This is a genomic window from Hydrogenophaga sp. H7 (assembly GCF_002025745.1).
In the GTDB taxonomy this organism is placed as follows: Bacteria; Pseudomonadota; Gammaproteobacteria; order Burkholderiales; family Burkholderiaceae_C; genus Hydrogenophaga; species Hydrogenophaga pseudoflava.
In genome coordinates, this window is the sequence record NZ_MCIC01000019.1 from 166622 (window position 1) to 223089 (window position 56468).

General features: G+C 62.0%; 53 protein-coding genes (1 of these 53 cut by a window edge). 26 read left to right on the forward strand and 27 right to left on the reverse strand.

What is annotated here, in order from left to right:
- Positions 1-29: 29 nt before the first annotated feature.
- From BC358_RS20390 to BC358_RS20400, 3 genes are all read right to left on the reverse strand, one after another.
- A complete protein-coding gene (locus BC358_RS20390; protein ID WP_079367226.1) occupies positions 30-653 on the reverse strand; it encodes a tyrosine-type recombinase/integrase in 624 nt (207 codons plus the stop codon).
- Between the two features lie 199 nt (positions 654-852).
- A complete protein-coding gene (locus BC358_RS20395; RefSeq protein WP_060985373.1) occupies positions 853-1404 on the reverse strand; it encodes a hydrolase in 552 nt (183 codons plus the stop codon).
- Between the two features lie 2 nt (positions 1405-1406).
- Positions 1407-2096, reverse strand: a complete 690-nt coding sequence (locus BC358_RS20400; protein ID WP_060985374.1) for a TetR/AcrR family transcriptional regulator — start codon at positions 2094-2096, stop codon at positions 1407-1409.
- An 80-nt stretch (positions 2097-2176) separates the two neighbouring features.
- Here BC358_RS20400 and BC358_RS20405 point away from each other — a divergent pair, with 80 nt between their 5' ends.
- Entirely contained in the window at positions 2177-3796 is a 1620-nt protein-coding gene (locus tag BC358_RS20405; RefSeq protein WP_079367227.1) for a 4-hydroxyphenylacetate 3-hydroxylase family protein, read from the forward strand.
- Between the two features lie 351 nt (positions 3797-4147).
- Here the strand turns inward: BC358_RS20405 and BC358_RS22000 are convergent, their stop codons facing one another.
- The gene (locus tag BC358_RS22000) at positions 4148-4501 is read right to left on the reverse strand and encodes a hypothetical protein (protein ID WP_143434383.1); all 354 of its coding nucleotides are present in this window, start codon (positions 4499-4501) and stop codon (positions 4148-4150) included.
- 159 nt (positions 4502-4660) lie between these two features.
- Between BC358_RS22000 and BC358_RS20415 the strand changes: the two genes are divergently transcribed.
- Positions 4661-4927 (forward strand): helix-turn-helix domain-containing protein, encoded by a 267-nt coding sequence (locus BC358_RS20415; protein WP_079367229.1) that lies wholly within the window; start codon positions 4661-4663, stop codon positions 4925-4927.
- 43 nt (positions 4928-4970) lie between these two features.
- On the opposite strand, the gene BC358_RS20420 is transcribed toward BC358_RS20415, so the two are convergent.
- On the reverse strand, positions 4971-6281 hold the full coding sequence (locus tag BC358_RS20420) for a Y-family DNA polymerase (protein WP_079367230.1): 1311 nt from the start codon (positions 6279-6281) through the stop codon (positions 4971-4973).
- 27 nt (positions 6282-6308) lie between these two features.
- Complete coding sequence (locus BC358_RS20425) at positions 6309-6749, reverse strand: LexA family transcriptional regulator (protein ID WP_143434384.1); 441 nt, start codon at positions 6747-6749, stop codon at positions 6309-6311.
- 44 nt (positions 6750-6793) lie between these two features.
- Between BC358_RS20425 and BC358_RS20430 the strand changes: the two genes are divergently transcribed.
- Entirely contained in the window at positions 6794-7468 is a 675-nt protein-coding gene (locus BC358_RS20430; protein ID WP_079367231.1) for an SOS response-associated peptidase, read from the forward strand.
- 501 nt (positions 7469-7969) lie between these two features.
- Positions 7970-8167, forward strand: a complete 198-nt coding sequence (locus BC358_RS22010) for a hypothetical protein (RefSeq protein WP_143434385.1) — start codon at positions 7970-7972, stop codon at positions 8165-8167.
- Here the strand turns inward: BC358_RS22010 and BC358_RS20440 are convergent.
- Positions 8151-8504: a thermonuclease family protein gene (locus BC358_RS20440; RefSeq protein ID WP_079367233.1), complete on the reverse strand. Its 354-nt coding sequence runs from the start codon at positions 8502-8504 to the stop codon at positions 8151-8153. The two genes, BC358_RS22010 and BC358_RS20440, sit on opposite strands and share 17 nt — an antisense overlap.
- A 401-nt stretch (positions 8505-8905) precedes the next feature.
- Between BC358_RS20440 and BC358_RS20445 the strand changes: the two genes are divergently transcribed.
- The 6 genes from BC358_RS20445 to BC358_RS20470 all read left to right on the forward strand — a co-directional run bounded on the left by BC358_RS20445 (position 8906) and on the right by BC358_RS20470 (position 15483).
- Positions 8906-9106 (forward strand): hypothetical protein, encoded by a 201-nt coding sequence (locus tag BC358_RS20445; RefSeq protein WP_079367234.1) that lies wholly within the window; start codon positions 8906-8908, stop codon positions 9104-9106.
- Positions 9107-9559: 453 nt separating this feature from the next.
- Positions 9560-10741, forward strand: a complete 1182-nt coding sequence (locus BC358_RS20450; RefSeq protein ID WP_079367235.1) for an MFS transporter — start codon at positions 9560-9562, stop codon at positions 10739-10741.
- Between the two features lie 43 nt (positions 10742-10784).
- On the forward strand, positions 10785-11213 hold the full coding sequence (locus BC358_RS20455; protein WP_243721735.1) for a PepSY domain-containing protein: 429 nt from the start codon (positions 10785-10787) through the stop codon (positions 11211-11213).
- A 107-nt stretch (positions 11214-11320) separates the two neighbouring features.
- Entirely contained in the window at positions 11321-11986 is a 666-nt protein-coding gene (locus tag BC358_RS20460; RefSeq protein WP_079367236.1) for a response regulator transcription factor, read from the forward strand.
- The gene (locus tag BC358_RS20465) at positions 11962-13320 is read left to right on the forward strand and encodes an ATP-binding protein (protein WP_079367237.1); all 1359 of its coding nucleotides are present in this window, start codon (positions 11962-11964) and stop codon (positions 13318-13320) included. Before BC358_RS20460 ends, BC358_RS20465 begins: the two co-directional genes overlap by 25 nt.
- A 15-nt stretch (positions 13321-13335) precedes the next feature.
- Positions 13336-15483, forward strand: a complete 2148-nt coding sequence (locus BC358_RS20470; protein WP_079367238.1) for a bifunctional DedA family/phosphatase PAP2 family protein — start codon at positions 13336-13338, stop codon at positions 15481-15483.
- A gap of 296 nt (positions 15484-15779) precedes the next feature.
- Here the strand turns inward: BC358_RS20470 and BC358_RS20475 are convergent, their stop codons facing one another.
- The 10 genes from BC358_RS20475 to BC358_RS20520 form a co-directional block, all read right to left on the reverse strand.
- The gene (locus BC358_RS20475) at positions 15780-16190 is read right to left on the reverse strand and encodes a diacylglycerol kinase (protein WP_079367239.1); all 411 of its coding nucleotides are present in this window, start codon (positions 16188-16190) and stop codon (positions 15780-15782) included.
- Positions 16177-16920 (reverse strand): phosphatase PAP2 family protein, encoded by a 744-nt coding sequence (locus BC358_RS20480; RefSeq protein ID WP_243721734.1) that lies wholly within the window; start codon positions 16918-16920, stop codon positions 16177-16179. The genes BC358_RS20475 and BC358_RS20480 overlap by 14 nt, the downstream gene beginning before the upstream one ends.
- An 11-nt stretch (positions 16921-16931) precedes the next feature.
- On the reverse strand, positions 16932-18593 hold the full coding sequence (locus BC358_RS20485; protein ID WP_079367241.1) for a phosphoethanolamine transferase: 1662 nt from the start codon (positions 18591-18593) through the stop codon (positions 16932-16934).
- A gap of 277 nt (positions 18594-18870) precedes the next feature.
- Complete coding sequence (locus tag BC358_RS20490; protein ID WP_079367242.1) at positions 18871-20295, reverse strand: HAMP domain-containing sensor histidine kinase; 1425 nt, start codon at positions 20293-20295, stop codon at positions 18871-18873.
- Entirely contained in the window at positions 20295-20954 is a 660-nt protein-coding gene (locus BC358_RS20495) for a response regulator transcription factor (protein ID WP_079367243.1), read from the reverse strand. Before BC358_RS20495 ends, BC358_RS20490 begins: the two co-directional genes overlap by 1 nt.
- Positions 20955-21478: 524 nt before the next feature.
- Entirely contained in the window at positions 21479-23167 is a 1689-nt protein-coding gene (locus tag BC358_RS20505; RefSeq protein ID WP_079367245.1) for a recombinase family protein, read from the reverse strand.
- On the reverse strand, positions 23167-23562 hold the full coding sequence (locus BC358_RS20510; protein WP_079367246.1) for a DUF2924 domain-containing protein: 396 nt from the start codon (positions 23560-23562) through the stop codon (positions 23167-23169). The genes BC358_RS20505 and BC358_RS20510 overlap by 1 nt, the downstream gene beginning before the upstream one ends.
- The gene (locus BC358_RS20515) at positions 23559-23912 is read right to left on the reverse strand and encodes a DUF3489 domain-containing protein (RefSeq protein ID WP_079367247.1); all 354 of its coding nucleotides are present in this window, start codon (positions 23910-23912) and stop codon (positions 23559-23561) included. Before BC358_RS20515 ends, BC358_RS20510 begins: the two co-directional genes overlap by 4 nt.
- Before the next feature lie 152 nt (positions 23913-24064).
- Positions 24065-24277 carry a hypothetical protein gene (locus BC358_RS22015; protein ID WP_143434386.1) on the reverse strand — a complete coding sequence of 71 codons (213 nt, stop codon included), beginning with the start codon at positions 24275-24277 and terminating at the stop codon, positions 24065-24067.
- A 49-nt stretch (positions 24278-24326) separates the two neighbouring features.
- On the reverse strand, positions 24327-24659 hold the full coding sequence (locus BC358_RS20520) for a helix-turn-helix transcriptional regulator (RefSeq protein WP_079367248.1): 333 nt from the start codon (positions 24657-24659) through the stop codon (positions 24327-24329).
- A 116-nt stretch (positions 24660-24775) separates the two neighbouring features.
- Between BC358_RS20520 and BC358_RS20525 the strand changes: the two genes are divergently transcribed.
- The 4 genes from BC358_RS20525 to BC358_RS20540 all read left to right on the forward strand — a co-directional run bounded on the left by BC358_RS20525 (position 24776) and on the right by BC358_RS20540 (position 28084).
- Entirely contained in the window at positions 24776-25747 is a 972-nt protein-coding gene (locus BC358_RS20525) for a restriction endonuclease (protein ID WP_079367249.1), read from the forward strand.
- A gap of 2 nt (positions 25748-25749) precedes the next feature.
- Complete coding sequence (locus BC358_RS20530) at positions 25750-26388, forward strand: NUDIX hydrolase (protein WP_079367250.1); 639 nt, start codon at positions 25750-25752, stop codon at positions 26386-26388.
- A 26-nt stretch (positions 26389-26414) separates the two neighbouring features.
- Complete coding sequence (locus BC358_RS20535) at positions 26415-26723, forward strand: hypothetical protein (protein ID WP_079367251.1); 309 nt, start codon at positions 26415-26417, stop codon at positions 26721-26723.
- Positions 26724-27070: 347 nt separating this feature from the next.
- Positions 27071-28084, forward strand: coding sequence for a hypothetical protein (locus BC358_RS20540; protein ID WP_079367252.1), 1014 nt, complete (start codon positions 27071-27073; stop codon positions 28082-28084).
- Positions 28085-28256: 172 nt separating this feature from the next.
- Here the strand turns inward: BC358_RS20540 and BC358_RS20545 are convergent, their stop codons facing one another.
- From BC358_RS20545 to BC358_RS20575, 7 genes are all read right to left on the reverse strand, one after another.
- A complete protein-coding gene (locus BC358_RS20545; RefSeq protein WP_079367253.1) occupies positions 28257-30920 on the reverse strand; it encodes a DEAD/DEAH box helicase family protein in 2664 nt (887 codons plus the stop codon).
- Positions 30913-32796, reverse strand: coding sequence for a hypothetical protein (locus tag BC358_RS20550; RefSeq protein WP_079367254.1), 1884 nt, complete (start codon positions 32794-32796; stop codon positions 30913-30915). The genes BC358_RS20545 and BC358_RS20550 overlap by 8 nt, the downstream gene beginning before the upstream one ends.
- Positions 32793-34199 carry a hypothetical protein gene (locus tag BC358_RS20555; protein ID WP_079367255.1) on the reverse strand — a complete coding sequence of 469 codons (1407 nt, stop codon included), beginning with the start codon at positions 34197-34199 and terminating at the stop codon, positions 32793-32795. The genes BC358_RS20550 and BC358_RS20555 overlap by 4 nt, the downstream gene beginning before the upstream one ends.
- 58 nt (positions 34200-34257) lie before the next feature.
- The gene (locus BC358_RS20560; protein ID WP_079367256.1) at positions 34258-37392 is read right to left on the reverse strand and encodes an exodeoxyribonuclease V subunit beta; all 3135 of its coding nucleotides are present in this window, start codon (positions 37390-37392) and stop codon (positions 34258-34260) included.
- A complete protein-coding gene (locus tag BC358_RS20565) occupies positions 37389-40067 on the reverse strand; it encodes a PD-(D/E)XK nuclease family protein (protein WP_143434387.1) in 2679 nt (892 codons plus the stop codon). The genes BC358_RS20560 and BC358_RS20565 overlap by 4 nt, the downstream gene beginning before the upstream one ends.
- Positions 40068-40173: 106 nt before the next feature.
- Positions 40174-40404: a hypothetical protein gene (locus tag BC358_RS20570; RefSeq protein WP_143434388.1), complete on the reverse strand. Its 231-nt coding sequence runs from the start codon at positions 40402-40404 to the stop codon at positions 40174-40176.
- A gap of 187 nt (positions 40405-40591) precedes the next feature.
- A complete protein-coding gene (locus BC358_RS20575) occupies positions 40592-40882 on the reverse strand; it encodes a hypothetical protein (protein WP_079367259.1) in 291 nt (96 codons plus the stop codon).
- A gap of 160 nt (positions 40883-41042) precedes the next feature.
- On the opposite strand from BC358_RS20575, the gene BC358_RS20580 reads away from it, so the two are divergent.
- Together BC358_RS20580 and BC358_RS20585 are read left to right on the forward strand one after the other, a co-directional pair.
- Positions 41043-42089, forward strand: a complete 1047-nt coding sequence (locus tag BC358_RS20580; protein ID WP_179130110.1) for a YafY family protein — start codon at positions 41043-41045, stop codon at positions 42087-42089.
- Positions 42067-42822, forward strand: a complete 756-nt coding sequence (locus tag BC358_RS20585) for a DNA translocase FtsK (protein WP_179130111.1) — start codon at positions 42067-42069, stop codon at positions 42820-42822. The genes BC358_RS20580 and BC358_RS20585 overlap by 23 nt, the downstream gene beginning before the upstream one ends.
- Positions 42823-42901: 79 nt before the next feature.
- Here BC358_RS20585 and BC358_RS20590 read toward each other — a convergent pair whose 3' ends face one another.
- Complete coding sequence (locus BC358_RS20590; RefSeq protein ID WP_079367262.1) at positions 42902-44605, reverse strand: nuclease-related domain-containing DEAD/DEAH box helicase; 1704 nt, start codon at positions 44603-44605, stop codon at positions 42902-42904.
- 186 nt (positions 44606-44791) lie between these two features.
- Complete coding sequence (locus BC358_RS20595; protein ID WP_079367263.1) at positions 44792-45451, reverse strand: NUDIX domain-containing protein; 660 nt, start codon at positions 45449-45451, stop codon at positions 44792-44794.
- Positions 45452-45511: 60 nt separating this feature from the next.
- On the opposite strand from BC358_RS20595, the gene BC358_RS20600 reads away from it, so the two are divergent.
- From BC358_RS20600 to BC358_RS20610, 4 genes are all read left to right on the forward strand, one after another.
- Positions 45512-46447, forward strand: a complete 936-nt coding sequence (locus BC358_RS20600) for a metallophosphoesterase (protein WP_079367264.1) — start codon at positions 45512-45514, stop codon at positions 46445-46447.
- A gap of 241 nt (positions 46448-46688) precedes the next feature.
- Complete coding sequence (locus tag BC358_RS22020; RefSeq protein WP_143434390.1) at positions 46689-47237, forward strand: hypothetical protein; 549 nt, start codon at positions 46689-46691, stop codon at positions 47235-47237.
- 472 nt (positions 47238-47709) lie between these two features.
- Positions 47710-48033, forward strand: a complete 324-nt coding sequence (locus tag BC358_RS20605; protein WP_079367265.1) for a helix-turn-helix domain-containing protein — start codon at positions 47710-47712, stop codon at positions 48031-48033.
- 195 nt (positions 48034-48228) lie between these two features.
- Positions 48229-49358, forward strand: a protein-coding gene (locus tag BC358_RS20610; RefSeq protein WP_373270149.1) for an IS3 family transposase whose coding sequence is annotated in 2 segments (ribosomal slippage) — positions 48229-48487 and positions 48487-49358 — 1131 coding nt in all. Because the reading frame shifts where the segments join, the coding sequence is not laid out codon by codon here.
- A 353-nt stretch (positions 49359-49711) separates the two neighbouring features.
- Here BC358_RS20610 and BC358_RS20615 read toward each other — a convergent pair.
- Entirely contained in the window at positions 49712-51250 is a 1539-nt protein-coding gene (locus BC358_RS20615; RefSeq protein WP_079367266.1) for an IS3 family transposase, read from the reverse strand.
- A 42-nt stretch (positions 51251-51292) separates the two neighbouring features.
- Here BC358_RS20615 and BC358_RS20620 point away from each other — a divergent pair, with 42 nt between their 5' ends.
- From BC358_RS20620 to BC358_RS20645, 6 genes are all read left to right on the forward strand, one after another.
- Positions 51293-51715 carry a DUF3422 family protein gene (locus BC358_RS20620; RefSeq protein ID WP_373270150.1) on the forward strand — a complete coding sequence of 141 codons (423 nt, stop codon included), beginning with the start codon at positions 51293-51295 and terminating at the stop codon, positions 51713-51715.
- A gap of 503 nt (positions 51716-52218) precedes the next feature.
- Positions 52219-53013 carry an SDR family NAD(P)-dependent oxidoreductase gene (locus BC358_RS20625; protein WP_079367298.1) on the forward strand — a complete coding sequence of 265 codons (795 nt, stop codon included), beginning with the start codon at positions 52219-52221 and terminating at the stop codon, positions 53011-53013.
- A gap of 17 nt (positions 53014-53030) precedes the next feature.
- Entirely contained in the window at positions 53031-54209 is a 1179-nt protein-coding gene (locus BC358_RS20630; RefSeq protein ID WP_079367267.1) for an acetyl-CoA C-acetyltransferase, read from the forward strand.
- Between the two features lie 37 nt (positions 54210-54246).
- Positions 54247-55050 carry an ABC transporter ATP-binding protein gene (locus tag BC358_RS20635; protein WP_143434392.1) on the forward strand — a complete coding sequence of 268 codons (804 nt, stop codon included), beginning with the start codon at positions 54247-54249 and terminating at the stop codon, positions 55048-55050.
- A complete protein-coding gene (locus BC358_RS20640; RefSeq protein ID WP_079367268.1) occupies positions 55047-55763 on the forward strand; it encodes an ABC transporter ATP-binding protein in 717 nt (238 codons plus the stop codon). Before BC358_RS20635 ends, BC358_RS20640 begins: the two co-directional genes overlap by 4 nt.
- A gap of 1 nt (position 55764) precedes the next feature.
- Positions 55765-56468, forward strand: the 5' portion of a protein-coding gene (locus tag BC358_RS20645; protein WP_079367269.1) for a branched-chain amino acid ABC transporter permease. Its footprint extends 169 nt past the window's final position; the window shows 704 of its 873 coding nt (coding positions 1-704); the start codon lies at positions 55765-55767; its stop codon lies beyond the right edge, outside the window.

The window sequence follows — 56468 nt, forward strand, 5'->3', positions numbered from 1 at the left end:
ACTGGGGCGTGCCGCTCCCATCGCTCAATTCAGATCTCTGTCTGCTCGGAGATCTCAAGGGCGTCGTCGACTTCGATACCCAGGTACCTCACCGTGGACTCAAGTTTGGAATGGCCGAGCAGCAACTGCACTGCTCGCAGGTTCTTGGTCCGGCGATAGATCAAAGTTGCCTTGGTCCTGCGCATCGAGTGGGTCCCGTACTCAGATCGATCCAACCCAAGTTCGTCCACCCAGTGCCCAAGAATCCGGGCGTACTGCCTGGTTCCCAAATGTGGTGACTCGTGAAGTCGGCTGGGGAAGAGAAAGTCATCTGACTTCAGCTCTGCCTTCTTGATCCAGGCTTGCAGGGCTTCCCGGGTGACTCCAGTGATCTCGAACTGGACCGGTCGTTTGGTCTTGTGCTGCATGACGATGGCCCGCGTAGCCACTTGGTCACCATGGGTCACGTCACGCACTTTGAGTGCAACGAGATCGCATCCGCGAAGTTTGCTGTCAATGCCGAGGTTGAACAGCGCGAGTTCACGAACCCGCCCTTCCATCTGAAGGCGTACGCGCAGCGCCCAGATGTCTTTCACCTTGAAGGGTGCCTTCTGCCCAACAATCTTGCCTTTGTTCCACGGCTCGTGATGTGCGGTTTGGCCTTCGGTATCCATGATGATCTCCTATCGAGTTGAGGGCTCGACAGGATGCGCTACAAGGCGCTGAGACACCAGCCTAGCGATGCTGCAAGGAAGTCGGGCTACGACAACGAAGGGCAGCTTCCAGACACGTTGCCAGATTCACGCTCTCGGCCAACAAGCGGCCAGTCGCTGATGGTGTCGCGTCGCGCCTGCTACCGGTCGTGCGGCTCAATCAGCCAGCGGCCTTGATGAGTTGCAGGACCTCCCGGAACTTCGGGTGCTGGCAATTGCCAAGCCACTCGAACAGCACCATTTCGTGGGTCACGACCGTGGCACCCGCTTGCGACAGCCGGGTCATGGCCGCTGCGTGATCTGCCTGCCGTCGCGAACCGCTGGCATTCGCAACCACCCAGACGCGCTTGCCCGCACGCAGCAAGCCCAGCGCCGTCTGCATCATGCAGACATGGGCCTCGCATCCGGCGACGACGACCTGATCGCCCGTCGGCTTCGCGTCATGCAATGCTTCGATCAGTCCATCGGCACAAGCATCGAAATGCGTCTTGGCCAGCGTGGCCTGGCACTCGGCCCGGATCTTCACGACGTTCGGACCTAGGCCCGTGGGGTTCTGTTCGGTGCCGAGGACAGGGATGTCCAGGACGCGGGCCGCTCGTGCCAACAGGACGCCGTTGGCAACCACTGCAGCCGCGTCGTGGATGGCTGGCATCAGTCGGGACTGGTAGTCCACGAGTACCAGCGCACAGTCCCTCGCTTTCACGGCGTCCATGTTCATGCCTCCCCTGGACGTTCTCCGCGACCCGACGCGCGGCCCAGCAGTTGCCGAAGGTAGGTGTCGAAGAGATCCTGCGACGCCTGCTTGAACATGCGGATCCGCCCCGTGTGGCTGAGCACGAGCAGGCCAACCGAGTGCGCAAAAAGCGCCGTCACTTCTTCCAGGGCGCGCTTCGGGGGCTGCCCCAGTGCCTGCAGGGCATCCTGGACCGGCTGCAACGCGTCACGAAGACGCGCGTTCAGCTTTTCGTTCAGCTCGGGCGTCAACCCACGAGGATTCATGCCCTGGAACAGGTAGAAGCCAAGGTCCAGGTCACGCGGGTTCTCGCGGTAGAAGTCGAAGAACGCTGTTGCCGCAAGTCGCACATGCTCGGCGGCGCCGGTGCGGCCGTCGAGGGCGGCCTGCACCTGCGCATTTAGCCGCTCCAGCGATTCCGACAGCAGGGCACCGTACACCTCTTCCTTGCTGGCGAAGTAGCTGTAGATCGCGCCCACGGTGTAGCCGGCACGCTGAGCGATCTCGCGCATGCTGGTCTTCTCCATGCCCAGGTCGAAGAACGCCGAGCGTGCCGCGTCCAGCACCGCGCGGCGCCGAACGTCGGCCAGCGCCTGCTTGAGCACCTCGCGCGGCTGGGCCGCAGCCCGCTTGGCAGCCGGGCGGCGGGAGGTCGTCGTCGATGTAACCATGGGCCATTGTAAACGTTGACCATTTGCATTGAACAGTGTTTAATTGAGATGCTAAATGTTCAATCTTCCTGGAGACAACCATGCCTGCCGCTTCCTCCGACGCCGTCACCAAAGTCAACCTGATGTCCGGCGACGCCTACCGCGAGTCGCTGCGCCGCTACAAGCCGAAGGTCTTTGTCGATGGTCGCGAGGTGACCAGCGTGGTCGATGACCCGTCGCTGCGCCCCGGCGTCAACGCCCTTGCATTCACCTACGACTACGCTCTGCGCGATGAGTTGGAGCCGATCGCACTGGCCACCCAGACCAGCCGCAACCGGGTCGTCAGCCGCATGCTGCACGTCAACGAGTCGGCAGGTGACCTGCTGAACAAGCTGGAAGCCGTGCGGGTGCTGTGCCAGGAGACCGGCTGCGCACAGCGCTACCTGGCGCACGACGCGCTGAACGGTATCGCCCAGGCCACGGCCCGCATCGACGATGCCAAGGGCAGCACCGAACACCGCGGCCGCTTCGAGGCCTACCTGGCCCATGTGCAGGACAACGACTTGTCGCTCGGCATCGCAATGACCGACGCCAAGGGCGACCGCAGCCGCAAGCCGCACCAGCAGGCCAACCCCGACACCTACGTTCATGTCGTGGAGCGCAGCGCCAAGGGCATCGTCATCAGTGGCACCAAAGCCATCGTCACCGGCGGCCCGTACATGCACGAGTTCCTGGTCATGCCCAGCCGCAACATGGGCCGCGAGGACGCTGACTTTGCGGTGTGCTGCGCGGTGCGTGTGGACGAGCCGGGCATCACCATCGTGTCCCGCCCGGCAGGCCGACCGGGCGAGAAGGTCGAGCATGGCGAGGCGCTGTTCTCGCGCAAGTACGGCCAATCGACCGCCGTCGTGATCTTCGACAGCGTGTTCGTGCCGTGGGACCGTGTGTTTTTCGCCGGCGAATGGGCGTACAGCCATGTGCTGACCTACAGCTACGCCACCCACCACCGGCACAGCTGCATCGCCGCCCGGGCCGGCTTCGGTGACCTGCTGATCGGCGCGGGCGCGCTGATGTGCGAGGCCAACGGGCTGGACCCGAGCAAGAAGAGCAACCTGCGCGACCCGATGGTCGAGCTGATCACCATCACCGAAAGCTTCTTCGCATGCGGCGTGGCGGCCAGCGTCTACGCGGAGAAGGACCCGCACAGCGGCTCGTTCATGCCCGAGCCGGTGTTCAGCAACATTGGCAAGCTGCTGCTGGCGACCAAGATCTACGACATGCACCGCATCGCGCACGAGGTGTCGGGCGGTCTGATCGTCGCTTTGCCCGGCCCGGACGAGGACCACAACCCGGCCACGGCCGCGAAGTTGTCCGAGGTGCTGCAGGCGACGCCGGACATCCCCTACGACAAGCGCATCCAGACGGCGCGCTTCATCGAAGACCTCACCGCTTCCTACCAGGGCGGCTGGTACTCGGTGATCAGCCTGCACGGCGGTGGCTCACCGGCGGCGATGAAGCAGGAGATCTGGCGCAACTACCCGGTGGGGTCGAAGGTAGAACTCGTGGAGCGTCTGCTGGAGCGCGGCGTGCTGCATGACGAAAAGCGAGGCATAACGAAGAACCGGCAGCCAGGGAAGTGCTGCGACACCGGCTGCACCACGCCGGGCCAACCGGTGATGGTGGCGTTGCCCGAAAGTCGGCGCGCCGGCGTTGCGGAATGAATGACGGCTCCGGCGGGTCGGCCCACTACAGCGAACTTCCGCTGGGGGTCGAGAGGACCCGTTCACACACGTTGGAAGCCGCCATTCCCGGAAGTCTCACAAGTCTCCTCCCGCCAAGTGACCGGTTCAAGTGGTAGACCGGTCTCTTGCGGTACTGACCGATGAAATCTCTGCTGTGGCACTTTGAACATGGCACGACGCCGAAGTCGAGCGGCAGCAACCAGCCTTATCCTGCCTCACGGATGTGATGTCGTTCCAAGCCGAAATCGCTTGCCTCGAGAGTGATTTCAACCTCTCCCTCGAAAAGAGGTCCGGTCGCAAAAGCCTGTTGTACGCCCACAGCGCAGTTGCTCAAGGTCGCACGACGTGGTTCAACCTTGAGATCGATTTCAGACAGGCCACGCGCGTCGGGTAGAGCACCCATCGACGCCTCCATTCTTGATCAGTGATTTGGGTGACCGTCACTGACCCATCAGCGTTCATCGACATGAAGGCCTGGATGTTGGGGCCAGCGAGCTCTCTCACCCATTCCGCGGGTGTCGTTGTTGTGTTGCAGTCGCTCTCATTGAGGTTGGAGACGGACCATTGGAGTGGTTCGGGCTCGTACTTGGGTTTCGGCTTGCTGCTGTTGATTTGTGCGCTGGTTCCCATGATGAAAACAATGAATGCCAGGACGATGGCGGCGTAGATCTTGTCTGAGTTCATGGTGCGTTGAGGTTGTTGGGTGTTGACCGATTCGTTTGGAACTGCTCGAGCGCTGGTTTTTTGGGAGTAGGGCGCCATTCGCTTTTGAGCATCCTGGGGTGTTCGTTTTGTACCATATAAGCGGGTGCATAAGTGGTTCTATCCGGAGAGATTCGCCGGATGAAAACTGCTCAAAACCTGGAACTGATGAGGGCGTTTGCGGCCGAACTCAAAGCACGCCGCAGCGAGCTGGGGATCTCGCAGGAGGAGCTGGCTCACCGCAGCGACGTCAACCGCACCTTCGTGGCCAAACTGGAGTTGGCTCAAAACCAGCCGACGCTGACGGTGCTGCTCAAGCTGGCGGGAGGGCTCGGGGTGGAGCTGCCTGAACTTCTGCAGGTCACGCTCAAGCGCTACAAGACAGAAGCGCGCTTGTCGAAAAAATGAGGGGGGACAAACCTGTAGCCCAACCAGGTTCAAGCTTCTTTGTCTACGCCCTCGCCACTGGCACGTCGGCCAAGCAGGTGGTGTAGGCCGGCGTCCTGCGCTCCTGCTTCATCGTCCACACCCGATTCGTTCCCGGGTTGCCGGTGCCACCGGAGTGCACCGTGCCTTTCCCGAACCGGGTGTTGATCAAGTCCATAGCCGCCATGAGCCGAGAGCGATCACGTGTGGCCGGCGGCTCGTTCGGGTCGCCCAGGTCCAGCTCCCTCTGTTGCACGCTGGCCGGCTGCAGGTCGACCAGGATCACCCCGGCCTTGATGAACTGGTAGCCGGCCACGTACATGAACCGCATGCCAGCGGCCGCGGCCTTGGACAGCGCCAGGGTGTCGTCGGTCGGTCTTCGCAGTGGCACCACCACACTGCGCGAGCACTGGGGCCCAGGGCGGTAGGGTGAGGTGTGCATGAACACCAGCAGCTCGGTGGCCAGGCAGTTCTGCTTGCGCAGCTTTTCAGCGGCCCGCGCTGCAAACTCGCTCACGGCCTCGATCAGCGGTGCGAGCTGGTGAACTGGCTTGCCAAACGAGCGTGTGCAGGCGATCTGCTGCTTGGGGCCCGGTGCATCGTCCAGATCGATGCACGGCTGGCCCTGCAGCTCCCGCACCGTCTTCTCCAGGGTCACGCTCCAACCCCTTCGCGCAGTGGCCGGGTCCATCCGCGTCAGGTCCAGCACCGTGCGGATGCCGCCTTCCCTGAGTTGTTCGGAGATCCGCGGACCCACTCCCCAGACATCCCCCACGTCGGTCGCCTGCAGCACATCGTCCAGGTCCTGGGCGGGCAGGGCGGCCAGGTTGAACACCTGGGCCAGCTCTTTGGGGTAGCTGCCTGGCTTGCGCTCGGCGGTCTTGGCGATGTGGTTGGCCAGCTTGGCCAGCGTCTTGGTGGGCGCCATGCCGATGCAGGTCGGGATGCCCGTCCACTGCAGGATGCGCTCGCGCACCTTGCGGCCACGCGCCACCAGGTCACCGCGCACGCCATGCAGGCCGATGAAGCTCTCGTCGATGGAGTAGATCTCCTGGGTCGGCCCCAGGCCCGCCGCCAGGGTCATCATGCGGTCGCTCATGTCTCCGTACAGCACGAAGTTGGCCGACAGCGCCACCAGACCGGCCGACTCTTCGAGGTGGCGAATCTTGAACCAGGGCGCGGCCATCTTGATGCCCAGGTCCTTGGCTTCGTTGCTGCGAGAGATGGCGCACCCGTCGTTGTTCGACAGCACCACGACCGGACGCCCGTTCAGGCTGGGCCGGAACACCCGTTCGCAGGAGACATAGAAGTTGTTGCCGTCGACCAGCGCGTACATGGCGGAGCCTCTCGCATCGGTGACCGCTCAGGGAACGAACCGCTTGATGCCGCTCGTGACCACGCCCCAGATCTCGATGGTCTGCCCGTCCTTGGGCACGATGTCCGGGAAGGTGGGGTTCGCCGCCTTCAGGCGCATGCGGCCGGCGCGCTGATGCAACTGCTTGACGGTGAAATCCCCGTCCACCACAGCGACCACCACATGCCCATGGACCGCCTTGAGGGCCCGGTCCACCACCAGCAGGTCGCCGTCGTCGATGCCCATGTCCCGCATGGAAGAACCCGCCACGCGAATCAAGAAGGATGCCTGGGGGTGCGGAACCAGGATCTCTGTCAGGTCCAACCGGTTGACCGCGAAGTCCTCAGCAGGCGAGGGAAACCCGGCCCGAACACGGGCCTCGGGCATGGGCAGCACCAGCGGCACGGCCGCCAGCGGCTGGGGTGCGGAGCTGATGCAAATACTGTTCATGCATACAGTATATCCGGTTGACCGTTTCTGGCAAGAATGCGGCCATGTGCTCCAACTACGACGCTTGCACCGACACCGAGCGCCTGCGCCTGCACTTCGGGGTGACGCTGCCGCCAGGGACCAACCTGCGCACGGACGTCTGGCCGACCTACTCAGCGCCCTTCGTGCGGCGCCATCCGAACGTCGATGTGGGCGACGACGCCGTACCGCCGCGCGAGGCGCTGCAGGGACTCTTTGGTCTGGTGCCGCACTGGGCCGGGGAGGTGGCCTTCGGGCGGCGCACCTACAACGCCAGGTCGGAGACCGTGGCGGAGAAGCCGAGTTTCAGGGATGCGTGGCGCAAGGGGCAGCACTGCATCGTGCCGGTCGAGGCGGTGGTGGAGCCGGACTGGCGAAGTGGGAAGGTCATCCCGACCAAGATCAAGCGCAAGGACGGTTTGCCCATGGGTGTTGCTGGTCTGTGGGCCACCAAGCGGTTGGACTCAGGTGAGGATGTCCTGAGTTTCACCATGCTCACGGTGAACGCCGACGACCACGAGCTGTTCAAGCACTTTCACAAGCCCGGCGACGAAAAGCGCATGGTGGTCATCCTGCACGAGCACCAGTACGACGAATGGCTGAGCGCGCCACCAGCCAAGTCCATGGAGTTCATGAAGCAGTTCCCGGCGCACATGCTGATCTCGATACCGGATCCGGAGCGGGGGAAACGCAAACGTTGACAGGCCCGGCCAAACGCCGGTGCGCTGAAGAACTAGAGTGCAAACCACGGGGGATGACGATGAACACAAAGATGGTCGGCATCTGCCTGGTGCTGCTTGCGCCGCTCTCTGCAGCTGCCCAGGTACCGGCGATCCTGCTTGAGGCCTGCAGCCTTCTGGAAAGTGCACCCAAACGGATTGAGTGTCTGCAGGCTGCGAACTAGAGCGCTGTCATAGGAACCAGGGCATACGCGCCGCAGACGGTGTACTCGGCAAGACCCAGCAGCAAAGCAATGGGAGCCGCCCAGTTGGCGCCAGTACCGAACTCGAGCTTCACGGCGCCAAGTGGCCAGACCTGCTTCGTTGGCCCCAGGGGCGGGACCTACACCATCACCAAGAGCGGGAGGAAGAACTATGGCGGCTGCTGAGCCACGCATCATCACGTTGCTAATCGACAAGATCCAGTCCGGTCTGTACAGAGCGGAAGCCCAATCGCACGGGAGCCAAGTCACGGAGCCATCCGTGTACAGCAGCATCAGCGATGCCATTCGTGTGGAGGCGCGCGCTGTCCCAAGTAGCTTCGCCCAGTACATGGAAGTGCGCTACTGCGGCCTCTCCAGTGGCACGCTTGGTCTTGAGGAAGCCGTACAACGATGCGAGGTGATCGCATCCCGCCTGTTGTCACTCAACGCGGAAATGAAGGCTATGGCTGCGGTGTAGAACGGCGTTGCTGGCGCCAGTCCCAAGGTGCCACCGGAACCGGGTTGGCCCACAGGCCGCGTCGATCCGCCTTGGCGCCTCTCTGCAGCGGGTACAGGTCCTCATAACCATCTGAGTACCTGTCGAACACCCAGGCCAGCCCGGCGGCCACCTGCGAACGTCCCACGTCCTGTCCCTGGCACTGCACATCGGCCACCTTGCGGCCGTACCTGTCCTTTGTGGTAGACCTGATCGTGGCAGTCTCGCGGTGACACAGATCGGCAAGTGCCTGGCGCGAGCGCTGACCGAAGGGCTGGGCCTTCTCTGGTGCATCGATCCCGCCGATGCGCACCTTCACCTGTTCATAGGCCTCAGGCTCGCCACAACGGGCGGTGAGGGTGTCGCTTCAATCGCATGCCCATCCCCAACTAGGATGAACGAAATCCACAGCATCAAGTCGGGGACATCGGGGACAGTACCTTGTAGGTGACTCCTGTGTTGGTCGCGGAGGAAATCTTGGAGCGCGACCTCTGGTACCGAGATGACTTCAAACGATGGTGCTTGCGGGCTGGCCGCAGCTGTACCCCGTGGTGTGAGCGGGTTTCCGATTGACGAAGAGGGCGCCGATCGCCATGGGCGGACTATGATGAAACATCGAACGCCCGGGAACTTCATACAGCAGCGCAAATGCCATTTGCAGACAAGAGTTTTCGCAACCGAAAAGTCCTTCAACCCGATCACAGGCCTCCCAATGTACCGATGGGCGACCAGCGCTTTCGTGAGTTGATGAGTGAGATGGGTGCGGCCTTCGCCCAAGCCGATGATGGTGATGAGAAGCGCAGGCAGGCCAGAGAGCGTGAGAGCCAGCGTGAACAGTGGCTGGCCCAGCGAGAAGCGGTAATCGTTGAGATCGTCACCACCATGCGTCAGCATGGTTTGAGCATCGAGGACCTGACCTGAAGGGAGGGCCCTGAGGGCTGCCGTCTGTTCGGTTGATTCCCATCTCAGCCCTTTGGCGGTTTGGCAGCATGACTGCTTCAGGCTGGCTGCTGCCGATGACCCAGCAGACCTTAAGGTCGGCCACCATGGTCACCTGTCATTCATGGATGAAGGGTCGAACGACCGCTGCACCCCCGTTACAGGGCGCTCAACACATGCCAGACTGATCGCGCTTCGAGAACGACTTCCCGCGCCCGAGGTGAGCGGCTGTGCCTGACCCGCTGCGGTCGGTAGACGCAGCTGTGAATCACACTTGGAGGGCGACTCCAACCCACAACAGGGTAGCAGCGGTTTTGATGCGGCCGCTCAGCATCTCTCCGTACCTGCGCCACCGGTCCGACCGAGCAACCGACGACAAAAGCGCGACTGGACAAGTGCATGATCGCGTGACAACTGCACCGAGCTCACACCTGCATGAATCCATACAGCACTGACCCCGCCAAACTGCCGTCCGCCATTTGGGTACTGGGCTTCGTCAGCATGTTGATGGACATTTCGTCCGAGATGATCCACAGCCTGCTGCCGCTGTTCATGGTGGGCACGCTGGGCGCCAGCGCGCTGGTGGTAGGCTTGGTAGAGGGGCTAGCCGAGTCGACGGCACTGATCGTCAAGGTGTTCTCTGGCGTACTCAGCGACTGGTGGGGCAGGCGCAAGGGCCTGGCAGTAGCCGGTTATGCGCTGGGTGCGCTGACCAAACCGCTGTTCGCGCTGGCACCAGGCATAGGCCTGGTGCTGACAGCGCGCTTGCTCGACCGCGTGGGAAAGGGTGTGCGCGGCGCTCCGCGCGATGCGCTGGTCGCCGACTTCGCGGCACCCGCAATGCGCGGGGCCGCTTTCGGCCTTCGCCAGTCGCTCGACACGGTGGGCGCCTTTCTGGGCCCCTTGCTGGCGGTCGGCCTGATGCTGCTGTGGGCCAACGACTTTCGCGCGGTGTTCTGGGTGGCGGTGGTGCCGGGTTTGCTGGCCGTGGCGCTGCTGGTGCTGGGTGTGCGCGAGCCCGAGCGCCCCGCAGGCCTGCGGCGCAGCAACCCGATCCGGCGTGAGAACCTGCGCCGCCTGGGCGGCACCTACTGGTGGGTGGTGGGGTTGGGCGCGGTGTTCACACTGGCGCGCTTCAGCGAGGCCTTTCTGGTGCTGCGCGCCGAGCAAAGCGGCGTGCCGCTGGCCCTGGTGCCGCTGGTGATGGTGGCGATGAATGGGGTCTATGCCGCATCGGCCTACCCCTTTGGCCGGCTGGCCGACCGCATGGACCACCGCACGCTACTGGCGCTGGGCCTGGCGGTGCTGATCGCAGCCGATCTGGTGCTGGCCAGCGGTACGCACTGGGCCACGCTGCTGGCCGGGGTGGCGCTGTGGGGCGTGCACATGGGCATGACGCAGGGCCTGCTGGCGACCATGGTGGCCGACACCGCACCAGACGATCTGCGCGGAACGGCTTTCGGCTTTTTCAACCTGGTCAGCGGTGTGGCGCTGCTGGCGGCCAGTGTGCTGGCCGGCCTGCTGTGGGACCAGCTGGGCGCGAACTTCACCTTCTATACCGGAGCGGCGTTCAGCGCGCTGGCACTGGCCGTGCTGCTGCTGCGCGGGCTGCGCTGAAAACCCTGCTGAGCGCTCAAGCGACGCTTCAATCGCTGCCCTAATGCTGCGCTATATCTGCACGCTCATGATCCATTCCGTCGACAGCGATTTTGCTGCGACGAACCCTACCAAGGAAATCACCATGAACCGCAAAAACACCCTCTCCATGATCATCGCCGCAGCCGGTCTGGCCACCGCTGGCGGACTGGCTTTTGCCAGCCAGGCGACCACCACCAACGACGCCCATGCCGATCTGGCCAAAGCGCAGATCACGCTGGAGCAAGCGGTGGGCTCCGCGCTGGGGCAGCACCCTGGCGGCAAGGCCACCAAGGCCGAGCTGGAGAGCAAAAAGGGCAGCGCGTATTTCGACGTCGAGGTCGCCACGGCAGACCAGAAGGTGTTCGATGTCAAGATCGATGCCGGCACTGGCAAAGTGCTGTCTAGCCAGCTCGACAAGAACGACGGCGCTGACGAAGGCGACGATGAGTGAGCATGAACCGCCCTGTGCCTACGGCAGGGCGGCTTGTGGCACCTGCCCGGTACCGGCGCCTTGGCGCGCCAGTACCGGGGCCACACAACCCGAGAAGGAGAAACCGCGTGCGCGTGCTGCTGGTGGAAGACGACCCCATGATCGGCCAGGCGATCCAGGCGGCCCTGCGCGACGAGTCGTACGCGGTGGACTGGGTGCGCCATGGCCAGCGGGCGCTGGATGCGCTGGCAACGCAGCACTACGACGTGGTGCTGCTGGACCTGGGGCTGCCGGGCAAAGATGGCATGGCGGTGCTGCAGGCCCTGCGGGGGCGCCAGAACCCGGTGCCGGTGCTGATCATCACCGCGCGCGATGGGCTGGAGGATCGCATCAAGGGGCTGGATGGCGGCGCCGACGACTATGTGCTAAAGCCCTTCGAAATGTCCGAATTGCTGGCCCGTATGCGGGCCGTTTTGCGTCGCAAAGGGGGCCAGGCGGAACCCTTGCTCGTCGGTGCGCAGCTTTCGCTGGACCCCGCCACCCACGAGGCAGCGGCGCAGGGGCGTGCGCCGGTGGTCTTGTCCAACCGGGAGTTCGCCTTGTTGCAGGCCTTGATGTTGCGGCCAGGGGCCATCCTGTCGCGCTCCGAACTGGAAGACCGCGTCTACGGCTGGGGCGAAGAGGTGGAGAGCAATGCGATCGATTTCCTGATCCACGGCCTGCGCAAGAAGCTGGGCGGTGAGGTCATTCGAAATGTCAGAGGTGCAGGATGGATGGTTTCCAAGAGCTCCTGAAGCGCTCCATTCAATGGCGCCTGGCCTGGGGCCTGTCGGCGGCCATCGTGCTGATGGCGCTGCTGGCCGGTTCGGTGGCGTTCTACACCGCGTTCCGGGAGGCCAACGAGTTGCAGGACGACATCCTGCGGCAGGTGGCCGCGCTGATCCGGCAGCAACCTGCCAGCGCATGGCAACAACTGAACGTGCAGGGCACCCATGGCCAGGAGTCGGCGTTCGAATCGCACCTGCTGGTGCAGGCGCTGCCGACGGCCGCTCAGCCACATCCGCCCGGGGCGCTGGGCCTGCCGGCCACGCTGGCCGATGGCCTGCACAGCCTGACGCTGGACGACGACCGCTACCGCGTGCTGGTGGCCTCGCTCGCCGATGGCCGGCGGTTTGTGGTGGCGCAAGAGACCCAGCTGCGCGACGACATTGCTTTGAACAGCGCTGCGCTGACCGTGCTGCCGCTGCTGGTGCTGGTGCCGGTGCTACTGCTGGTGGTGACGCTGCTGGTGCACGGCTTGCTGCGCCCGGTCACGCGGCTGGCCCGCGACATTGACGGGCGCAGCGATCAGGACCTGCAAGCGCTGCAGGACGCCCAGCTGCCGACGGAGATTCGGCCCTTTGTCAACGCCATCAACCGGCTGCTGGCGCGGGTGGCCGAGGCCGTGGACAGCCAGCGCCGTTTTGTGGCCGACGCCGCGCACGAGCTGTGCTCGCCCTTGACGGCGCTGTCGCTGCAGGCCGAGCGACTGGCCGCCACCGAACTGCCACACGAAGCGCGGCAGCGGCTGCAGGTGTTGCGCCAGGGAATTGAGCGCGGGCGCAACCTGCTCGATCAGTTGCTGACGCTGGCCCGCGCGCAAGCGGTGAGCCACGAGCCGGTACAGCCGGTGTCGGTGCAGCACGTTTACCGCCGCGTGCTGGAGGCTTTGATGCCGCTGGCGCATGCGCGCAACGTTGACCTGGGCATGATCGACGGGCCGGATGCGCAGGTACAGGTGCCCGAACTGGCCTTGTTCACGCTGGTGCGCAATGTGGTGGACAACGCGATCCGCTACACACCAGAAGGTGGGGTGGTGGACCTGCGGCTGCACGCCGATACCCGGCAGGTGGTACTGGAGGTCGAAGACAACGGCCCCGGCATCCCCGCCGACGAACGCGAACGCGTGCTCGACCCGTTCTACCGCGTGCTGGGCAACGAGGAACCGGGTTCGGGACTGGGGCTGTCCATCGTCTCGACCCTGGCGCAGCGGCTGGGCGGCCGGCTGGAGCTGCGCGACGCCACCCACTACCCGCACGGCCTGAACGTGCGCCTGACGCTGGCCCCGGGCGCAGCGCCGCAGCCCTGAGAGCGAGCCAACACGATGGACCGCTACCTGAACCTGCTGACGCCCGTCATTGAGCAGCATCACCTGCTGGGCTACGGGCTGGCCTTTGCCATCGCCTTGCTGGAGACTGTGCTGGTCGCGGGCCTGCTGCTGCCCGGCTCGACGGTGCTGTTGCTGCTGGGCGCGTTGTCCGCCGGGGGGCAGCTGGGGTTTGCCGGCGTGCTGTGTTTCGCGATCGCGGGCGCGATCGTTGGCGACAACTTCAACTTCTGGCTCGGCCAGCGCTATGGCAGCCACTGGGCCAAGAACGGGCTGTGGGGGCTGGGGCCGGAGCACTTTGCCAAAGCGCAGGGTTTTTTTGACCGGCACGGCGCCAGCAGCGTTTTCCTCGGGCGCTTCATTCCGTCGGTCAAGGAACTGGCGCCGGTGGTGGCCGGCATGGTGGGCATGCGCCAGCGCACGTTTGTGTTCTGGAATGTGCTGGGCGCGGTGGGCTGGGGGCTGCAGTGGGTGGGCGGCGGCTATCTGTTCGGGCATTCGATCCGGCTGGCGCAGGCCTGGATGTCGCGCGCCGCCCTGGCCTTGGCGCTGCTGCTGGTCTTCGGGGTGCTGCTGTGGTGGCTGCAGCGGCTTGTGCTGCGCCAGGGCATGAAGCTGTGGCGGGTGCTGGTGTCGCTGGGCCGTTCGCTGCGGCGCGCGCTGGCGGCCAACCCGTGGGTGCGGCGCTGGCAGCATCGGCACCCGGCCACGGCACGTTTTCTGGCGCTGCGCGTGGACCGCACGCATGCCCAGGGCCTGCCCCTGACCCTGGCGGCGTTGAGCCTGGTGTACGTGCTGGCGCTGTTTGTCGGCCTCGTCGAAGATGTCGTCACCTCCGATGCGGTCATCTCGACCGACCATGCCGCAGCGCAACTGGTGGCCGCGCTGCGCCCGCACAGCTGGGTGGCACCGGTGGCCGCCTTCACCCACCTGGGAGCACCTTCGGTGATCGCGGCCCTGCTGGCCTTGACCGCGCTGCTGCTGTGGCGGTCGGGCCTGGGCTATGCGATCACGGGGCTGTTGGTGTCGGTGCTGGGTGCGTCGCTGTTCGGGCATCTGGCCAAACTGACCTTCCAGCGACCCCGGCCCCTGGAGGCGGTGCTGACTGAAACCTCTTACGCCTTCCCCAGCGGCCACGCCACGGTGGCGGTGGCGTTCTACGCGTTTGTGGGCTATGTGCTGGTGCGCCTGAGCCGCACCTGGACCGCGCGGGTGCGGCTGTTCTTTGCGACCGCGCTGCTGGTGCTGCTGATCGGGCTCAGCCGCATCCTGCTGGGTGTGCACTACCTCAGCGATGTGTGGGCCGGGTTCCTGGTGGGCACGATGTGGCTGATCGTGGGGGTGAGCGTCAATGAGTGGCTCAGTGCCCGCGGTCTGTTGACCTGGCAGGCGCCTCTGTCGGTCGGGCGCCGCTGGGCCACCGGGGGCCTGGCGCTGCTGGCGGGCGCTGGCATTCTGGTTTTGCTGCCGGTCCACAGCCCGCCGCGTCGAGCGCCCGAACCCATGACGCCCACCGCCATCCACCAACCTTTGGCGCAGGCGCTGCAGGCCGCCCCGGCGCGCTGGACCACCACGGCCCTGGGGGCGCCAGAGCAGCCGCTGGGTCTGGCGCTGGTGGCGGCGGATGCTGCGGCGCTGCGCGCGCGCCTGCAGCAGGCGGGCTGGCAGGCGGCAGACCCACCCACGCTGCCCAAGCTCTTGCGGCTGCTGCGCGAAGGTGCCCACTACGTTGATGCCCCGCTGGGGCCGGTGTTCTGGGACCGGCAGATGAACGAACTGGCCTTTGTGCGCCAACGCTCTGCCACACCGGGGCAGCCGACGCAGACCCTGCGGCTGTGGGAAACCCCCTGGCGCCTGGGATCGGCGTCGGTTTTTGTTGGGGTGGCGCGCGATCAGACCGCTACCCGGTGGCGCCTGTTGCACCACTCACCGCCCGATGTGGACGCCGCCACCGATCGCGTCGTTGCAACCCTCCAGGCCAGCGCCGGGGCGGTGACGGTCTGCCGCATCGCCTGGGTTGCTCCCGGCACTGGGCGCTATCTGATGGGCCAGCCATTCTTCACGCGCGGAGAGCTTCAAGTGGTCAACGTGGGCACGCCGGCCACCGCCGAGCGGCTTTGCAGCCATACAAAAGAGGCGCCATGAAGCAGCAACTGTTTGCAAATACCGCGCGCCCTGCCTGGGCGGGTATTCGCCATGTCTGGCGCATAGAACGCAACTTTCGAGCCTGGGAAGTGCGACACACGGACCCACACAGTGGCGGGTTGAGGTGCCTCAGGCGCGCTTCAGGTCTGTAGCGGCACGTTTTCGGTCCTGAAATGTTGTGGGTGGGTGTTTCGACTCCCTATTCGTCCGTCTCGGAACACATTGGCCGAAGCTGCCCTAACTTACATCGTCGTAACAAGAGACCAGCGCCGCTCGCGCTCTGACGGACTCGCGGTTCAGGGCCAGAAAACGGTCACCCACACCACGGTTGCCAAACTTAGGCTAATCGCAACCGCAGCGCTTCCGATGTCCTTTGCGCGGCCGAGTAGGGGATGGATTTCTCCGGACACGGCGTCGGCCAATGCTTCGATGGCGGAGTTGATGAGTTCGATCAGCCAAACTTGAAGCACACTGGCGATGAGCAACAGACCCTGCCAACGGTCCGGTGCCCACGCAAGCGCAATCAGGATCAGCGGAATCCCGAGCACGACCTCCTGCCGAAAAGCAGCTTCGACCCGCCAAGCTGCCGCGAAGCCTCGCGCGGAGTAGCCGAAGGCACGCCAGAGGCGGCCCAGGCCACCTGAGCTCTTCAACTTCGCAGCCGGTGTTGCCAGTATGTTGTCCGCTCGGTGGTCAATCGAGTTCATCGTTCGCTTTCCTGAAGTCAAGATATGAGGGACTTGCTGCAGTGCGCCACAAGCGGGTGAGGTGAAACGACAGCACCGCGACGGTCCAGCAAACCCAAGCGGTCCAAAGCGAGTGACTGAGATAGTGCGCACCGCGCATCATCTGTACCCAGCCGAGCCCCAGCCCCACGGTCACGGTGACGATCAACCACCGTTTGGCGGCCACGGGTGAGCGGTCGCGCAACGCGAACCATCCCGGGAGGAACGCGAATGCCGAGGAAGCATGGCCTGATGGGAAGCATCCGCCCGGACCACCGTCTCGGACACCCAGCACCCAATGCGGAACGTACTGAGCGAGCCCGGTGCCGAACTCGGCCAGCGACCACGGGCAACTTGTCGCACTCGTTCGCTTGAGCAGCGGAATCAAGGACACGCACAACAGCGTCGTTGCCAACCACCACACCCGCTCGCGGCGCGACAGACCGCGCACAAACGCCAATGGCCACCACAGGCCTATCACTAGTACTCCGAACCAGGCCCAAGCCAACGCACGCGCACCGCTGTGAAGGACACCACCTGTCAACCAATGGTCACGCCAAACGAAGCCCTGCGCGCTGCCGTACAGCCGAGCAAGGGGTAGGTCGAGTCCGCCGATCTCCCAAGCCACCAACAATACGAGGCCGGCGCAGATCGTCGCCGCATTGCGCAGTGCCGAGCCCTGCGCCTGGTGCGAGACTGCCGGCAGTGACACGGGCGCCACCATCAGCGTCGACACACGGCGGAGATGTCGAGCTCGCGCTCATAGACGCTGGTGTCCACCTGCAGCAGCCCAAGAACAGAATGGAACAACTGGTCATGTCCCCATGGTTTGGCAGTCTGTGCTGCCAGGCAATCAACGTCGAGGCCGAAGCTGCGCATGAAGCCCGGAGACAGCCACCACACCATCGGAACCTGAGTCTGCTCCTTGGGCGCTATCGAATACGGCATCCCGTGCAGGTAAAGGCCGTTTTCTCCCAGTGACTCGCCGTGGTCCGACACGTACAGCATCGCGGTATCGAAGCTCGCCTCGCGGTCCTTCAGAAAGGCGATGGTGCGAGCCAGGATATGGTCGGTGTAAAGCAAGGCGTTGTCGTAGGCATTGACGATCTCCTCGCGGCTGCACTTTCGCAACTCTCCAGTGTCGCAGGTGGGTGCGAATCGACGAAATGCATCGGGGTAGCGCTTGAAGTACGTCGGCCCATGGTTGCCCAGCATGTGCAGCACAATCACCAGATTGCCCTGTGCATCGCGCGCCACGGTGTCCAGGCCGCGCAGCAAGGCCTCATCCATGCAGCGCCCGTCAGCGCACAGCTCGGGTAGTTGGCTCGCATCGATCTGCTGCAGCGGCAGGCCGTCGCAGGTGCCTTTGCAGCCCGACTGGTTATCTCGCCAAAGCACGCCGAAGCCCGCGCGCTTGAGCACGTGCAGGAGCGACTCGCTGCCACGGATGCGGTCTTCGTCGTAGTCGCGGCGGCCAATGGCCGAGAACATGCACGGTAGCGACGTTTCGGTATCGGTGCCGCAGGCGGTCACGTCGCGAAAGTTCAGCACACCGAGTTGGGCCAACTCCGGCGTCGTCTGGCGCGAGTAGCCACTGAGGCCCCAGTTCGCTGCGCGCGCCGTTTCGCCCACTGCAATCACGACCAACGCCGGCCGGGTGCGCGCAGCCCATGAGGATCCGAGTCGCGCATCGGTACCGACCATCGCCCGCGGCTTGCTGGCCTGGTGCGTGTCGGAGGCCAGAACGCGTCCACTCGAATACAGAACGTTCGCCGGCGTGATCAGGTAGCGCAGGTCTTTCTGATTGCGCATCAACGCCGAGAAATCTTGAAACACCAGCAGCACCGAACCGATCAGCAAGACAAACGCGCCGACGATTGTTGCAGCACGCACAACGACCGCACGCGCCAGGGTGCGTTGTGTGATCTGCACCCGCCAGAGCAATGCCAGCGGTACCAGAGCATACAGCAGCAGGTGCGGAACCATACCCCAACTGAACAGCTCACCCGCCTCCGCCACATCGGTGCGGAACACGGCACGCAGGATGCTCGGGTTCAGAAAGACGCCGAAGCGCTGCATGTAGTAGGTGGCGAACGCGGTCGCGACAATCAGCACCGCCAGCAACGGCCGGGCGAAGCGTTGGTGCAACACCAGTAACAGCAGGAAGAGATGCAAGGCGGTCAGCAACAACAGCATCGCACCGCCGAACAGCCAGGTTCCGGTGTCCAACCACGAACGGTCGGCCGTTGCCGTGCGGATGAATGCGGTGTTGCAAGCGAAGGCGAAAAACAGACTGGCCGCCAGCGCGAGCACTTCGGTCGTGACTTTGGGGCGAACTCGCAACCATGCCGAGTCGATGCCATTTGATTCGAGCGCCAACTTCATATGGCGCAAACACCAGACACGCCAAACCGTCGCAAAAAGCTATCTGAGAACTGCATGCGACCGTATGGTCACGATGGCAGCTTAACCGTGACTTAACAACCTCCCATGAGCACTGTCAGTGCTGTGCCTCGGCACAGGTTGGCTCAATGCGAGCTTCAAAATTGGCACAAGGGCAAGTTCAGTTTCTCCGCCAGCGAGATGAAGGCCTGAACTCAACCTACATGGTCAAGTCATTGCCAGCGCGACGTTTGCACTGATAACAACCGTCGAGGTCAGATCACGTCGCGATGGACGGCGTCGTTGCGATTCGATGCCCGACCAGAACAGGCGGGTCTGGCTGCCGCGTGCCTTCAGAAAAGCGCACAACCACCATCAGACCTTTGCCACCGTCGGGCGTCTGCAGACTGACGTGCGCGTTGTGGCGTTCGGCAATCGCCCTTACGATGGCCAGTCCGAGGCCACTGCCACCGCCGTCGTGCGCCAGCGCAGTGGCATCCGCACCTCGATAGAAGCGGTCGAACACGCGGGCCTGCTCGCCCTCCGAAATGCCGGGACCGTTGTCGACCACACGCAGCTCAGGCGAGCCGTTGCAGCAGCTCGCCTCAACATCCACAACGCCACCCGCCGGCGTGTACCGCAGAGCGTTCTCCACCAGATTGTTCAGTAGCACGGTCATCTGCTCGGGATCGGCGGCCACCACGATGCTCGTTGCAACGTTGCCTGGCGTGGTCGCACCGAGGTCTATACCTCTGTGCAAGGCCTTGTTGCTGAAGTTGTCCACAACACTGCGGACGAGTTCAGCAAGATCGACCGGCTCGACGCGTGAGGTCTCGCCGTCCGGCTCTGTACGAGCAACATGCAGCAACTGCTCTACTAGTCGCTGTGATCTGGTTACGCCAGCCTCGAGATCTTGCAGAGCCCGTGCCCGGTCAATCTCGTTCTTTGATCTTTGAAGCAACTTCACTTGCAATCGCAATGCGGTCACTGGCGTGCGCAACTCATGTGCCGCATCGGCGAGAAAGCGCCGTTGCGCCGCAAACGAAACCGCCAGGCGGCTCATCAATTCGTTGATGGACGACACCAGCGGGGCGATTTCAGTGGGCACCTGTTCGACCGGTATCGGCTCCAGCGACCGCGCACTGCGTCGCGCGATGTCTTTAGCCGCTCCTTCCAGCGGGTAGAAGCCGCGTCGCAAGCCGAACACCAGCAATCCGCCGATTCCCACTGTGAGCCCAACCAAAGGCAGAAAGACCTTCTCAGCAGACTCACCAGCCATCTCGTCGCGGGACGCGACACGCTGCGCGGCCTGGGTCACGCCGTCGGCGCCGACTGTGGAATACACGACCCACGCCTCGCCTCCAACCACTGGCTGCGACAACCCTTCGATGTTGGAGAATGGCAGTGCGACGCGGGGGTCAGACGAGAAGATCTTCTGGCCCTGCGCTGTCCACATCAGCGTCACGATCTCCGAGTCATCGGCGATGTCGGTTCGCGTCGGCGACCCGACATCATCGGTCTGCCCGGATTGGTTACCCGCCTGGTGATAGCTCGCCACGGCCGTTGCGACGTGCTGCAGTTCGGCATCGAAGACCTCGTGCATCTCTTCGAGTGTAAAAAAGTAGACCGCCAGCGAAACGAGGAAGGCCCCCAAAGCCAGGGTGCCAAGTGTCCAACCCAACAGTGTTCTTTCAATCGATCGCATCAGCCCTCCGTAACGCGGTAGCCCACGCCGCGCACGTTCATGATCACGGTCGCGCCGAGCTTCTTGCGCAGATAGTGCATGTGCACCTCAATTGCGTTGCTGCCGACCTCCTCCCCCCACCCGTACACGGTTTCCTCCAGCTTCTGGCGCGAAACAACGGTGCCAGGGCGCTGCATCAAGGCTTCCAGCACGGCGAACTCCCGCGTCGACAGTTCAACCGGCCGTCCGCTCTGGGTCACCGAACGCCGCTCCGGGTCGAGACTCAGCGAGCCGATCACCAGCAACGACGAGCCGCTGCCAGCATGGCGCCGCAACACGGCCCGTACACGGGCCAAAAGTTCGTCCGGATCGAAGGGCTTGAGTACGTAGTCATCGGCACCGGCGGTCAGCCCCGCGATCCGGTCCTGTACGGTATCTCTCGCGGAGACAATCACAATAGGTAAGTGATTGCCCATCCTGCGCAGCGTAGTGAGCAGGGCCATGCCATCCTTCTTGGGCAATCCAAGGTCGAGGATGGCCAGGTCATAAGCAACGCTGGACATAGACAACTCGGCGGCATGCCCATCGGTTACCCAGTCCACCGCGAAACCAGCTTGCACCAAGCCTTCGCGAACGGCCTTGCCGATCATGGAGTCATCTTCGATGAGTAGTATTCGCATGGTGTTCGCGAGGATACTTGTTCAGTAGCAGGGAGATACCCCAACCACGAACGCGCGCGCGACCTCGCGCTTGTTGGGTGCGAGCGCGACGCCCGGCTTGAAATGCGAGGCCTAGAAAGTGAATTCGATTTGCTTGCTCTCGCGCACCATCAACAACTCCACTTTGCCGAACAATTTATCGAGCTGCGAATCGTCCCGGCGGTTCACATCCTTGGCAAGGCCGATTGGGCTCGACGTTGATCGCTGGTTCCCCTGCGCGTGAAAGCCGATGTTTGGAGTCGGGAACCAGTCGAAGCAGTAGGTGGCGCGGCGCCAACCGCTCGCGAATGCTCTATGACCGCAGTACATCGCACAACTGCCATTCGTGCCGTCCCCGGTCACTGTACCCTACTGCCGCTTCGTGGCGGGTAGCGTGAGTTCGCCTGGCTACACCCACCGGCAGCAATCGCTGCCCAACAGCCCTTCAGGCAATTTCGCCATAGCGCACATGCCCTGATTGACGAGAGTCTTCCAGCCTCAACCCTTCAACCCATCCCCAACACCTTGCGCTGTTCCGCCCAGTCCAGCGGCAAGGGCAGGGCCTGCATCAACCGGGTAGCCGTCACATCGACGGGGTGATCTCCCGCTGCAATGGCCTGCGTGATGTCCGGCGCCAGCAGGGCCAGGTGCAGCAGTCGAGTCACATACCCGGGACTCACGTTCTCGCTCAGGGCGATGTCTCCGATGCCGTGGCCCAGCCTGGTCAGACGCTCCAGCCAGTTGCGCGCCTTGTTGATCAACTGGATCATGGTCTGATCGGGTTCTGGTGGCCGGTTGGCATTGGCGCCACCGATGACCAGCCGCACCGCCATGCCGCAGCGTTTTCTCTCTGCTTCGACTTCGATCTGAGCCGTTTCCGGACCAGTCCCGGCTTTGACCATGCCGGCACCCAGCAGGTCGACCGTGATCCGCACCGCCGTCGGTCCGACCTCCACAGACTCAACACAGCGCTCCAGCGTTTCCCGGGCGTTCTGTTCCTGATCACTCTTGGCCAGCGCTAGCGCCAGTTTCTGCCCCGCTTCTATGGCGTCTTCCGCCGCCTTGGCATCGCTCCAGCCCACCGCGTCCACCACCCGCTTCGTGTCCGCCGCCCAGTTCCTCAGTGCCTGGACCACCAGTTGCTCGATCTCGTTGGCCGGCAGCCGAACTGGAGTCCCGGGATCGTCCGCTGGTGTCACGTAGTAGCGGTAGCGCTTGTTCCCCTTGCGCGCATGCGAAGGAATCAGCCGCCGCCCCGTCTCGTCAAAGAGTTTCCCACTCAGCAGACTGGGATGGGCCGCATGGGCCTGGCTCTTGTGCCCACTGCGCTGGGCTTCGAGCTTCGCCTGCACGGCATCCCACAGGCTCTTGTCGATCAGCGGCGGGTGCTGCCCCGCGTGTACCTCTCCCTTGTGCACCATCTGACCGATGTAGACCGGGTTGCTCAGGATGCGGTACAGATGCCCGCGGCTGAACGGCTTGTTGCCCCCGAAGCCCGGCCGCTTGTGCTCCCGCTCCGGCGTGAGCCAGCCGCGCTTCTGCAGCTCCTCGCCCAGCTCGGTGACGCTCCCAAGTTTCAAGTACAGCTCGTACATCTCCCGAACCCGGTGCGCCTGCTCCTCATCGGCTTCCAGCGTGCGGCCCTTGGCCCGGTAGCCCACGGGCGGAATGCCCCCCATCCACAGCCCCTTGCGCTTGGACGCGGCAATCTTGTCCCGGATGCGTTCACCGGTCACCTCGCGCTCGAACTGCGCGAACGAGAGCAGCACGTTCAGGGTCAGCCGACCCATTGAGGTGGTGGTGTTGAACTGCTGGGTGACCGATACGAAGGACACCCCCTTGGCATCGAACAGATCCACCAGCTTGGCGAAGTCGGCCAGGGACCGGGTCAGGCGGTCCACCTTGTAGACCACGATCACATTGACCTTGCCCGCTTCGATGTCCTGGATCAGGCGGCGCAGGGCAGGGCGCTCCACATTGCCGCCCGAGAAGCCACCGTCGTCGTAGGCCGTGGGGATCAGGCTCCAGCCCAGACCCTTCTGGCTCAGAACAAAGGCCTCGCAGGCCTCGCGCTGCGCGTGCAGCGAATTGAAGTCCTGCTCCAGCCCTTCTTCGGAGGACTTGCGCGTGTAGATCGCACAAGCCAACGAGGGCAGGGCAGGCGCCCCAGACGATCCAACCGGTTTCGTAGCCATCAGCGCCGCACCCCGAAGAACACCGGCCCGGACCAGTGGGTCCCGGTGATGGCCTTGGCCACCGCACTCAGGCTCTTGTAGGTCTGGCCCTGGTGGGCAAAGCCCTGCGGCAGCACCAGCACCTCGTGGGTGACACCCTGCCACTCCCGCAGCAGCCGGGTGCCCGGTGCCAGCACCGGTGCTGAGGCGGTGCTGCGCAGCACACGTTTGAGACGCGCCGCACCCTTGGGTCCACACCAGTCGTTGTCCAGCATCTGGTCCTGCGCATGCCAGGAGAGGACCCGGCGGATCAGGTTCACCTGCACATGGGCCGGCGGCTCGCGATCGAACAAGGACCGCCAGCGCTCGACCAGTGTGGCCCGGTCCGCCTGAAGGATCTGATCCACCACGCTCATGCTGCCGCCGCCTCCACGATCCGGTAGAGATGAACACCATCGACCCGCTGACACTGAACATCCAGACCCAGGCGCTTGCGCAGCGAACCGCTGAGCATGCCGCGCACGGTGTGGGGCTGCCAGCCCGTGAGCGCCATCATCTGTTCCATGCTGGCACCCGCGGCACTGCGCAGCAGGGTGATCAGCTGAGACTGTTTGGTGGTGGTGATTTCAGGGGTCTGGGCGGGCGCAGGCTTGACCCTTTTGACCACGGGCTTGGGGGAGGGGGCGGCCTTGGATCGAGCGCCAGAAGCAGCGCGGGCAGGCTTGGCCGAGGAAGTCTTGGAAGAGGGGGACGGTTTGCGTTTCATGAATTGCTCCAGTGCCAACAGCGGCACGGAGCGAGTAACGCTCTGTCTTCACGACGGATCAACTGATGCAGCGCAGTAGCCGTGGTGTGTGGTCGTGATTCACATCCGGTGCTTGCCTTGCACGGCGCTCTGCGGCATGTGGTGCGGGCCGATCAGGCGGCAGAACGACCCTGGGTCCATGACGACGCCGAATTCGCAGGCCCGGAGTGGCGCCACTGATCGATCGAGGTGAACTCCAGCTTGCACTGAACACAGCGGTAGGCCCCGCTGGGCGTCATGGCACCGCTGGCGTCGCGCGCGATCACCGGTCGGTAGGCGGTGGCACCACAACGGTGGCAGGCGTTTGCTGGGGTCTTGTTGTCCATGGCTGCATTGTGCTGGCCATCGCACGGATGGGAACAACAAAAGAGGGGATCAATCCATCTCTGCGTGAAGTTCTGCCGCCAGATTCAGCACCTGTTTCCTGCGCTTCGCATCCAGCCGGGTGTACTGAATCAGCAACTCGGCCAGCTTGTCGTCTTCGCAATAGAAGTAGGCCGCCGGAACATCGAGCACCTGCCCCAGGTTCTGGGCGGTGGCAAAGGGCGGTTCATGAATGCCGGTCTCGTAGCGGCTGATGCGGGCGCTGCTGGAACTCTCGTCCAGTCCGATCATGACGCCCAGCTTGTCCTGCGGTACCCCGGCGCGATTGCGGGCGGCACGCAGGCGCCGACCGAATAGCGTTGAAGTGGGGGATTGCCGAGGCATTCATCGATATTCGTAGAACGCTCTGTACATTTCTCTACGTTATTCGTAGACTAAAAAGTGATCTCAGGGAGGACGCTGGTTGTTCGGCATTGGGATCGAGTCAAGAACACAGTCCCATGAACCAGAACATCGATACCGAGAAGCTGCCCGAAGTCGTGCGGTTCATCCCCCGCATCCTCGCCGCCCTGCGCGAGATGAATGGCGTGGCCAAGGCCGGTGCCGTCAAGTCCGCCGTGGTGCAGGCTATTGATGAAGCCGGTGAGAAGGTCAATGACCAGATGCTCGCCAGCGGCGTGCCCAAGTACCAGAACGACATCTACTGGGCGCGCATGTACCTGGTCAATGCGGGTCTGCTGGAGCCGACCAAGACGGCAGGGCACGGGATCTGGAAACTCACCACCGAAGGCTGGGAGTCGCCCCTGGACATGGTCACCGCCGCGGCGATCTATTTCAAGACCGCCAGCAAGGCCAGCAAGAACAAGGACGAGACGGACCTGCCCGCGCCCAGCGGTGACGACCTGCAGCAGGACCTGGAGGGCACGATTAACTGGCAGGTGCAACTCAAGGACATCCTCTGGTCGCTCTCGGACAAAGGGTTTGAGCACCTGTGTGCGGCCATCATGACCAAAAATGGTCTAGACCAGACCAAGGTGACTGGTCAGTCCAACGACAAGGGCGTGGATGGCATCGGCCTGATGTACCTGGACGACGCGGGTCTGTTGTCCATCCGGGTGGCCTGGCAGTGCAAGCGCTACACCGGCAACACCACCGTCTCGTCCGAAGAGATCCGCAACTTCCGCGGCTCGCTGGACCACACGACCGATCACGGGATCTTCTTCACCACCTCGACATTCACGGCCGAGGCCATGAAAGAGAGCGAGGCCCTGGGCAAGACCCCCATCCGCCTGGTCCCGCTGGACCAGCTCATCCAGATGCTCAGGAAACTCGAACTGGGCGTGACCAGCGGCCCGGAACCGGTCGTGGACGCCGCCTTCTTCGAGCAGTACAAAAAGACTTGGCCGAGTGCTCCAACACTGCAATTGCCGTTGACTGTCTCAGCGCAGTCGACCAATGATGTGCTGTGTTGATCATGAAGAGCCTCCACCCCCGCAAAGATGACGCCGGCCGGCAGGTCGAACTCAAGGCCCCCAGCGCGCCCACGAGCCTGGAGAGCTGGGGGGATCCACTTGAGCGGGCCACGGTCATCCCGGACGGGCCGATGCCAGCCAGGCTGAACGGTATCGACGTGGTCTCCTGGATAGGCGCACCCACCGACACCGCCGCATGGGCGACCCTCGCGATACAGCAAACCGAGGTGTTCACTGAGCCGCCGATGATGAGCGCACCCGGCAAAGCCGCCGCTTCGGGCGTGGTGATCCTGGAGGGTAATGGTCGGGTCTGGGTGGTCTCGCCCAGCAATCAGCATGGGGGTTATGTGAACACCTTTCCCAAGGGCAAGTTGGATCCCGGGATGGGCCTGCGTGCCAATGCCCTGAAGGAAGGATTTGAGGAGTCGGGGCTGCAGGTGATCCTGACCGGCTTCCTGTGCGACTCTGTGCGCAGCACCTCGGTGACCCGCTACTACACAGCGAAGCGGGTGGGAGGCCATCCGGCCGACATGTGCTGGGAGAGCCAGGCGGTGCATCTGGTTCCCCGGGACCAGCTGAAGAGCTTCGTCACCCACCCGAACGACCAGGTTGTGCTGCAGGCCTTGGCAGCGTTGGGCTGAACACCCAGGATCAAGGAGCCAGAAGCATGTGGATTTTTCTGCCGAAGAGTTTCATCAGCGTAGTCCAGAAGCCCGGTGACACGGACGTACTTACGGTTCGGGCCCGCATCAAGGGCGACATCGAATCGGTGTTCCCGCAGGCCAAGGTCGAAGTGAACCAGGGGACGGACTACAAGTACCGGGCGAGGGTGCCCCGAGAAGCCGTGGCCCAGGTGCTGCACGACCAGGTGATGAACCTGAGCTGGAGCAACTTCAAGGGGGCTGTGAAAGCCAAGAAGCGGCACGACGCCTACATGAACGTCTGGTCGGCGATGTATGCGGTGCAAGACCGCTGAAAGCCAATACGTCGGTGATCCCGGCGACTGCGATGTGTGCGGTCGACCGCTGAGGGATGAGGGGTTCTTCTGCGACGCGCGGTTGCCGGCCCATGGTGGCCAGTGGGGCGTGCTTTGCAAGACCTGCATGGTGACCGAAGGCATTCGAGCGGGGTGGGGGAGGGCTCAGTTCTACGAGCGCGAAGCATCCTGTTCGAGCGGTCCATCCGCCTCTTCACAACCGCCAGAAGTGCAGTGGCGCTGCGTGGCCGGGCAGCCTCCGGCAGACGTTTCCTGATTGTCTTGACTTGTGTTTTGTCGTCGGCACACTGTGCCGCCGCACACACCTTACATCCGCAAGAAAAGACATGCATCACAACTGGTTCAACCGACTGACCGGCTTCAACGAAGAGGCCTACGCCACCACGCAGGCGCAGATGGAAGTTCAGGGCAACACCCTTCGCTCCAAGGTCAACGGACGCAGCTTTGGCATCGGTCGGTTCGAGATGGTTTCGCTGGCCGAGTTGCGACAACGGGTGGCACAGGAGCAGGTGAAAGCGGCAGCGACACAGGTGAGCATCGTCACAGGCGATGTGAGGCAGATGCACCAGATGCCGCAGTACGAGGGGGCCCTGTTCCAGGTGGCCAGCCAGTTCAATGCGCTGGAGATGGTGGGACCCAGCGTGTCGCCGGAAGACGGCGTGACCCGCTACGAACACGACCGCACGCAGGGGCCGGCCTGTGCGATCGCCGCAGGCGCGGCCACGATCTACCGCAACTACTTCGTGCCGGTGGGCGAGCAGCTTGGGCAGAGCGCCGAGCAACAGCTGGACGGGCTGGCGGACCTTGGAGCAGCGCTCAGTGGCAAGCTGGGTTGCCCGGTCTCCGATCTCTGGCACATGCAGAACGGCTATGCGCTGGCGAGCAGGTCGGGGCTCGACAAGATTGCCGCGCTGTTGCTGAAGATGGATGACGCCGCCAGAAGTGAATTGGCCGGGCATCTGAGGATCGGCTTGCACCAAGACGTGGAGGTGACCGATGGACCGTCCTCACCAGGACCACTGGTCAGCCAGGCGTTCTGCTCCGCGCTGCCTGTGGCCTACGGCAGGGTGGCCCAGCCGCACTGGCAAGGCTTCGCTCAACTCGTGCTGGATGCCGCCTACGAAGCGACCCTGCTCGCGGGTGTGCTCAACAGCCGCCAAGGCGGTTCGAACACCGTGCTGCTGACCATGCTCGGAGGCGGTGCCTTCGGCAACGCGACGGAGTGGATTCACGCCGCCATCGAACGCGCGCTCAGGAAGGCGCAGGGCCATGGTCTGGATGTGCGCCTGGTGAGCTATGGGCCGCCTCCGGCGCAGTTAAGGGCGCTGGTAAACGTTTAAGCGGCCACCCGGTATTTCAGAACTGTCCGGTTTCCGAGGGAACGTCACTTTGAGGTGATTAGAGCTCGGCGAGAAGCTCTCCCAATGGCGGCGTGAACATCACCTCCCGAACCGCGCGAGAAGAGCGCCGCTGGGCCACAGGCGCATTCCGATAACTTCAGCCGTGGTTCTTCTACGCCAGGTAGTCTTTTGGTGGGCGTTCGGCTTCGTTGTACTGGAAGGGATCCGGGACCGGTTTGTCCCCGGTAGGCCTTGGCTGTCGCAGGTACTCCCTCCAGTTGGCGCTAGGCACCGAGAGGTCGATGTCTGAGCTGACATTGAGCTGCCGGCATGCATCCATCTCTTGCTCGACTTTGTGCTTGTCGCGGATGAAGGCAGCCAGTTGTTCTTCGTCGATGGAGCCAGCGAGGTACGGGTAGTGAATGAGCAGCTCAGACTTGTCATCGCGACGTAGCTGTGCGTTCACCTTCCCGAACAATCGATCCACACGGCCAATACGCTGCTCGTTGTCGCCCGGCGTCCAAGCGATGCCGTAGTGATGTACTTTTCGGCACTGCAAGTGGAGGTTCACGCCTTCCTGCAGCACCGACGTGGTGGCCAGCACGTTCGGATAGAACGGGCTGTTGAATCCGAGGATCAGTCTTTGACGATCCGTCACAGCGCTACTGGCGTAGAAGGCCGGGCTGGTTAGTCCAGCGAGCATCGACCACCTCATGCCGTCCTTGCCGGAAGAGACGTTCTCGCAGAGCGCATTGAAGGTTTCCAGGGCAGCTCGAAAGTAGGCCAGCGCCATCGACTTCGCCAGGCGCCTTTGAATAAAGGCGAAGAATGCAAGATATCGAGTCTGCGCGTCCCCTTTGACCTTTTGACCAAGAAATTCGATGTACCAGCAGTACAACTCGACAAGAACCGGGCTGGCGAACAGGAAACCTTCTCTGATGTAACTGCCGAAGCTCTCGGCCTTCGCTGGGTTCTCCGCCAGATCTTGAAGACACTTCTGGTCCGCTGGAGCCAGCAGATCGTGCAGCTTTCCCCACAGCGTGGGCATCGGTTTACCAAACTTTCGCTCGACAGCATCACCAGTGGATGGGCGCGTCGCTGACCTGGCCTGTTTTGCGGCAGCAGCATAGGTGTCGCGCCACTTGTTGCCTTGTTGCTCGCGACCGTAGCACTGGTATGGACCGTTGAGATAGTCGCTGGCAGGCTCAAGAAGCAGGTAGAAGATGCTTTCATGTCTGCGTAGCCGCTGGCTGAAATTTGAGCAATGAGTTCGCTGAATTCCTTCGGCCTTGACGACGAACAGAAGGGAAATCTGCGAGAGAACGTGCTCGTCGGCGACTGCGGGGCCATCTGGAGGCGATTCGGACCCTCCGGGCTCGTCGTCATTCGCGGCGTCGACACCGTGGCGATCCGGATCGAGATGGCGCGCAAAGAACTCGCGCGACCAGTCATCTCGCTCCCAGCGCTCCAACACATCCTTCGGATCAGTAGGGTTCAGCGCTCGAACGATCCTCTGCGCCAGCTGCCTGTCGTATGCGGCATTTACTCGTTTGGCGAGCTCGCGAACGGATGGCACGCGGCGGACAAAGATAAGGTGCTTGCGCTCGTGCAGGTCCTGGCTCGAGTCGAAGATGTCTTTGGGAACGCAGAGATCCACGACCTCGTCGTATTTCGGATGAGCAGGCGCACCCCCTAAGGCGGCATGCATCCTCGACAGTTGCTTGAGGATCTCCGTGTCGCCCGCCTCATTGAAGTCGTTTCTTCGGCCGTCGTCATCCTTGGAGGAAGTCTTGCCAGCCGGCTTGACCTCAAAGGACTCGAAGCCTTCGAGGTAGCCGTACATGAATCGTCGCTTCTCCTTTGCCTGCTTCCGAGCCAGCAACTTGTGATAGAGCGCGAAGAAGACCTCGCCCGCTGGATCCCCGCTGAAGTCGACCCTGACTTCGCGTTCGTTCCGATAGCTGTACTTGTCGTGGCTCTTCGTATTCCCTTCCATCCGGCGAAGGCGCCTCAACGCGTACTTCTTCAGCAGGTTCTCTGGTGTATGGCCGGATACCTCCGTGAAATACCCAAGCAGGGCAGGGACGTCTTGCATCGACGAGTGGCACGGCGTCGCGGTCATCAGTAACGCCTTGCCACCTAGCCTGTCGTCAACGCTCCCGAAAAACTTGCGAGCAGCCTTCGCTCTCTGTGACAAACCTTCGCTGTTGCGGAAGTAGTGGGCCTCATCAACGACCACCAGATCGAATCCCTCCCCGTCGAGTGCGCGCTTGATGCGTCGATGAACGCTGGCAGCGACATCCGCGGCCTTGCCAAGCTTGTCTTCCTTCTCGTCGTACTCGCCCCGAACCAATGAGCTCAGCGAGTAGATGGTGGTGATAAAGAGCTTGGCCTCGTTCGTCTTGACGGCCGCGGCGAGTTCTTCGAGGCTCCAGCAGAGCTGGGGTTGATGTGCTGGCTCCTCAGCTTCAGGCCGCCGCACGACGCCATCTGCTTGTCGGTAGTGCTTCTTGGCAAAGATCTCGAACTGCGTTACCCAGTGACGACAGATGTCCCGGTTTGGCGCCATCACCAGTACCTTCGCATCGGGCTTTTGCCGCCAGAGCATCGCCATGACGCTCAGTGCTTGAAGCGTCTTTCCGGTTCCCACTTCATCTGCCAGAAGAGCAACGTCGTACATGGCCAGCTTGTTCCACAGGCCGGCTACGCCTTCAGCCTGCCGCGCCGGCATGGAGTGGTCGCTCTTGCTGTACTGCCAGTTCTTCCTCTCTCGATCGAACGTAACGAGCGTCGACACGATCTCGGGGGTCAGAGCTCCCCATCGCTTGCTAGTCATCGCGGCACAGCTCCTTAAGCTGCTTCATGTAACTTCGATTGCCACTTATGTTGGCAGGAAGGCTCACCGTGATGTTCGATTTCAGGCTGCTCCATTTGCAAGGTCGCGCGCGACGGCGATCCCATCGCTGTTCCGCGATCAAAGACAGACTGCGAAGCTCTTCAAGTAGGAACCATTGGAAGACAGGACTGCTGGACTCCTTCACTTGAGCCTCTACTTTCAGCACTGTTTCCTGAAGACAGCTCGGGTAGACGAACAGGTGCCTCTCAAGGTCCTCCTTGGACGCTTTGACTAGCCGGTCGCGAAGCTTCTGGAACGCTTGAAACATTCGAAAGTACGTCAGAGACGGAGCAACGGCGCCATCTGCTGGAGGGATTTCCTCATCTTCAGCGAGTCCGTCTTTTGTAAAAGCCTCGCGCAGTCGAACCCTGGAGCCCCCCGTCGCGGGAAATCCATCCACAAGGTCATTGAACAGGTCCATCAGCGAGTCGTAGCCTTGCGCACGACGGTTCTCTGTGTGAATTTGCACTATCAATCCTCGGTAAACCGGCTCCCCTTTGTGCCATAGCTCGTAGCTGTGATTCGTCAACAACTGCTCGTCGTCTGTGACGTTGGAAAAAGTCGGCTGTAGCGACCATGCTTGGTTGTTGGGTCGAGGGGACCACAGCAGGTCAACCTGCTCGGCGACGCATGGAAGGCGCAAGCTGTAGCCATCGCCGACGGCTCTGTTGGTCAGCTTCCCTGTGACGCGGTAACGCGAATCCTTCCAGTCGAAGACAACCTGAAGTTCGAAAGGGGGAGGAACGAGCAACTCAGGCTGTTCATCCTCGATCTCCTTGAGCGAGCTGAAGTGGCTCTCGTTGAGAGACAGCTTTTTCCCAACGATCTCTTCCGATTCAGGGTGGATCTGGAAGACCATCCCAGCTTCAACATTTCTCACGTCAAAACTGGCTGTGCCGTGGGTGGTGCAGTTCCACGACCCGATTGCAAGACGCGCATCGTGCTCGCCGCGCGCCAGCCAGATCTTGGCATGGGTCAGCTCAATCTCTTTGGCGCGTACCGATGGCGGGTTGTGAAATGAAAGCACTCCATTGGCCAACAGGTTGCTGAGTTCCTCCGTCCAGATCGTTCGGACGCGCTTGCCGCTCACCCGATCGGGAACCAGAGAGAAGGTCAGAGCTTCGCCATGGCGGGCGCGGATTCTGGTGAGCAAGCCCGCAAGGTCTTTGGCGAAGTAGGGCGACCAAACTGTCAGATCTTCGACGGCCCCTTTAGGCAGCAGGTGGTCGAGAAACGACCTCTCCTCGAAGCTGTGCACGAAAGACCATGTTTTGTCCGTACCATGGAGATTTCGAGGATCGGGCGGAAGCGCATGGTCAGGGCCTGCGGCTGCCGTCAGAGGTCCGAAGAAGCGCTGGATCTGCTGATACTGTTCCCTTGATGCGACGGGGCGAAAAGCAAACGCTTCTTCGTTGCGTGCCCAGCCGTGGACGGTAAGGTTCGCGCTGCCCGTCCCCAGCACCATCCTTCCATCCTGGGCTTCCAAGAGGATGACCTTGGGGTGAAACAGTGATTGCTTCGAGAACGTTGGATTGCCCATCCGCTCAGGCAGAAGTCCGTAGACAGGCACCGCCGTCCGCTTCAACTGATCAGCGTCCATGACCCGGAGATCGCAGAACACGGCCACTTCGATACCTGCCATCTGCAATTGGATGGATTCGAAGTCAAGGCGACTCCCTGGTGTGTCTATGTCCAGCAGCGCTGGCAGGACGTGTGTCTCGAAAAAAGGGATGTTGAGGTTGAACGTCGTGAACCATGCGCGCTTGACGGTTCCGAGGCTCTTCACCTGCTCGCGAAATGTGTCGAGCAACTTCATGCGCTACCTCGTAGCCCGGACAGCAGCTGGCGAAACTGCGGGATGTAGTAGTGATGAACCCAAGCACCAACGGGCCGAGTGTCAGCATCTGTCGCATCGCGCCTGCGGACGTCAACTTTGAGCTTGCCGCCGGCGACCAGGCGCAACCAAGGAGACTGGCCTCGTACACGCATGATCTTGCTGTGATAGTCCAACAGCTTGCGAGCCTGCTCCTTGGTATTAGGTTCATGTGCGATTCGAAGCAGCGTCTGCAGCCGTTCCGCAGGAGTTCCGACGGCTTGCTTCATCAGACCAGGCGTGTCGTCCACGATCGTGGCCCTTTCGTTCAGGGTGCGTTCTGTGCGTCCGAGCGCGGACCATCTCGTGGCCACGTCGTCAAGCGTCTGGGCATTGGCCGACAGCATGAGCTGTAGAAGAAGATCAAGCTCCGCCAGGAAGGGCTCGAGCTTTAGAACGTATCGAAGTTTCGCCTTCTCGTCGTCGGCCAGTGGCTTGCGTTTTATTGCGGCTCTGAATACCTGTTCCGTTTGCAGCAGCACATCCCTCGGGCTGGAAGACTCGTCCTCCAGCACTTGGTACAGCGCACCGCGGCTGCCTTGGTCCAGACCGGTGACAGCGAGCCAAAATTCGCGGGAGTAACCGCCGACCGCCTGCGGCGTTCGGAATGCTGCTACGAAGGCGCTCAGTAGCCTGGGAGGCACCTTATCGAAGGTTCGTGTCGGCTCCGGATCAGCTTCGGATAAGAGAGCCTTCATGTAGGCATGTGCGAGCTTCATCAGCGCCGCAAGCGGCGTTGACGAGAAGAGTTGCTCGTCAGCTCGTTTCCAGACGGGGGTGGAGGCGGGGCGGGAGTAGTCGTAGGCGCTGTTGAAGAACTCCATCTGGACCAGTGGCGTCTTGTAGCGGCCACTGACGCCGAGCGAGGCCTGACGAGATAAAAGATGGGACTTCGCCTGGTGAGAGAAGATCAGCTTGACACTGCGCTTTTGGGCAGCCCACTCGCGGCGAGCGATTCCAATTCCAAGGACTCCGGTGGCCTCAACGGCCTCCCGACCTTCTGCCTCAGCGGCAGCCACGGCAAACGTGAAGAGGTTCTCAAGATGGATGAGGCAAGCCTGTTTGAAGGCCTGTGAGTCCTTCTTGCCGGAGTAGCTCTGTCTGTTGAGGCCACGGCCAAGCACCACCGACTCATCCTCAACCAACGCCTTCGTCAACCGGTGATTGAACAGGTTGAGCGTGTAGTTGCGGACGTCGTTTGAGATGGAACTTATTCGGTTCTGGAAGATGGCCTGTCCGTACGAAGACCAGATGGCCTGCAAGCCAAGCGGATCCAGGTTCAGCTCGCTGCTGATGCGGTCGTCAAACTCTGTCAGGTATTCCCCCAGCAAACCGGGTGTGCCCATGTTTTCTCCTTCACACTGATTTTTGTATTGGAGGCGCAGTGGCCTCAGCTCTCCAACTTCAGATCTTGACCATCGCAGCTGAAATCGGTAGCAGCAGCCACTGCTCGCTGACACTTTTGCCGGAGGCTTCGAGAATCCCTTTGGCATAGGCATCCAGCTGCGGCTTGTACTCAGCTACCACTTCACCCCATTGGTTTTCGGCATGCGGTGACGACTTGTGATCGATCAGCACAAACCCCTGCGCCGTTTCCAGCAACAGATCAATCCGCCCATTGAGCACCTGCCCGTTTGCAAGCTTTGCTTTCACAGGTACCTCGGCCCACGCTGTGCAGCCTGGCCAGCGTTGGCGGATCCAGCTGTGAAACGCCTGGATCTGTTGATGCAGTGCCCTTGCGTCGATGTGCCCACGCACGTGGAAACCCTGAAGCACTCCTTCGACGGCTTCTTCGCTCAGCCATTGGCCTTCGTCGGTGAAGCTGGCGGCCATGCAGGCATGGATGGCGCTGCCCAGAACGCCCCAGTCCACCCCTGGGGCAATGGAAATGCGCTCACCCACCTGAGCGGTTTCCAATATCTGTCCTTCAGACGCCGCAGCACTCGATGGGCTGAAAAACAGTGGCAAGTGCTCTGCAGCAGGCAACGCTGCAGGCCAGAAGAGCTGCTGCGCTTGGGGTGTTGACCCTTCAGGAGCTGCTTCCCCGGACAAGGCCCAGGTGCAGGATGGAATCACCCGACCGGACGGTGTCTTTGTCTCGGTGGGCGTCGCTTCTTCGTCAGTCAGCCAAGGCGCCTCCAGGCAGTCCAGCCAGGCTTGCTGTTTGGCCTTGTCCTTGATCGCGAGGACCAGCATCTCGCGAGGCCGTGTCATGCTGACATAGAGCAGGCGCTGTGCTTCAGCTACCGCTGCTGCCTGAAAGGCCTTCGCCGTTTCCGATGCATCGATGGTGTCCTTGACAGAGATACCGGTCGATTGGTTACCGAACGGCCACGGCCAGTAGCGGATGAAGCGGTCGTTCAAGGGGTTGACCGCATCCACGCCCGAACTGGACACCGTCGTGATACCCCAGAGTCGGTTGCGAACCTCCTTGTCCAGATCGGTCAGGATGACCACTGGCCATTCCAGCCCCTTGGATGCGTGGTGGGTCAGCACCCTCACGGCGTCCACAGCCGGCTCGGCCAGGGCGTCTTGCCCAGCATCTTTCTGCTCTCGCAGCCACAGCAGCAAACCGGAGATGGTGGCGGCTTGCTGAGTTCCTGTGCAGACGTCTTCGTACTGCTCCGCCAGGTTCAGTAGTGCCTGGAGATTGGCCAGGCGCGTGCGAGCCACCGCATCGCTGGGGCGCCACTGCAGAACCGCCTTGGGAACGTCGCACGCAGCGATGACGCGGCGCAAGGCCTCATAGGGCGTGAGCAGGGGCAGTTCCTGTCTCAGGCGAGCGATCTGCGCCAGCACCGGGTGGGCGTCATCGCCGGTCTCGCGCCAGTTGTTCCTGTGACCGTCCTGCTGAATATGGCGCAAGCGGTCGGCCAGCCATTGCTCGGGCTCTTGACCATCGTGCAGCGAGAGGACCTCCGCCGTCGCGACGGTGTCGGACGGGTCGTTGAGGCGTCGCAAGCAGGCCATGGCCAGCGTGGCTTCCGGCGTATTCAGCAGTCCGGGTTGCGCAGTGGCCGCAGCAACGCCAGCCTGCCTGAGCGAAGCAGCGGTGCGGGTCACGGCGTCGTTGGAGCGGCACAGAATGGCGATGTCTCGCGCCTGGATGGCTCGAAGACCTCCATGGCCTTTGTCTGGCACCTGAAAACCACTGTTCAGGAGCTGCTGGACCCCGACCGCCAGGGAGGTCGAGATCTCTCCGACGTTCTTTCCACCCAGCATCCAGCGACACAGGGCAGGGGCTTGAGCCATCTCTTGCCGTTGGGGATCGAGCTGAACCTCATCGGCCGACAGGCTGCTGGCAAACGCCGGTACAAACACCTCGTTGACCAGGTGAACCAGGGGCGGACGCGAGCGCCAGGAATCGCCCAGGATGGACTTGACGCCTTGCATGGCTGGCAGGGCGGCTACCACGCCCTGCATCAGTTCGGTGTCGCTGCCCCGGAAACCGTAGATGGCTTGCTTGATGTCCCCCACCCAGTAGGTGTGCTTGGCCAAGCGGGAGAGCTTGAGAAACAGGGCCAGCTGGATGGGGCTGGTGTCCTGGAACTCGTCGACCATCAGCAGGTCGAGTTCATCGCGCAGCACCTCGGTCACCTCTGGTACATCCAGCAGCTTGAGCAGCAGGTGCTCCTGATCGGTGAAATCCACCACTCCCATCGAGAGCTTGCGCTGGCGGTAGTGAGTCAGTGCTGCGGCGCAGGTGGCGAACATGCGCTCCAGGTAGGTGCGGATGTCTGCATGCAGCTGCGGGTGGGCGTCGCAGGCTCGCGCCAGCAGCTGGATGGGTTCGGCCAGTGGGATCAGGGACTTTTCAGGTGCAGCCTTGGACAGCCCGATCCATTGCGACCAGGTCCAGGTGCCTTGCCGCAGTGCCTGTTCAAATTGTTCGACGGTTTGAAGGTAGCCCTGGGTGTTCTTCTTCCCTGACGCCTGAGCCGCCTGCTGCAGCTGGGGCAGGGTGCGGCGGATTTCGGTGGCCAGATCCTGCGTCAGGCTGGTGCGCAAGGGCTGCGGGAAATGGGACAGGAGATCGTCCGCGTTGGCTTGGGCAAAGCCGGGCAGCTTCTCGGGTGCAATGTCGTTGCCACGGGCCTGAGCCACCAGGCTGGCAATGTCCTGGGTCCAGTCTTCAACGCCCAGGCGGCTGGCAAGGGCCGAGATTTCGCGAACCTCTTCGCCAGTCACGGCCGCCTCGATGGCTTCGCGGATCAGTTGGGCGGTCTGCGCCTCGTCCAGCACCTGCTGGCGGGTGGACAGGCCCGCCTCGAACGCGAAGCGCTCGAGCAGGCCGCCGCACACACTGTTGACGGTACCGATCCTGGCCTGGCCCATGGCGTTGGCCAGATCGTTGCGCCCGGCGCCCAGCAGGTGCTGGCGCACACGCTCGCGCAACTCGGTGGCGGCCTTCTTGGTGAAGGTGGTGGCGATCACTCCCGAGGGGCGCACCTGTGCGGATGCCAGCAGATCACCCAGGGTGTGCATCAGGGTGTGGGTCTTGCCGCTGCCCGCGCCGGCGCTGATGAAGGTCAGGCTCATTGGTCGTCCTCCCAGCCGGCCAGGGTCAGGTAGTCGTTGTAGGAGAGGTTGAGCACCTCGCGCGCCAGTCCATCCTCGGGTGGCGCCTCAACGGATGAGGTGTCTTCTTCCTCCCTGAGCACCACCTCGATCAGCCCTTTGTCGAGCTGCTGGCGGCGCCACTGCCAGCTGACCAGAAAGCGTTGCCACAGATGGGGTGGGCCCTCATCGCCAACCTCTTTCTTCTGGCGCACCACCCGCGCTTGCGGGAAAAACGACTGGTTGATGGACAGCAGCTGGCCTTGGCTGAGCGAGAAGTACGCCAGGTGGGGCCATCGGCCGGTGCGCTGACGGACGATCTCGCCATAGAGCACCAACTGCAGGTGGCGGTTGCTCGCGAGCTTGTCGGCGTACGTGGTACTGCCCCATTTCATGTCGATGATCGCTTGCTGACCATCCTCGCGCGTGACCAGCAGGTCGCTCGATCCCCCGATGGCCCCGCCGGTGAAGTGACCTTCGAGCTTTTCCTCGGAGGTGATGGACACGACCTTGGCTGCGCGCCATTGTTGGCGCAACTGCTGCAAGGCAACCTTGAGCCTGCGCCTGAATGAGGCCAGCTCCTCCTGGCGCCCGGGCATCAGCAGCACCGCACCTTCCTGAGCGACGAGGGCGTCGAACGCGGGGTCAAACCACTGCCCGAAATCTGGATCGGAGAGTGTGAGCGCATCCGATCGCTGCACATAGCGCTCCACCAGGTGGTGGGACAGGTTGCCGTACAGCAGCACACCGTCGCTGACATCCAGGATGCTGCTGGGGCTGAGCTTGGCCGGGTACTTCAGCACCCAGAGGAAAGGGTTGAACAAGAAGGACTCGAGGCTGGAGAACGACTCTTTTTCGCGCCTGGGAACAGAGACCTCGGCCGGCAAGGTCCACCAACGCCGCCGGCCAGGCAAAGGCTGGTGAGCCACCGGCTGCAGCGTGTGGTCTGTCAGCGCCGCTTCCATCGACTGGATGCTCGGCCCGTGCCCCTTCTCGAACAGGGATTCGAGCCGCAGCCAGACCGGGTGGACTTCCTCGCCCTGCGGCGGAAGGACCAGCACAAGGCGCTGGCGGGCCGCCAGGATGGGGCTCAACCAGTGCCGCGCTTCACGCGCCAGCAGATCGCTCGTCTCGGGCAGATGCACCCCGGCCTGGCGCAAGTCGCCCTGCTCGGTTCGAGACCAGGGATGGGCGCGGACCAGGCTGGGGGCCTTCATCTGCCACCACAGCACCTGATCGACCGCCTCGGTGGCCGCCCCTGGGTGGGTGACGGTGCGGCACGAGCCGACCTGGGCAACCAGCAGCGGGTTGGTGCCGCCTTGCGCCGTGGCCTGGGACAGCAGCGTTTGCAGCGACTGGGCACCGATGTGAGTCTCGCCTTGCAACGCCAGCGCCTGCAGGGCACGCTGCAGGGTGAGTGCCTGGGACAGCCCGCTGTTGAATGCCATCTGGCGGGCGGGGTCTGGGTCCTTCAGCCGGCCCTGCAGATACTGCGAGAGGGCATGCAGCCGGTCTGTCAGCAACCGAAGGGGGGCTCCCTGCACCGGGTCGTGGCGCTCATGTTCCACCCAGATGCGGATGCGCTCCCGCACATTGGCCCAGTCAAGCCCGTCCTTCTCGCAGTCGGCTTCGATCTGCTTCATTGTCCTGTCCCATGCCGGCCCCTGGCCGATGCCAGGGGACTGCGCCAGCATCTCCGAGAGCCGGATGCGAGCCACCCGGGGCACCGGGCAGATGGGATGGGTGAGGAATTGCAGCAAGCCGTAGAGGTCCAGTGGTGCCCACATCTGGCCAAGCACCAGCGGCAGCACTTGCAGCGCCGGACGCAAGGCACTGGGCTCCTTGAAGCCCTGACGAGGCAGGTGGGCTGCCACAAGCATCTCGTCCAGCACCCCCACGTCCGTGGTGCACAGCAGGGTCTCTTGAGGATCAAGGGTCAAGGCGGCGGCAAGGCTTTGCGCAGCCAGCCATCCGGTCTCCGCCTGAAGCACCTGTACCGTTCCGTCGTCGCGCCATCGCAGCGGTGATGCCGATCCGTTGGCCGCATTCGTGGCTGTGTCTTCGCGCAGCAAGGCTCGTTGCAGTTCACCCAGCAAGGTGTCTGATGCTGCGGCACCGGTTGCTTTGGGAGGCTCAATCGGTGACAGGTGGCGGAGAACCCTTTGCCAGGCAAGCGGCCACCACGACAGCGGTTCGTGCAGGCTCAGGCGCGTGACGCGGGCCGGCAGCCGGGTGAGGGCGGCTTCCACCAGGGCCAGCCGCTCGCCAATGCCGGGTGCCAGCTTGCCGCAGGTCTGCGCCTCCACATCGGCCATATCGCGCAGGCGCCGGGAGGCTGAGCGAGCCAGCCCTGCAACGTCGTTGGGCATCCAGCCATGCAGATGCCATTGGTCACGCCAATCCAGCAAGGTGGAGGTCGTCCCCAGCTCGTCGACGGCAAAGCTCTGGTGGTAGAAGCGCTCGGGGTGATCAAGCTTCTTGAGCAGCTCTCGATACTGCAGGACCCGGTCCGCGCCGCTGGGTTCCTGGCGCAACAAACCCAGCTGCGTCTCCAGGACGTTCAGCAGGCCCAGCGGGCCGGTGGTAAGTGCGTCGAGTTCGTTGACGTGGGCATGGCCCCGCTGGCCATCCAGAAGCAATCCGACCTGAAGATGCATGTCCCTGCCTGTGAAGTCTGTTCTTGTGACTGTTCTTGTTCCTTGGTGCACACGGCCCCACGGCCTTGTTTTTCACCCTACCGTGCAAGCGTTGGTGACAACAGTATCAATCTGAATCGGACCACTGGCACTCTACCTCGTGTGGGATCGTCTCGCTGTCGTATGAAATACGCACGCTGCGGCCAAAAACCGGAGCGAAAGAGAAGTGAACATTCAGCGTGGGACACAAGATGCGGTCTCCCGACTGGGCCAAGGCCTGCGCCTTGGCCTCGAAATAGCGGTTGATCGCTGCAAGCAGCTCGGCGCTGAGCTGGAAGTCTTGGTGGGTGAGGGGCATGGTGGCTGAGGAGGGCGGTCGGGCCATCCCGTTAGGTTCTTGCGGTTGTCAGGTCGCAGGACAAGGGCAGCACAGGGAGGCCTGCGGTGTGCGCAGTTCCTGAAGTCCGCAGTGCGAGGCAGAGTGATGCGGGATCGGTGCACTCATAGGCGCTGGCGATGCATGCGAACGGAATGCATAGGCCGTGTCAGGCATCCTTTTCCTGGACGACGGCGTTCAGCGATGTGAGAAGGGCCGCCAGGCTGGATTGGCGTTGCTCCTCCAGCAGACATCCTTCCCAGAACCAGTGGTCAAAGGTCCTCATGAGCGCATCGTGAAGCGGCACCCCTTCAGACAAGTGATGCGCGATGTCTTGCGCTTGGCTCAGGTATTCGTCCTCCATGCCCTCGTTGACGTTGCAGCTGGTGTTCATGGGGTCGTATTGGTAGAGCTGCTGTGAGATGCGATGAATCAACTTTTGGTCGGCAGACGAGGGCATGGCGTTTTTCCGTGGCGAGGTGATGGATGGCCATCCTTTTTGGCGTGTAGTCCCTGGATTCAACGCGGTGTGACAGCACCCAAGAAGGAAGTGTGAGTATTGCTGCGACGAAATGTGTCGCGGTCAAATCCTATACTGCGGCAGACAGATCGTTGAACACATGCCTGCCCAGACCACCCGCCGAACCCTTTCCCGCCAGTGGGAGTTGTTGAAGCTGTTGCCTTCCCGCGGTGTGGGCAAGACGGCTGCCGAGCTCACACAGGCGCTCAACGCACAGGGTTTCCCGGTGAGCAAGCGGCAGATCGAGCGTGACCTGTGGGACCTGTACGAGGTCTTCCATCTGGAATGCAATGGCGCCAGTGCACCGTATGGATGGAAGTGGCCGCGAGGCGCCAGCGTGGACCTGCCGACCATGGGAGTGGCTGAGGCCTTGTCGTTGTGTCTGATGCAGGACGCCATCAGCCCCATGGTGCCGGCAGCGATGCTGGAGGTTCTGCAACCCAGGTTCTCACTGGCCCGGCAGAAGATGACAGCGCTGGCGGCTGACCAGCATGTGGCCAGCTGGCTGCAAAAGGTCCGTAATGTGTTGCCCACGCAGCCCATGCTGCCAGCCACCATACAGGGCGAGGTCCAGGAGGCCGTTCACGAGGCGCTGCTGATGGACCGGCAGGTCAGGGTCAGCTACCTCTCCATAGAGGGAAGAGAGTCTATGGACATGCGCTTGCACCCTCTGGGCTTGGTCAACCGGGGCCACGTGTCCTACCTGATTGCCACGGCCTGGGACTATGAAGATGTCCGTCTCTATGCCCTGCATCGAATAGCACAGGCTGAAGCCATGGACGAGCCAGTTCACCGGCCGGAGGGCTTTGACATTGATGCGTTCATCTCGCGCGGCGCGCTGCACTTCGGGGGAGAGCAGACGATCGATCTTCGCCTTCACATCAACGACTACCTGGTTCGGGTGCTCTCAGAGACGCCCCTGGCACCGCATCAGCACATCGATGGCCATGTGCTGACCGCCACGGTGCAGGACACCTGGCAGCTGCGGTGGTGGATCCTCAGTCAGGGCGACGGTGTGGAAGTGCTGGAGCCGCAAGAGCTGCGACTGGAAGTGGCTCAAATACTGCGGCGGGCAAGCGCCAGATATGACGCTCAGTCAAATACAGGAGAGAACGGAGCTCACCATGTCCAACCACCTTCAAAGTGACGATGCATCTAGCGATGGCGTCAAACCTTCAGTGTCAATCAGTGCTGAGTTTTCGAGTGATGTCATCGAGCGCGCCGACGAGTTGCTCGCTTTTGATGAGGCCTACCCGATCTCGTTGCTTCAAAGAAAGCTGCGAATTGGCTACAACGCCGCGCAGCGCCTACTGGATCTGATCAAGAAAAGGAGATCTCTCATGTCTCATGACCTTCAAGGGGTGCTCAACAAGGCATGGCGCCACGCCATGGACATCTACGTGGCAGGCAAGGTCAACTCGGAGAGAACCTTGCACGCGATCTTGTATTCGCAGCTGGTCGCTGCGTTGCCGGACTGCACCGTGTTGTGCGAGCCCCAGTTGCCCATCGCTCAACACGGGGTGTTTGTTCCCGATGTGGTGGTCATCAACGACCAGAACCAGATCGTGGTGGTCCTTGAAATCAAGTTCGTGCCGCACGCGTATCCAGTGTTCGAGGCCGACATCGCCAAACTTCGTGCCATAGCCCTTGATGGTGAAAGATCTTCCTTCGATTTGTTGCTGCAGCCTAAGACAGGGAAGTTCATGGACGTGAAGACAACGATCAGTCCTGAATGTCTGTTTGTCTTTGCGGTGGTGGGGCGCTGGGATGCGAAGGCCGTGGACGTCGAAATAGTGACTAAAGCCTTCTACGGTGGCGATCAGGATGCCCTGGTCGGGAGGTTCCTTGGGCTTGCGCGTACGACAGGATCAACTGCCTGAGGTTGGGGCCAGATATTTGGGTTTTGAGGAGCGTCTGCAGGGAGGAGGGCAAGTGTCGCTCGGTAATCAGGTGCAAGAATCAAACTTGTAGGGCCTGGTGCATCAGCAGCTTTTCCACCCGGTCGCTCAGCACGATCTCAAGGTGCAAAGTGGCCCGGGTCATGCCCACAAAAAGCATGCGGCGGTGCAGGTCGGTCCATGTCTCTTCATCGATTTCGGTCAGCACGATGGCTGGTGCTGACTGGCCCTTGAAGCGGCGCAATGTCTCCAGACGCAGGTCACCCTCGGTGTAGATCGGGCGCTGATGCTGGTCGTATTGACCAGTGAACCGTGTCACCTTCCACTTGCCTAGCTGGTCCGATTTCAGCAGTTGAGAGCGCTCCAGTCCGCGCCAGGTCAGGACGGCGATCTGGTTGATCGAGAAGCCTTTGTCGAGGCAGGATTGGATGGCATCGGCAGTCCTGGTGTTCATCGCGTCCGGTGAATCGAACTTCCAAGCCCGAAACTCAGGCAGTTCACCTTCCTGTGGAGAGCGCGCAGTAATGGGAGGCTGAACCAGTTGCAGGTGGTTGATGACGTCTACCAGGCGCCTGGGGCTCCGGTGGTTGTCGCGGCAGGTCACCACCACCGCGTCGGAAATGTCCAGTTCGGCTCGGTCGAGGTATAGGCATTGGTCGGGGTCATCGAGAAGATAGAGGCCTTCGGGGCCTTGGCCTTGTGTGCCACTGTTTTCTGGGGACTCCAGCGCGCGAACCCGTCGGACCAGGATTTGAAGCCAGTCTTCCGTGAAATCCTGCAACTCGTCGACGATCAGCAGGTCCAGATCAGCCGTCGCTGATTCCATGTGATCCCGATACTGGTCGATGGCACGCTGCAGATCGGCGGCCGAGACCTCTGATCTCCTGTCTTCAGTTGAGGAAGTGGAGCGATGCTCTGAACTGTGTTGCCAGCTCAGCTGGTGAAACGTCAGTACCTCGCAGCGCGCGGGAGCAATGTCACGCATGTGGTCCGCCAGTGGGCGGTTGAAGCAGACATATGCTGCTCGCTTCCCGTGGACGACGGCTTGCTGCAGCAGGCCAAGTGCCAGCTGGGTTTTACCGGAGCCAGCCGTTCCTTGGATCCGAACGATGTGACTCGGCGCCTGGATGCGCGGCACCCACAGAGTCAGACCTTCAGAAAGAAACCGTGTCCAGCTTTGCAGATTGCCTGCCAGCGTGGTCACTTCAACCTTGCACCGCAGACGGTTGATGAGGAACGCATGAACCCGCTCCCTCACTGCATTGGGTTGTCCGGATCCCAAGCGGCTGAGGATCACGCCGCCCAGGGCTTGGCAATCGGTGCTGTCGAGAAGCCTTTCGCGAGGAAAGCCGATGGTGCCTGCTTCGCTCGATACGGTGGCGTCGGGCAGCACCAAAAAATGCATCAGCCTCACACCAAGACCGGCTGCGCGCAACCGTTGCTGGATGCCTTGAAATTGCCACTGCACCTGCTTGCCCACGTTGCGCTGATTGCCACCGTAGTCCTTGAACATTCCTTGGTCCAAGAACTTCAGCGATCCCGCCTTGACCTCCAGCAACGCCAGATCACCGCTCTGGTTGAGAACGATGATGTCGATCTCCCCATGGCCATCTCCTGCGGGACGTGCCTGGGACCAGTCCACGCTGTGAAAAAGTTCAAAGGTGTCGGGTAGCTCCATCGCCAGCTTCTCCAGCACACCAATCTCGGTGTACTGACCTGGGCTCATGGCTTTGATGGTGTGTAGCGGCGGCGTTACTTTGGCCATGGAATGCTGATTCGTTTGAGTAGGTATCAAGGGTAGCCAATGCGGTGCAGGCGGCGAAGGAGATGGCGAGCATTCGGCTGACTCTTGTAGTCACGTGTGCTGTGCGCTGAGCGAGATTTTCTGAAGCACCAGGACAACTTGAGCGAGGAGCTTGCAAGGACCTCGTGTCACCGCCCTTGCATCTGCTCAGAACGTGAAGCCCTCCCGAGCCTTGAAGAGCTGCGCTGGTCGTTGTGGACCACGCTCGTACTCGTCCAGCTCCACCAAGTCCGGGGAGCCTTTGAGCCGACGCCGGAACACGCTCTTGTCCAGTGCACGGCCGAGGATGGCCTCACAGACCTTCTGCAGTTGGGTCAGGGTGAACTTTTCGGGCAACAGGTGCAGCGGCAGCACGTCGCCTTCCACCCGCGAGCGCAGAGCCCGCAATGCGGCCTGCAGCTGTTCCTCATGGTCGAAGGCCAGACGATGACGGGTACTGGTGGGACTGACCCACTGGACAGCTTCGACCTTGTTGCGTACGAGTGCATTGATCTTGTCCTTGGGCAGCAAGGCGTAGAACAGAGTGGCAATGGACCAGCCTCGGGGATCACGGGTAGGACCACTGAAGGTGGATACCTCGGCCACATGCTGTAGATCCACGCTCACCTTGTGGGCCAGTACACGTCGAGCGGCGGCCATCAGCGAGTCGTCCAGGTGTGGCTTGAGGACGCCACTGGGCAGTGCCCAGTGGCGGGCATACGGATCTTCGGCCCGTTTGACCAGCAGCACCTTCAAGCCGTCATCGTCCACACAGAACAGGGCCACGTCCACACCGACCAGAGGAAAAAGCTCTCGCACGACGACCATAGTTGCAGAGTGTCAATATGTTGTTATGATATTTGCATTGTGCCACTAAGGGTTGACGACATGGCGTATGACATCGTGGGAGATATTCATGGGCAGGCGGACAAGCTGGAGGCACTGCTCGAGACCATGGGCTACCAGCGCAAGGCAGGTGCTTACCGCCATCCGTCGAGAACGGCCATCTTTGTGGGCGACTTCATTGACCGAGGCCCGCGACAAGTGGACAGCTGTCGCCTGGTCCGCGAGATGGTGGACGCTGGCAGTGCGCAGGCGGTGATGGGCAACCACGAGTTCAACGCGGTGGCGTGGTTCATGCAGGATCCGGAAGGCGAAAGCGCAGAGCACTATCTGCGGCCGCGCCACGGCGAGAAGGGAAATAAGAACCGCCACCAGCACCAGGCCTTCCTGGCCGAAGTGGAGGGCACTCCCATGCATCAGGAGCTGATCGACTGGTTTCTGACCTTGCCCCTTTGGCTGGAGCTGCCTGAACTACGAGTGGTGCACGCCTGCTGGCACGACGGGCTGATGTCCTCGCTGGCGCCACTGCTGGGGCCAGGTCGCACCTTGACGCCGGAATTGATAGTCAGGGCGAGTCGTCAGGGTGACCCAGTGTTCGAGGCTGTGGAAACCCTGACCAAGGGCATCGAAGTGCCACTGCCCGATGGGCACTTCTTCCACGACAAGGACGGGCACGAGAGGCGCAACGTCCGCATCCGTTGGTGGGAAGAGGGCAGCGACACCTACCGTGATCTGGCGATCATGCCGGAGCCTGAGCGACAGAACTTACCGGACCTGCCGCTGAGCGCGAAGGCCAAGCCTGTCTACGACAAAAGCAAGCCTGTGTTCTACGGACACTACTGGATGCAGGGAGACCCGGTGTTGCAGGGCAGTCACTTTGCATGCGTGGACTACAGCGCTGGCAAGGGTGGGCCGCTGGTGGCTTACAGGTGGGATGGAGAGGAGAAGCTAGATCCACGCCGATTCGTAGGGACGGCCTAGGCAAGAACACGGCGCTGTTGCAGACGCTCCTTTCCTGCTGTTAATCTGTTGATAGCGCTGCACTTGTCACTGCAGTGCGCTTGGAAATATGTGCATCCGCATGCGGCCAGAAAAGCGTCGATCTACACGGGTCCGCCGAAAACCGACATTGAGGGCGAGCAGTCGGCACCATTCGGAAGTGAGTTCATCGGCTCGTGCCGAAGCTGGTTGTGTTCAGTCCTTTCACAGACAGATGGAGCATATGAAAGACGTTACCTCGCCTCACTTCAACAAAGGCACGCTGCCTCTAGCATTTGTTTTCAGTGTTCCTGGCGCCGTGGAGCTGAGAGAGAAAAAACCTGTGGCCGGCGATACAGGCATGAACCTCACCCTTGCACTCAGATTTCTGGTGTCGAAAGAACCCAACCTGTTCACTTCCTCGGATAGGTATGGGTATCGAATCTCCAATGCGTTTGACGAACCGATGGCCGCAAGCCTGAAGAGCGGTGCATCGGAGGCAAAGGCGTCTCAGATTCTCGAACCGGGGAATGTGAAGCGCGTAGTCGAAGAGCTGCAGGGCTGCGGCCTTGTGGTGTTGTGTGGCCGCAAGGCGCAACTTCTCACCAAGGAAATCGAACGTGCTGGCATGACAGTTGTGCATGCTTGGCATACCGGCAATCGGGCCCTCATTGCCAAGTACCAAGGGGAAGACGTAGCAAGAGCTTCTACAGCACTTGCACGCCAAGAACTGCGTGCTCAAGAGTGGGCCAAAGATTTGCTGGTGGCCATCCGCGCAGTGCGTGCAGCCTGACCCTTTGTATTTCGGCTCCCTCGTTCTGCAGCGACTTCGGAGGCATCACTGATCGTAAGTCGGTCAGAAGATGAAGTCCTCTGCTCGATATTTGTGCACCTTGCTCTGATCCCAGAAACGGCGCGGGTCCGGCCCATCCGTTCACGAGATATCCACAGGCTTCTCCAGCCCCGGTGGGGACAAGCCTCAGGTCGCTTGTTCGAATCTGGATGTCTATGCGCTGCAAGCGCTCAGATCTGAAGGCCTGCCTGCTATGACCGGGGCGGGGCACCGGACTGGAGCAAGGCGCTGTGCTGGCCAACAGGCCGCGGTCCGGTTGGGACAGGTTTACATCGGATCGTTCAAATATGCGCGCTTATCAGGATTGGGCGCTCTGATCTGATCCCTCGCTCGTTGGCAGAAAACCAACAGCCGCCTCTTGCAGGGTGTCGTGACAGTCGAATCGAGGCAGTTCCATCACTGAGGACCTGCCATGAAAAACTCCCTTTTCCCTTCCCATGAACGCGCGCTCAAGCGCCTGGGCTCCAACATCTCACTGGCCCGACGGCGGCGCCACTGGAGCCAGGTGGTTATGGCCGAGCAGATCGGTGCCTCGGTCAGTACTGTGCGGCGTCTGGAGGCGGGCGATGCGGGTGTGGCCATCCAGCACCTGCTCGGCGTGCTGTCCGCTCTTGGATCGCTTGACCAGTTCAATGCCCTGCTCGACACCGCGCAGGACCCAGTTGGCCTGCTGATGCAGGACGCCGCACTGCCCGAACGCATCCGGGCCCGCCCATCGGTCGAGGCCACCGAATGAGCACCACAGCCCTGATGCCACCACCGAGCGCTTACGGCCCGCGCAGGGACGAGATCTTCGACATCACCTTGGGGAAGTCCGGGCAGCCTCTGGGCGTGCTGCACAGAGGTGGCGCCGAAAATCTGAACACGGCGATGAGTGGAAACTCGGTCCATTGATAGGCCCCGGAGAGCGGGGCCGCAAGGAACCCAGAGCATGAGCAGAAGACCACGCCGCAACCACTCACCGGCGTTCAAGGCCAAGGTGGCGCTGGACGCCATCCGTGGCGAGAAGACGCTGGCCGAATTGGCCAAGCAGCACGACGTGCACCCCAACCAGATCACGGACTGGAAGAACCAGTTGCTGGAGCGGGCGGCCGGCGTGTTCGGCGCCGAGACGGCCGAGCCGCCCAAGACCGATTTGCGAGAGCTGCACGCCAAGATCGGCCAGCAGGCGCTGGAGATCGATTTTTTAGCCAGCGCGCTCGGCAAGGCCGGACTGCTGAGCGTAAAGAGATGATCCAGCCGGACCACGAACTGAGCATCAAGCGCCAGGCCGAGCTGCTGAGCATCGCGCGCGGCAGCGCGTACTACGTGCCCCGCCCCGTGTCGGCCGCTGATCAGGCGCTGATGCGGCGCATCGACGCGCTGCACCTGGAGCACCCGTTCGCGGGCGCGCGGATGCTGCGCGACCTGCTGCGTCGAGAGGGCTTGGAAGTCGGCCGCAAGCATGTGAGCACGCTGATGGCCAAGATGGGCATTGAAGCGCTGTACAGAAAGCCCAACACGAGCAAGAAGCACCCGGGCCATGCGGTGTACCCGTACCTGCTGCGGGGCTTGAAGATCGAGCGGGCCAACCAGGTCTGGGCGATGGACATCACCTACATCCCGATGGCACGAGGCTGGGTCTACCTGGCGGCCGTGGTGGACTGGGCCAGCCGGCGCGTGCTCGCGCACCGGGTCTCGATCAGCATGGACACGGCGTTCTGCCTGGAAGCGCTGGAAGACGCGTTTGCGCGGCACGGCAAGCCCGAGGTCTTCAACACGGACCAGGGCAGTCAGTTCACCAGCCTGGCGTTCACGGACGCGCTCAAGAAGCGCGGCGTAGCCATCAGCATGGACGGGCGCGGCGCTTGGCGAGACAACGTCTTCGTGGAGCGGCTGTGGCGCACGATCAAGTACGAGGAGGTGTACCTGCGTGCCTACGGCTCGGTCAGCGATGCCCGGCAGCGGCTGGGGCGCTTCATCGAGTTCTACAACACGCGCCGCCCGCACTCCGCGCTCGGCGCCAAGACCCCGGATGAGTTCTACTTCGCGACGCTGCCGGCGATTCAACAGGCAGCTTGACGGACCAGATTCCACTTATCGAGCCTGATTCCGTGTTCAAACGGATGGGGCCACCTCTGTTCAGCCCAGGTCAAGGCCAAGGGCAAAGCACGCGAGCAGGCCAAAGACAAGGGAAAGACGGTGGTTCAAACACCAGCATCGGAGCCATTCTGAAAGGCCCGGCCGCCAGCAAGCCGCTGCGGGCTACGCCCTTCGCGGCTTGCTGGCGGCAATCCACATTCGAGCGAGAAGGAGACTCAAGAAGCAGCGTTGATCGTATAGTTATCCACAACCGGACATCAAAAACCCGGTTCAGGCCCCTGGTCAAAATTCAATCGGCACACCGGGGGTGCAGCACAATTCTTGGACTGGTTTCAGTTGATTAAGCCCAGACTTTCGCGGTACTCGATGGGGCTGAGGGAGCCCAGAGACATCTTGATCTGTTTTTCGTTGTACCAGAGGATGTACTCGTGCACCGCACGGATGAACACCTCAATGGTGGTCGACTTCCAATCCCGCGGGTAGAACATCTCATTCTTCAGACGCCCAAAGAAGCCTTCGCAGGCCGCGTTGTCCGGTGAGCACCCCTTGCGCGACATCGACCGCGTCAGCTTCGCACTGTGCATCCGATCGAGCCAGCCCGGCCACCGGTAATGAGCACCACGGTCGGAGTGAATGATCGGCTTGCTGTCGCACGATTGCACCGTGTCAATGGCCGCATCGAGCATCGTGTTCACCAACTCAGAGTCCGGTCGGGTGCCAAGCGTCCAGCTCACCACCATGCCATCGAAGCAGTCGATCACAGGCGAGAGGTAAACCTTTCCCGCCGGTATCTGGAACTCTGTAATGTCGGTGAGCCACTTCTCATTCGGTGCCGCCGCCTGGAAGTCACGATTGAGCAGGTTGTCTGGAGCAGGGCTGATCTCTCCGAGGTAGGACCCGTATCGACGCTTCTTGCGCGCGGGAACAATCAAGCCCTCCTGCTTCATCAGACGCTGCACGACTTTTTCAGACAGGTACAAGCGGCGTCTGCCCAGCGCCGCCCGCATGCGCCGGTAGCCATAGCTGCGGTGGTTGCTCTGAAACACATCGGCAGCTGCAACGCGGGCGTCAGCATATTTGTCAGGCCTTCGCTGGCGGGCGCAGTGGTAGAAGTAGGAACTGCGAGCAAGGCCAAGTTCGCCAAGTAGCTCTGCGAGCGAGTAGATGGGCTTGAGGGCGTCAACCAGCAGAGTCTTCTCCCGATTGCTCAGGAGCTGAGGGTTGACGCCCAGGCCTTTTTTTAGCAATTCATTGGCCTTCTTCAAGATGTCATGTTCGAGCTGAAGGCGGTGAATACTCTGTTGAAGCGACTCGACCTGACGCTGCAGTTCGGCAGCATCTGGCACTGGCGGTGAGTTGTTTTGACGCTTCATGGATGGGAGCACCTCGCGGCCGAGCAACTGATTCTTCCAGTTGTACAGCGTAGGCCGACACACCGCCAGCTTCTGGGCAACTTCTTGTGCGCTGGTCTTTCGGGTGCAAAGCTCAATCACCGCTGCGCTCTTAAGCGCGTCGGAGTGCAGGGTGTTCGGTGCCCGGCCCACCATTCGGTGGCGAACTTCGGGGTGCAGCTCGTCAATCCACTCGGCCAGTAGTTCCCGACCGGGATATCCCAATGCCCGCATGGTCGAGGCAATGCACCGATCGTGATCAAGGTAGTGCTTCACCGCCGCATGCTTCTGCTGATCGGAATACTTCTGTCCCGATCGCGAATACCCGACTCGCAGATCCTGGCTCCGCTCGTACTCCCGGTACCAGCCAATGAGGGAATTCTTGGTCGGATAGCCCAACTGACGGATGGTGGCCCCAAGGCGCTTGCCAAGATTGATGTAGAGCTTGACGGCTCGGATGCGGTCTTCGTAGGAATACATGAACTACCTCCAGGTAGTCCAAGTTTTTAGCCGCACCCCCACCTGGTCAATTTTGAATCGGCGCCAACAATCAGGGAATTCATCGACCGGCGCTTGACGCCGGCACGCAAGACCTGTGAATGGGCGGCCCGGCGGCAAGATGCGCTGTCGCAGCGCGTTTCCAGGATGAGCAACCTGCTGCGCACCCGTGTCGAGATCGAACAGCAACAAGGCATCCAGGCCTTGCTGGCATCGATGAACCGCCGTCAGGACTTGCAGCTGAAACTGCAGTCCACCGTCGAGGGGCTGTCGGTGGCTGCCATCACCTATTACATCGTCGGTCTTGTGAGCTACCTGGCCAAGGGTGTCCAGCATCTTGGGTGGCCGTTGTCTGCTGAATCCACTGCCGCGTTGGTCATTCCAGTGGTCGCTGGCGGCGTCTGGTGGTCACTGCGACGGATGCACCACGGCATGTTCGGCCATTAGATGGTTCTATTCGGCTTAGGTAGTACGAGTCGGACGGGTTCTTCGTGACCTAGCAAACTCTTTTGGTAACAGATTGCCTGGTTGTTGTGCTGCGGGTGTAGGACTGTGTACTGGTGCGTTTTATTCTGCTGGTTAGTTCGCTAGGTGTTTGATCCCAAGTTTTGATGGTGCTTTTTTTCCTTGAATGGAAGGAAGCACTATGGGCCAGATTCTTCACGGTTGCGGTCATACGGCTACGATTCCAGAAGCCCCCGACCGTTGTGGACCTCCGCCTGCGCGCTGCGCTTGCCTTGTTTACGGCTACACGCATGGTGGGCTGCTGCGACGGCATGCGCTGCGTCATGCCGGTTCCGGTATCGGGTCCAAACCATGTAGTCAGTTTGCTTCAAGCGCACATTCGATGAACGATGTGCTGTGTGCACTTCGACTCGTCTGTTCCGACGATTGGCTACCACGAGAGTGAAATCTACAGTCTGACGAACTCAACATTCGCCTGTAGATCCATGAAACTCGATTCTTCGCTTTCCGCCGTCGTCACGGGGGGGGCTTCTGGCCTCGGTGCTGCCACAGTTCGTATGCTGGTCTCGCACGGCGTCAAAGTGGCCATCTTTGACTTCAACGCCGAGCAGGGTGAAGCAATGGCAAAAGAGGTCGGTGGTGTGTTCTGCCAAGTGGACGTCACCAAGGAAGAGCAGGTGGACGCGGCTTTTGCAAAGGCACGAGCTGCCAATGGCCAGGAGCGCATTCTGGTGAACTGTGCGGGCATTGGTCCGGCTTACAAGACGGCGGGGAGGGACCGCAAGACGGGCGCCATCACCCACTTCCCGATCGATAAATTTGCGCAGACGATCCAGGTGAACTTGATTGGGTCGTTTCGCTGCGCTGCGAAATCGGCCGCTGGCATGTTGACACTGGACACACTTCAGGATGAGTTTGTTTCCGGTGAGCGTGGCGTGATCGTCAACACGGCCTCGGTGGCCGCCCAGGACGGGCAGATCGGACAAGCCGCCTACAGCGCGTCCAAGGGAGGTATTTTGGGTATGACCTTGCCCATGGCGCGTGATCTGATGGGCGATGGGATTCGGGTCAACACCATCATGCCGGGCATCTTTGAAACGCCGTTGCTGTTGGCGCTCCCCACCAACGTCCTCGAAGCTCTGGGGCAGTCGGTTCCTTTCCCCAAACGGCTGGGCAAACCTGCTGAATACGCAGCGATGGTCAGCACCATCGTGACGAACAGCTACCTCAACGGCGAAAGCATTCGTCTGGACGGTGCCATTCGCATGGCGCCCCGTTAAAACACCTGGAGAACTTCATGGCTGAAGCCTATATCGTTGCTGCAAAGCGAACCGCCGCTGGTCGTCGCAATGGGCGTCTGTCCGGCTGGCACCCTGTCGACTTGGCTGCCTTCATCATTGACGCGCTGTTGGACGAAACGGGCATCGACCCCGCCGCAGTCGAGGACGTGTTGATGGGCTGCGTCAGCCAGGCAGGCGAGCAGTCCACCAACGTGGCACGCAACGCCGTCCTCGCATCTAAGCTCCCAGAATCGGTGCCCGCGACATCGCTGGATCGGCAATGTGGATCGTCGCAGCAGGCGCTGCACTTTGCCGCCCAGGCCGTGATGTCGGGCACGGCTGATTGCGTGATCGCGGCTGGTGTCGAGAGCATGTCGCGTGTTCCCATGTTCACGCCCAGCGAACTGCCGCGCAAAGCCGGGCTGGGTGTGTACACCAGCCCCGGCATGGAGCGCCGATACCCCGGGGTGGAATTCAGCCAATTCGTAGGCGCGGAAATGATCGCTGCCAAGTATGGACTCACCAAAGAACAATTGGACCGGTATGCGCTGGAGAGCCATCAGCGTGCGATTGTGGCGACGCGTGAAGGCCGGTTCCAGGCAGAGATTGTTCCCGTGGCGGCCAAGCGTTCCGATGGGGGCGGCACTGATGAGCTGCACACCGTGGACGAAGGGATCCGGTTCGACGTGTCAATCGAGTCCATTGCAGGCGTCAAGCTGCTGAAAGAGGGCGGTGTGATCACCGCGGCCAATGCGAGCCAGATTGCCGACGGCGCGACTGGGGTGATGGTGGTCAGTGAGCGTGCCCTGAAGACCTTCGGCCTCAAGCCTCTGGCTCGGGTACATCACCTGTCGGTATTGGGTCATGACCCGGTGATCATGCTGGAAGCGCCGATTCCGGCCACGCAGGCTGCCCTGCGCAAGGCGGGCATGCGCATCGAAGACATCGATGCTTATGAAGTCAACGAGGCGTTCGCGCCGGTTCCCCTGGCGTGGCTGCAGGCACTGGGAGCCGATCCCGCCAAACTGAACGTGAACGGTGGCGCCATTGCGCTGGGGCACCCGCTGGGCGCCTCGGGCACCAAGCTGATGACCACCATGATCAACGTCCTCAAACAGCGTGGGGGTCGTTACGGTCTGCAGACCATGTGCGAGGGTGGTGGCATGGCCAACGTCACCATCATCGAGAGGCTTTGACCACGGCCACGCCGCCTCAAGAGCGCGTGCAGCAAGGATGACGATGCAGAACGAAAACACAAGAGACGACGTGCTGCTGCGAGTGGAGAACGTATCGGTGCGCTTCGGTGGCATCGTGGCCCTCGACGGTGTTTCATTTGATGTGCGGCGTGGTGAGGTACGAGGGCTGATCGGCCCGAACGGTGCGGGCAAGAGCACACTGTTCAACTGCCTTTCACGCCTGTACCAGTGCGACAACGGCGCGATCCATCTGGGGGACACAGTGCTGTCGCAGCAACCCCGGCACCGTATCGCAGCGCTTGGGGTGGGGCGGACTTTTCAGAATCTGGCGCTCTTCCGCACGATGACAGTTCGAGAGAATGTCCTGGTCGGCACACATGCACACCATCATGTCGGATTTCTTAAAGATGCCCTCGGTTTTCCTGGTGCAGGTCGTGCAGCGCGTGAGGCGCGTGAAAAGGCCGAGCACGCGATCGACTTCATGGGGTTGGCACCATTTGCGGACAAGGTGGTCGCTGACTTGCCCTTTGGCACCCAGAAACGCGTGGAACTGGCCCGTGCATTGGCCACGGAGCCGTCGTTGCTACTGCTTGATGAGCCTGCTTGTGGACTGAATCACGAGGAACTGGTCGGTCTGGGTGATCTGATCCTGGACATTCAACAACGGCTGCAGATGACTGTGCTGCTGGTAGAGCACCACATGAGCCTGGTGATGCGCGTGTGCCAGCGGATTGTGGCGCTGAACTTTGGCCGCAAGATCGCCGACGGGACCCCTGAGGAGGTGCGCAATCACCCTGATGTGATTCGTGCCTACCTCGGTGATGAGGGAGCATCGACATGACAAAAGTTCTTCAAGTGCGCGGGCTCGTGGCCTCTTATGGCAGCACCAGGGTGTTGCAGGGCATTGACCTCGATGTGGAGCAAGGGCAGGTCACTGCGCTGCTGGGCGCCAACGGTGCTGGCAAGACCACCACGCTGAGGGCCCTGTGCCGATTTCAGGTCCGCACACAGGGCAGCGTGACATTCCGCGGCGAACGCATCGACAACCGTTCCACCGAGCAGATCGCTGCGCTGGGCGTCGGGCATGTGCCAGATGGTCGAGGCACCTTCCTTGGGCTGACGACGGAGGAGAACCTGCGACTGGGTGGACATGCCCGTCGAGATCGGGCCGCCACCGAACGGGATCTGGAGCGGATGTACGAGTACTTTCCGCGCTTAAAGGAGCGTCGGTCTCAGCAGGCTGGAACTCTGTCCGGTGGCGAACAACAGATGCTGGCGATTGCCAGGGCCTTGATGGCTAAACCGGCGCTCTTGTTGCTGGACGAACCGTCTTTTGGACTGGCCCCGCTGATCGTGAAGGACATCTTCGCGATCATGCGGCGTGTTCGCAGCGAAGAGAAGGTGTCGATCCTGCTGGTTGAGCAGAACGCCCGCATTGCGCTGGAGCTGGCTGACACGGCCTACCTGCTGGAGACGGGGCAGGTGGTCAAGCACGGTACCAGCGCCGACATGAAAAACGACGACGCTGTTCGGCGCGCCTACCTGGGGGAATGACGTGGAGACCTTTCTTCAACAGCTGACAGCAGGTCTTTCCACGGGAGGGATCTACGCCTGCCTGGCGCTGGCCCTGGTGATGATCTACCAGGCCACTCATCACGTGAATTTCGCGCAGGGCGAGATGGCGATGTTCTCGACATTCGTGGCCTGGGCGCTGATTCAAGCGGGGGTACCGTACTGGGTGGCCTTTGCCCTGACGGTGGTCGGTTCCTTTGTGGTTGGCGCACTGCTGGAGTTCGCCGTGATACGCCCCTTGCACCGAGCGCCAGAACTCAACGTTGTGGTGGTTTTCATCGGCCTGCTGGTGATCTTTCACAGTGTGGCGGGGTGGCTGTTTGGCACGCAGATCAAGGAGTTCCCGAGCCCGTTCCCCAAAGACGCTTGGTTCGGAACGCCCTTGATGTCTGCGCACCAGGTAGGAACGATCTTCGTTGCACTGGCTCTGGTTGCCGCCCTGTTCACCTTCTTCCGCTACACGACGCTCGGGCTGACGATGCGAGCGGCTGCTCAGAACCCAGGCTCATCGCGGCTGCTGGGCATTCATGTGGGGCGCATGCTCATGCTGGGCTGGGGCCTGGCCGGCGCGATCGGCGCCGTGGCCGGGATGATGGTCGCGCCGGTGGTGTTCCTGGATCCCAGCATGATGACAGGGGTCCTCATTTACGCCTTTGCCGGTGCCCTGATCGGTGGCATCGACAACCC

Coding starts and splice junctions, on each gene's coding strand:
- BC358_RS20420 (WP_079367230.1), bottom strand. CDS start 6,281: ATGTACGCGCTGGTCGACGGCAACAACTTCTATGTCTCCTGCGAACGG.
- BC358_RS20405 (WP_079367227.1), top strand. CDS start 2,177: ATGCCTGCCGCTTCCTCCGACGCCGTCACCAAAGTCAACCTGATGTCC.
- BC358_RS20550 (WP_079367254.1), bottom strand. CDS start 32,796: ATGAAGTTGCTCGACACATTTCGCGAGCAGGTGAAGAGCCTCGGAACC.
- BC358_RS20630 (WP_079367267.1), top strand. CDS start 53,031: ATGGCTGAAGCCTATATCGTTGCTGCAAAGCGAACCGCCGCTGGTCGT.
- BC358_RS20535 (WP_079367251.1), top strand. CDS start 26,415: ATGTGGATTTTTCTGCCGAAGAGTTTCATCAGCGTAGTCCAGAAGCCC.
- BC358_RS20555 (WP_079367255.1), bottom strand. CDS start 34,199: ATGGGCACACCCGGTTTGCTGGGGGAATACCTGACAGAGTTTGACGAC.
- BC358_RS20510 (WP_079367246.1), bottom strand. CDS start 23,562: ATGAGCGTGGTGGATCAGATCCTTCAGGCGGACCGGGCCACACTGGTC.
- BC358_RS20450 (WP_079367235.1), top strand. CDS start 9,560: ATGAATCCATACAGCACTGACCCCGCCAAACTGCCGTCCGCCATTTGG.
- BC358_RS20560 (WP_079367256.1), bottom strand. CDS start 37,392: ATGAGCCTGACCTTCATCAGCGCCGGCGCGGGCAGCGGCAAGACCCAC.
- BC358_RS20445 (WP_079367234.1), top strand. CDS start 8,906: ATGGGCGACCAGCGCTTTCGTGAGTTGATGAGTGAGATGGGTGCGGCC.
- BC358_RS20455 (WP_243721735.1), top strand. CDS start 10,785: ATGCTGCGCTATATCTGCACGCTCATGATCCATTCCGTCGACAGCGAT.
- BC358_RS20505 (WP_079367245.1), bottom strand. CDS start 23,167: ATGGCTACGAAACCGGTTGGATCGTCTGGGGCGCCTGCCCTGCCCTCG.
- BC358_RS20600 (WP_079367264.1), top strand. CDS start 45,512: ATGGCGTATGACATCGTGGGAGATATTCATGGGCAGGCGGACAAGCTG.
- BC358_RS20490 (WP_079367242.1), bottom strand. CDS start 20,295: ATGCGATCGATTGAAAGAACACTGTTGGGTTGGACACTTGGCACCCTG.
- BC358_RS20485 (WP_079367241.1), bottom strand. CDS start 18,593: ATGAAGTTGGCGCTCGAATCAAATGGCATCGACTCGGCATGGTTGCGA.
- BC358_RS20525 (WP_079367249.1), top strand. CDS start 24,776: ATGAACCAGAACATCGATACCGAGAAGCTGCCCGAAGTCGTGCGGTTC.
- BC358_RS22015 (WP_143434386.1), bottom strand. CDS start 24,277: ATGGACAACAAGACCCCAGCAAACGCCTGCCACCGTTGTGGTGCCACC.
- BC358_RS22000 (WP_143434383.1), bottom strand. CDS start 4,501: ATGAACTCAGACAAGATCTACGCCGCCATCGTCCTGGCATTCATTGTT.
- BC358_RS20625 (WP_079367298.1), top strand. CDS start 52,219: ATGAAACTCGATTCTTCGCTTTCCGCCGTCGTCACGGGGGGGGCTTCT.
- BC358_RS20640 (WP_079367268.1), top strand. CDS start 55,047: ATGACAAAAGTTCTTCAAGTGCGCGGGCTCGTGGCCTCTTATGGCAGC.
- BC358_RS20430 (WP_079367231.1), top strand. CDS start 6,794: ATGTGCTCCAACTACGACGCTTGCACCGACACCGAGCGCCTGCGCCTG.
- BC358_RS20470 (WP_079367238.1), top strand. CDS start 13,336: ATGGACCGCTACCTGAACCTGCTGACGCCCGTCATTGAGCAGCATCAC.
- BC358_RS20545 (WP_079367253.1), bottom strand. CDS start 30,920: ATGACTAGCAAGCGATGGGGAGCTCTGACCCCCGAGATCGTGTCGACG.
- BC358_RS20590 (WP_079367262.1), bottom strand. CDS start 44,605: ATGGCCAAAGTAACGCCGCCGCTACACACCATCAAAGCCATGAGCCCA.
- BC358_RS20425 (WP_143434384.1), bottom strand. CDS start 6,749: ATGAACAGTATTTGCATCAGCTCCGCACCCCAGCCGCTGGCGGCCGTG.
- BC358_RS20585 (WP_179130111.1), top strand. CDS start 42,067: ATGTCCAACCACCTTCAAAGTGACGATGCATCTAGCGATGGCGTCAAA.
- BC358_RS20595 (WP_079367263.1), bottom strand. CDS start 45,451: ATGGTCGTCGTGCGAGAGCTTTTTCCTCTGGTCGGTGTGGACGTGGCC.
- BC358_RS22020 (WP_143434390.1), top strand. CDS start 46,689: ATGAAAGACGTTACCTCGCCTCACTTCAACAAAGGCACGCTGCCTCTA.
- BC358_RS20635 (WP_143434392.1), top strand. CDS start 54,247: ATGACGATGCAGAACGAAAACACAAGAGACGACGTGCTGCTGCGAGTG.
- BC358_RS20390 (WP_079367226.1), bottom strand. CDS start 653: ATGGATACCGAAGGCCAAACCGCACATCACGAGCCGTGGAACAAAGGC.
- BC358_RS20520 (WP_079367248.1), bottom strand. CDS start 24,659: ATGCCTCGGCAATCCCCCACTTCAACGCTATTCGGTCGGCGCCTGCGT.
- BC358_RS20515 (WP_079367247.1), bottom strand. CDS start 23,912: ATGAAACGCAAACCGTCCCCCTCTTCCAAGACTTCCTCGGCCAAGCCT.
- BC358_RS20575 (WP_079367259.1), bottom strand. CDS start 40,882: ATGCCCTCGTCTGCCGACCAAAAGTTGATTCATCGCATCTCACAGCAG.
- BC358_RS20565 (WP_143434387.1), bottom strand. CDS start 40,067: ATGCATCTTCAGGTCGGATTGCTTCTGGATGGCCAGCGGGGCCATGCC.
- BC358_RS20530 (WP_079367250.1), top strand. CDS start 25,750: ATGAAGAGCCTCCACCCCCGCAAAGATGACGCCGGCCGGCAGGTCGAA.
- BC358_RS20475 (WP_079367239.1), bottom strand. CDS start 16,190: ATGAACTCGATTGACCACCGAGCGGACAACATACTGGCAACACCGGCT.
- BC358_RS20415 (WP_079367229.1), top strand. CDS start 4,661: ATGAAAACTGCTCAAAACCTGGAACTGATGAGGGCGTTTGCGGCCGAA.
- BC358_RS20540 (WP_079367252.1), top strand. CDS start 27,071: ATGCATCACAACTGGTTCAACCGACTGACCGGCTTCAACGAAGAGGCC.
- BC358_RS20400 (WP_060985374.1), bottom strand. CDS start 2,096: ATGGTTACATCGACGACGACCTCCCGCCGCCCGGCTGCCAAGCGGGCT.
- BC358_RS20465 (WP_079367237.1), top strand. CDS start 11,962: ATGGATGGTTTCCAAGAGCTCCTGAAGCGCTCCATTCAATGGCGCCTG.
- BC358_RS20605 (WP_079367265.1), top strand. CDS start 47,710: ATGAAAAACTCCCTTTTCCCTTCCCATGAACGCGCGCTCAAGCGCCTG.
- BC358_RS20615 (WP_079367266.1), bottom strand. CDS start 51,250: ATGTATTCCTACGAAGACCGCATCCGAGCCGTCAAGCTCTACATCAAT.
- BC358_RS20580 (WP_179130110.1), top strand. CDS start 41,043: ATGCCTGCCCAGACCACCCGCCGAACCCTTTCCCGCCAGTGGGAGTTG.
- BC358_RS20395 (WP_060985373.1), bottom strand. CDS start 1,404: ATGGACGCCGTGAAAGCGAGGGACTGTGCGCTGGTACTCGTGGACTAC.
- BC358_RS20570 (WP_143434388.1), bottom strand. CDS start 40,404: ATGCCCCTCACCCACCAAGACTTCCAGCTCAGCGCCGAGCTGCTTGCA.
- BC358_RS20495 (WP_079367243.1), bottom strand. CDS start 20,954: ATGCGAATACTACTCATCGAAGATGACTCCATGATCGGCAAGGCCGTT.